Consider the following 57,671-nt stretch of genomic DNA (forward strand, 5'->3'; position numbering starts at 1 on the left):
GATCTTGGCCGGCATCTACGCCCAGGTCTTGGGTGTGGAGCGGGTCGGGGTCGATGACTCGTTCTTCGACCTCGGCGGCGACAGCATCCTGTCGATGCAGGTCGTCGCCCGCGCCAGGGCGGCCGGCGTGGTCTGCCGCCCGCGCGACATCTTCGTCGAGCAGACGGTCGCCCGGCTGGCCCGGGTGGCCGGCGTGGCCTCCGACGACGACGTCGTCGACGAGGGCATCGGCGAAGTGGTCGCGACCCCGATCATGCGCTGGCTGGAGAGCGTCGACGGTCCGGTCGAGCAGTTCAACCAGACCATGGTGGTGCAGGCCCCGGCGGGGGTGAGCGAAGCCGACGTGGTGCTGGTGCTGCAGGCTTTGCTGGACCGGCACGCCGTGCTGCGGCTGCGGGTCGACGACGACGGCGCGGGGGACTGGTCGCTTCGGGTGCCCGAGGTCGGCGTGGTGGATGCCGCCGGGTGTGTGCACACCGTGGAGACGTTGTCCGATGCGGCGCTGTCGGCGGCGGTCTCACAGCTGAACCCGGCCAGCGGTACGATGCTGCGCGCGGTGTGGGTGCCCTCCACGGGCCAGCTGGCGTTGATCATTCACCACCTGGCCGTTGACGGGGTTTCGTGGCGAATCCTGTTGGAAGACTTGAATATTGCGTGGGCACAACACCACAGTGGCCAGCCGGTGGCGCTGCCGGCCGGCGGGATGTCGTTCGCCCGGTGGTCGTCGCTGCTGGCGGAGCACGCGCGCCGACGGGAGGTCGTCGACCAGGCGGAGGCCTGGCGGCAGATCGCGTCGACGCCGGCGCCGTTGCCGGCGGTGCGGCCCGACATCGACACCTACGTCAGCGCGGGTCAGCTCTCGGTGTCGCTCGACGCCGACACCACCCGGTTGTTGCTGGGCGAGGTGCCCGCGGCGTTCCACGCCGGGGTGCAGGACATCCTGCTGATCGCGTTCGGGCTGGCCTGGGCGCAGTTTGTCGGCACCGGCGCGCCGATCGGCATCGACGTCGAGGGCCACGGCCGTCACGAGGAACTGGGCCCGCAGGTCGACCTGTCCCGCACGGTGGGCTGGTTCACCACCAAGTACCCGGTCGCGCTGGCGGTCGGCGGCCTGTCCTGGGGACAGGTCATCGCCGGCGAGGCCGAGTTGGGGGCCCTGGTCAAGGACGCCAAGGAACAATTGCGCGCCCTGCCGGACACGCTGACCTACGGGTTGCTGCGCTACTTGAACCCCGACGTCGACATGGATGGGTCGGACCCGGTGATCGGGTTCAACTACCTCGGGCGGCTGGGCGGCGCGGGCGACCTGTCCAGCGAGTTGTGGCGACTCGACCCGGACAGCCTGGCGTCGGCCGGCGCCGCGACGGCGGTGCCCATGCCGTTGCCGCACACCGTCGAGCTTAACGCCGGCACGCTGGATACCCCCGCGGGTCCGCTTCTGCAGGCCAACTGGACCTGGGCGCGCTCGGCGCTCGAGGAGGGACAGGTCGGCCGGCTTAGCGAATTGTGGTTCGACGCCCTGAGCGGCATCTGCAGCCACGTCCGCAACGGTGGGGGCGGGCTGACGCCGTCGGACCTCGCTCCCGCGCGGCTGACCCAGCGGGACATCGACGAGCTGTGCCAGCGCTACCCGGTCGCCGACGTGTTGCCGTTGACCCCGTTGCAGCAGGGACTGCTGTTCCACACCGGCAGCGCGCACGGCAGCGACGACCTGTACGCCGTGCAGCTCGACATCAGCGTGAACGGTGCCCTCGACCCGCACCGGCTGCGCGACGCGGTGCACACCATGATCAAGCGGCATCCCAACGTGGTGGCGCACTTCGTCGAAGACTTCGGCGAGCCGGTGCAGGTCCTCTCGGCCGAGCCCGCGCTGTCGTGGCATTACGTCGAACTCGACGCCGAAGACGCCGAACCCGAGGGGCAGATCCAGCAGGTCTGCGCGGCCGAACGTGCCGCGGTGTGCGACCTGGCGGACCGCCCGCCGTTCCGGGCCGCGCTGATCCGCACCGCCGACAACCGGCACCGGTTCGTGCTGACCAACCACCACATCGTGCTCGACGGCTGGTCGAAGCCGATCCTGCTGCAGGAGATATTCGCCGCCTACTACGGGGTGCAGCTGCCGGCCCCGGTGCCGTACCGCAAGTTCGCCGCCTGGCTGGCCGCGCAGGACCGCGGCGCCGCCCAGGCGGCGTGGCGGCGGGTGCTGGCCGGGTTCGACACCCCCACCCTGGTCGGTCCGGCGGGCCGGATGAGCCTCGGCCCGCGCGGCGTCTCCTCATTCCAGGTTTCGGCGGAGACCACGCGCGCGCTGGGCGAGCTGGCCCGCTCGTGCCGCACCACCGTCAGCACCGTGCTACAGGCCGCCTGGGCGCAGCTGCTGATCTGGCTGACCGGCCAGCACGACGTGACATTCGGCACAGCGGTCTCGGGGCGCCCGACCGAGCTGGCCGGCGCCGACCAGATGGTGGGGCTGCTCATCAACACGGTGCCGGTGCGGGCGACGATCGGCGCCGAAACCACCATCGCGGACCTGCTAAACCAGCTGCAGAGCGCCTACAACGACACGCTCGAGCACCAGCACTTGGCGCTGAATGAGATCCATCGTGTAACGGGACACGACCAATTATTCGACACCATGTTCGTGTACGAGAACTATCCGATCGACACCGCAGCCCTTTCGGCCGTCGACGAGCTGGCTATTAGCGGATTCACCAACCGGGAATACAACCACTACCCGCTGTCGGTGCAAGCTGTGCCGGGTCACGAACTGGGTCTTCGCGTCGAATTCGATACAGAAGTCTTCGACCAAGGCAGAATCGAGAGGTTGATCGAGCGGTTCCGGCGGGTGCTGGAAGCCATGACCGCAGATTTGGAGGAGCAGTCATGACCGTCGGTGCAGGGCGGCGATTGTTGTCGATCGACTTGCTGGATGGCGGCGAGCACGACCGCCTCGACGAGTGGGGTAACCGGGCGGTGTTGACCGCGCCGGTGAAGCGGGCTGCGTCCATTCCGGCGTTGTTCGACAAGCAGGTCGCGCGTGTACCGGAGGCTCAGGCACTGACGTTCGAGGGCCGCACGCTGACGTATCAGGGGCTCGACGAGGCCGCGAACCGGCTCGCCCACCTGCTGGCCGACCATGGCGCGCGTCCGGGGGCGTGCGTGGCGCTGCTCCTGCCGCGGTCCGCCGAGGCGATCGTGTCGATCCTGGCGGTCCTCAAGACCGGCGCGGCCTATCTGCCGATCGACCCTGCGGTCCCGGCGGCGCGAATGGAGTTCATGCTCGGCGATGCGGCGCCGGTCGCCGCGGTCACGACGGCCGAGTTGCGGGCGCGGCTGGACGGGTTCGACTTGCTGGTCGTCGACGTCGACGATCCCGCGGTGGCCGAACAGCCCAGCTCGCGGCTGCCGGGGCCGGCCCCCGAGGACATCGCGTACATGATCTACACCTCGGGCACGACCGGGACCCCCAAGGGCGTGGCGGTCACTCACCAGAACGTCACCCAGCTGCTGAAGTCGCTGCCCGCCGACCTGCCGAAGGCGGGTGTCTGGTCGCAGTGGCACTCGCTGGTTTTCGACGTGTCGGTGTGGGAGATCTGGGGCCCGCTATTGCACGGCGGGCGCCTGGTCGTAGTGCCCGAGTCGGTGGCCGGCTCGCCCGACGACCTGCACGCGTTGCTGGTCGCGGAGAAGGTCACCGTGTTGTGCCAGACCCCGTCGGCGGTGGGAATGCTCTCGCCCGACGGGCTGGATTCGACGGCACTGATCGTGGCGGGCGAGGCGTGCCCGTCCGAGGTGGTGGACCGGTGGGCGCCGCGTCGGGTGATGATCAACGCCTACGGCCCGACCGAAGGCACGGTCTACGCATCGATGAGCGCGCCGCTGAGCGCCGAGTCGGGGGCGCCGACGATCGGCTCGCCCGTGCCGGGCGCCGCGCTGTTCGTGCTCGACAAGTGGTTGCGCCCGGCGCCGGAGGGCGTCGTCGGCGAGCTCTACATCGCCGGCCGCGGTGTGGCCTCCGGCTATGTGCGCCGGGCGGGTCTGACGGCCTCGCGGTTTGTGGCGTGCCCGTTCGGGGCGCCCGGTGCGCGCATGTATCGCACGGGCGACCTGGTGCGCTGGGGCATCGACGGCCAGCTGCAGTACCTTGGCCGCGCCGACGAGCAGGTCAAGATCCGCGGCTACCGCATCGAGCTCGGCGAAATCCAGACCGCCCTCGCGGGGCTGGACGGCGTTGACCAGGCGGCGGTGATCGCCCGCGAGGACCGCCCCGGCGACAAGCGCCTGGTCGGTTACATCACCGGGACCGCCGACCCGGCCGAGATTCGCACCCAGCTGGGCGAGCGGCTGCCCAGCTACATGGTTCCGGCCGCCGTCGTGGTGCTGGACGCGCTGCCGCTGACGGTCAACGGCAAACTCGACAAGCGGGCGTTGCCGGCGCCCGAGTACCAGAAGACCAACGGCGAATACCGCGCGCCGTCCACGGCCGTCGAAGAGACACTGACCGCCATCTACGCCCAGGTGCTCGGCCTGGAGCGGGTCGGCGTCGACGACTCGTTCTTCGACCTCGGCGGCGACAGCATCCTGTCGATGCAGGTGGTGGCACGCGCCCGCGCGGCCGGCGTGGTGTGCCGCCCGCGCGACGTCTTCGTCGAGCAGACGGTGGCCCGGCTGGCCCGGGTGGCCGGCGTGGCCTCCGACGACGACGTCGTCGACGAGGGCATCGGCCCGGTGGTCGGAACCCCGATCATGCGCTGGCTGCAGCAAGTCGACGGCCCGACCGACCAGTTCAACCAGACCATGGTGGTCCAGGCCCCGGCCGGCGTCACCGGCGATGACGTGCGGGTGGTGCTGCAATCGCTGCTGGACCGGCACGCCACGCTGCGGATGCGCGTCGACGACGACGGCGCCGGCGGCTGGTCGATGCAGGTGCCCGAGGTCGGCGCGGTCGATGCCGGTGCCTGCATGCACACCGTCCACGCGCTGTCCGACGCGACGCTGGTGGCGGCGCGTTCGCAGCTCAACCCCGCGGCCGGGACCATGCTGCGCGCCGTGTGGGCGGAATCCACGGCCCAGCTGGCGTTGATCATTCACCACCTGGCCGTTGACGGTGTGTCGTGGCGAATCCTGTTGGAAGACTTGAACATTGCGTGGGCCCAGCACCACAGTGGCCAGCCGGTGGCGCTGCCGACCGCCGGGACGTCGTTCGCCAGGTGGACCGCGATGCTGGAGGAGCACGCCCAGCGGCCCGAGGTGATCGAGCAGGCCGAGGCGTGGCGGCAGGTCGCGGCGACCCCGGCGCTTTTGCCGGCGGTGCGTCCAGACGTGGACACCTATGAGACGGCCAAGCAGCTGTCGGTGTCGCTGGATGTGGAGACCACCCGGCAGCTGCTGGGTGAGGTGCCCTCGGCGTTCCGCGCCGGCGTGCAGGACATCCTGTTGATCGCGTTCGGGCTGGCCTGGGCGCGGTTCGTGGGCACCGGCGCCCCGATCGGCATCGACGTCGAGGGCCACGGCCGCCACGAGGAACTGGGCCCGCACGTCCACCTGTCCCGCACGGTGGGCTGGTTCACCACCAAGTACCCCGTCGCGCTGACTGTCGGCGAACTGGACTGGGCGCAGGTGATGGCCGGCGACCCCGCGCTCGGGGTCCTGGTCAAGAAGGCCAAGGAGCAGCTGCGCGCGCTCCCGGACCCGCTGACCTACGGGTTGCTGCGGTACATGAACGACGAGGTGGACCTGGACGGGTCGGACCCCGTGATCGGGTTCAACTACCTTGGACGACTGGGCGCGGCGGCGGATCTGCCCGGCGAGATGTGGCGGATCAGCCAGGACAGCCTGTCGTTCACCGGCGCCGCCAGCGCGGCGCTGCCCATGCCGTTGATGCACACCGTCGACCTCAACGCCGGGACCATGGACACCGAGGCCGGCCCGCACCTGCAGGCCAACTGGACGTGGGCGCCCTCGGCGCTGGACCACGAACAGGTCAGCCGGTTGAGCCAGCTGTGGTTCGAGGCCCTGGCCGGCATCTGCGCGCACGTGCGCAGCGGCGGTGGCGGTCTGACCCCGTCGGACATCGCCCCCGCTCGCCTGAACCAGCAGCAGCTCGACGACCTCTGCCAGCAATACGCGGTCGCCGACGTCTTGCCGCTGACCCCGTTGCAGCAGGGGCTGCTCTTCCACGCCAGCTTTGCGCACGACCTCGGCGACGACGTCTATGCGGTGCAGCTCGGCATCACCGTCACCGGTGACCTCGACCCGCATCGGTTGCGCGAGGCCGTCCACACCGTCGTCAACCGGCATCCCAACCTGGCGGCCCGCTTCTGCCCGCAGTTCGGCGAGCCGGTGCAGGTCATCCCGGCCGACCCCGTCATGGCGTGGCGGTACATCCAGCTCGGCGCGGAAGACCTGGACCCCGAGGAGAAGATCGAACAGCTCTGCGCCGCCGAGCGCGGCGCGGTCAGCGACCTCGCCAACCGGCCGGCCTTCCGGGCCGCGTTGATCCGCACCGCCGACAACCGGCACCGGTTCGTGCTCACCAACCACCACATCGTGATGGATGGGTGGTCGCTGCCGATCATGCTGCGCGAGATCCTCACCAGCTACTACGGGGACAGGTTGCCCGCGCCCGCGTCCTACCGCAGCTACCTGACGTGGCTCGCGGCTCAGGACCGCACGGCCGCCCGCGCGGCGTGGGCCGAGGTGCTGGCCGGGTTCGATGCCCCCACCCTGGTCGGTCCGCCAGCCCGATTGGGCCTCGGGCGGCGAGGGGTCGAGTCGTATCGGCTGCCCGCGGAGACCACGCGCGCGCTGGGCGAGCTGGCCCGCTCGTGCCACACCACGATCAACACCGTGCTGCAGAGCGCCTGGGCGCAGTTGCTGATGTGGCTGACCGGCCAGCACGACGTGGCCTTCGGCACCGCGGTCTCCGGTCGGCCTGCGGATCTGGCCGGCGCCGAGTCGATGGTGGGCTTGTTGATCAACACCGTGCCGGTACGCGCCCACGTCACCGCGGGCACCACGGTGTCCGAGCTGCTGCAGCAGCTGCAGCGGGCCCACAACGACACGATCGAGCACGAGCACCTGGCGCTGAACGAGATCCACCGCGTCACCGGTCACGACCAGCTGTTCGACACGCTGTTCCTGTACGAGAACTACCCGATCGACACCAGCGTCCCGTTGGGTTTCCACGAGCTGGCGATCACCGACGTCACCAACCGCGAATACAACCACTACCCGCTGTCGGTCATGGCGCTTCCGGGGCGGGAACTGGGTCTGCGCGTCGAGTTCGACACCAGCGTGTTCGACACCGCCGCGATCGAGTCGATGATCGAGCGGTTCCAGCGGGTGCTGGGGGCGATGACCGCCGACTCGAGCCAGCGGCTGTCGTCGATGGACGTGTTGGATGCCGGCGAGCGCGCCCGCCTCGACGAGTGGGGCAACCGGGCGGTGCTGACCGCGCCGGTGGGCGCTACGGCGTCGATCCCGGCGCTGTTCGGCGAGCAGGTGGCCCGTGTTCCGGAGGCACCGGCGCTGACGTTCGAGGGCCGCACGCTGACCTATCGGGAACTCGACGAGGCCGCGAACCGGCTGGCCCACCTGCTCGCCGAGCACGGCGCGGGCCCGGGCGAAAGCGTGGCGCTGCTGTTCTCCCGGTCGGCCGAGGCGATCGTGTCGATCCTGGCGGTGCTGAAGACCGGGGCGGCGTACTTGCCGATCGACCCTGCGGTCCCGGCGTCGCGGATCGAGTTCGTGCTTGCCGACGCCACACCGGTCGCCTTGGTCACCACCGCCGAATTGCGGTCCCGGGTGGACGGCTCCGACCTGTTGGTCATCGATATCAACGACGCGCCGGTGGACACCCAGCCCGCCACGGCGTTGCCGGCGCCGTCGCCGGAGGACATCGCGTACCTGATCTACACGTCCGGCACCACGGGTGTCCCGAAGGGCGTGGCGGTCACCCACCACAACGCCACCCAGCTGCTGGAGAAACTGCACGCCGACCTGCCGGACCCGGGCGTGTGGGCGCAGTGGCACTCGCTCGTCTTCGACGTGTCGGTGCACGAGATCTTCGGCGCACTGTTGCACGGCGGCCGGCTGGTCGTGGTGCCAGAGTCCGTGGCCGGTTCGCCGAAGGACCTGCACGAGTTGCTGGTCGCGGAGAACGTCACCGTGCTCAGCCAGACCCCGTCGGCGGTGGGAATGCTCTCGCCGGAGGGCCTGGAAGCGACGGCCCTGGTTGTCGCCGGTGAGGCCTGCCCGCCCGAGGTAGTGGACCGGTGGGCGGCGGGCCGGGTGATGATCAACGCCTACGGCCCGACCGAAGGCACGGTGTACGCGGCGATGAGCGCGCCGCTGAGCGCCGACACGGGAGCGCCGATCGGTTCCCCGGTCCCGGGGGCGGCGCTGTTCGTTCTGGACAAGTGGCTGCGGCCGGCGCCCGAAGGCGTCGTCGGCGAGCTCTACATCGCAGGCCGCGGTGTGGCCTCCGGCTATGCGCGCCGGGCGGGTCTGACCGCCTCGCGGTTCGTGGCATGCCCGTTCGGGGCGCCCGGTGCGCGCATGTATCGCACGGGCGACCTGGTGCGCTGGGGCGCCGACGGCCAGCTGCAATACCTTGGGCGCGTCGACGAGCAGGTCAAGATCCGCGGCTACCGCATCGAGCTCGGCGAAATCCAGGCGGCCCTGGCCGCTCTGGACGGGGTCGAGCAGGCGGCGGTGATCGCCCGTGAAGACCGCCCCGGCGACAAGCGGCTGGTCGGCTACATCACCGGGTCCGCGGATCCGGCCGCGATCCGGGCCCGGTTGGGCGAGCGGCTGCCGGCCTACATGGTGCCGGTCGCGGTGGTGGTGCTGGACGCGCTGCCGTTGACCGTCAACGGCAAGCTCGACAAGCGCGCCCTGCCCGCCCCGGAGTACCAGAAGGCCGGTGGTGAGTACCGGGCCCCGGCCACCCCCATCGAAGAGACCCTGGCCGAGATCTACGCCGGAGTCCTTGGGCTGCAGCGGGTTTCGGTCGAAGACTCCTTCTTCGACCTCGGGGGCGATTCGCTTTCCGCGATGCGGGTGATCGCCGAGATCAACACGGCCCTCGACACGAACCTCTCGGTGCGCACCCTGTTCGAGGCGCCGTCGGTGCGACGCCTCGGCCAGCGGGCGGAACGGGACGCCAGCGGTGTGGACGACGTCGAGGGCGGCGGTTCCAGCTTTGCGTCCGTGCACGGTCGCGACGCGACCCAGGTCTACGCCAGCGATCTGACGCTGGACAAGTTCATCGACGCCACGACGCTGAGCAGCGCGCCGTCGCTGCCCGGCCCGAGTGCGGAGGTGCGGACGGTCCTGCTGACCGGGGCGACGGGCTTCCTGGGCCGGTACCTGGCGCTGCAGTGGCTCGAGCAGCTGGAGCTGGTGGACGGTAAGCTGATCTGCCTGGTGCGCGCCGGCTCGGATGAGGAGGCGTGGCAGCGGCTGGAGAAGACGTTCGATAGCGGCGACCCGCAGTTGTTGCAGTATTTCCAGGGGCTGGCGGCCGACCACTTGGAGGTCATCGCCGGTGACAAGGACGCGGCGAACCTCGGCCTTGACGAGCAGACCTGGCAGCGGCTGGCGGACACCGTCGACCTGATCGTCGACTCGGCGGCCCTGGTCAACGGCGTGCTGCCGTACAGCGAGCTGTTCGGGCCCAACGTGGTGGGCACGGCGGAGCTGATCCGGGTGGCGCTGACCACCAAGCTGAAGCCGTACGCGTATGTGTCGACCTCCGATGTGGGCCGCCAGATCGACCCGGCGGTGTTCACCGAGGACGCCGACATCCGGGTCATCAGCCCGATCCGCAAGATCGACGGCAGCTACGCCAACGGCTACGGCAACAGCAAGTGGGCCGGCGAGGTGTTGCTGCGCGAGGCCCACGACCTGTGCGGGCTGCCGGTCTCGGTGTTCCGCTCCGACATGATCCTGTCCGACACCAGCTACGCCGGCCAGTTCAACCTGTCGGACATGTTCACCCGGATGGTGTTGAGCCTGGTGGCTACCGGCATCGCGCCGCGCTCGTTCTACCAGTTGGACGACGAGGGCAACCGGCAACGGGCGCACTTCGATGCGCTGCCGGTGGAGTTCGTCGCCGAGGCGGTCACCACGCTGGGCACCCAGGTGATGGACGGGTTCGAGACGTATCACGTGATGAACCCGCACGACGACGGCATCGGCATCGACGAGTATGTCGACTGGCTGATCGACGCCGGCTATCCGATCGAGCGGATCGACGACTTCGGGGAGTGGCTCCAGCGATTCGAGGCCGCGCTGCGTGAGCTGCCGGAGCGGCAGCGGAAGCACTCGGTGCTGCAGATGTTGCAGGTGCCGGGCTACAACCAGCTGCAGGCGCCGGAGCCCGCCAGCGGGTCGTTCGCCCCGGCCGACCGTTTCCGGGCCGCGGTGCAGGAAGCCAAGATCGGCGCCGACAACGACATCCCGCACGTCTCGCCGCAGGTAATCGTCAAATACGTCACCGACCTGCAGCTGCTCGGTCTGCTCTGAGCGTTGCTCGTAAACACGGCTGCGGCAACGGCTTTCAGGCCGATGATCGGGACGGTGCCCGCCAGTACACTCAAGTGCTCACCATGACAACAGCTCGCGTGCCCAAGTTGCCGCTCGACGAAGCCACGGCCGCCGCCGACGAAGCGGCCGTGCCGAATTACATGGCCGAACTGAGCATCTTCCAGGTGCTGCTCAACCACCCGCCGCTGGCACGCGCCATCAACGACCTGCTCGCCACCATGCTCTGGCACGGTGCGCTCGAGCCGCGGTTGCGCGAGCTGGTGATCATGCGGATCGGCTGGCTCACCGCATGCGACTACGAATGGACGCAGCACTGGCGCGTCGCCTCGAGGCTGGGCGTGGCCGCCGACGACCTGCTCGGCGTGCGCGACTGGGAGGCACACGACGGGTTCGGGCCCACCGAGCGCGCCGTGCTGGCCGCCACCGACGACGTGGTCCGCGACGGCGCGGTGAGCGCCGCGAGCTGGGCGGCCTGCGAGCGTGAATTGCAAGGCGACACAACGGTTCTCATCGAGCTCGTCACCGCGATCGGCGCGTGGCGGATGGTCGCGTCGCTCCTGCACAGTCTCCAGGTCCCGCTTGAGGAGGGCGTGGCGAGCTGGCCGCCGGACGGCCGGTCGCCCGCGGACACCGTCGTCGATTGACATATCGATCGATAGCTATCTAGCGTCGGGCAATGCGTACCAGAGTCGCCGAAATGCTCGGCGTCGAGTTCCCCATCTGCGCCTTCAGCCACTGCCGCGATGTGGTGGCCGCGGTGACCAATGCGGGCGGGTTCGGCGTCCTCGGCGCGGTGGCGCACAGCCCCCAGCGGCTGCAGAACGAACTGACCTGGATCGAGGAGCAGACGGGGGGCAAGCCGTTCGGGGTGGACCTGCTGCTGCCGCCCAAATACGTCGGCGCGGACGAAGGCGGCATCGACGCCAAACAGGTGCGGGCCCTGCTTCCCGAGGAGCACCGCGCGTTCGTCGACGACATCCTCGCCCGCTACGGAATCACGGCGCCGGCCCAGGAGGCGCGCGCTTCCGCCGGCGGCCTCAACATCTCGCCCAAGGGCTATGAGCCGCTGCTGGAGGTGGCGTTCGCCCACGACATCCGGCTGATCGCCAGCGCGCTCGGCCCGCCCCCGGCGGACCTCGTCGAACGCGCCCACGACCGCGACGTGCTGGTGGCCGCGCTGGCCGGCACCACGCGTCACGCGCAACGGCACGCGGCCGCGGGGGTTGACCTGATCGTCGCGCAGGGCACCGAGGCCGGGGGACACACCGGCGAGGTCGCCACCATGGTCCTGGTTCCCGAGGTCGTCGATGCCGTGTCGCCGGTCCCCGTTCTCGCCGCCGGCGGCATCGCCCGCGGCCGCCAGATCGCGGCGGCGCTGGCCCTCGGCGCCGAAGGCGTGTGGTGTGGGTCGGTGTGGCTGACCACCGAAGAGGCCGAGACGCCGCCGGTGGTCAAGGACAAGTTCCTGGCCGCCACCTCCTCGGACACGGTGCGCTCGCGGTCGATGACGGGCAAGCCGGCGCGGATGCTGCGGACGGCCTGGACCGAGGAATGGGAGCGCCCGGAAAAGCCCGACCCGCTCGGCATGCCGTTGCAGACCGCGCTGGTCACCGAGCCGCAGGTGCGCATCAACCAGGCGGCCGCGCATTCCGGCGCCAAGGCGCGCGAGCTGGCCACCTACTTCGTCGGACAGGTGGTCGGGTCGCTCGACCGGGTTCGCCCCACGCGAACGGTGGTGCTCGACATGGTCGAGGAGTTCATCGACACCATCGGGCGGCTCGAGGGCCTCGTCGAGAAGTGACAGGGCTTTCCCTGCAAGGGTTTTGACACCCCTTCCGGCCGGGGCCGGCAAACAAAAGATGAACAATCGGTGCCGGCCGGCCGCGTCATACCCGCAGGTCAAAAGCTCGAACCTGGCCGAATCCTGTGTAGCCGCCCCGGAAAAACGTAAAGATCGCGAAACGTGGCCCCGAGGAGTTTGACCCGGTCGGACCCGTCGTGCATTATCGGTCGGGTAAGCACCTCGTTAGGTGAGGCGTCTACACGAATACAGGCCACTGACCCCGAACGTCGAAAGACGCCCCGGGTCAGGACAGCTCCTCCCGGCTTAAGGGTTGAGCCCAGGTGGCTTCCGGAATACCGGACACGTCGTGTGGTGCCGAAGCTCTGACGAGAGGGGTGCGGATCTCCGACGATCGTCGGGTTTTCGCTCCTCATGCTGCGCGCAATTCGCGTGCGGAAAACCGCACGCGTTCGTGACCGCGAGGAGGTGAGGGACACATGAGTTCCAGCGACAGTCCGGACCGAAGTCCGAACTCCGTCTCGTCCCGATCCGGTCTCCGGCACGACGTTCTCAGCTGAGCGTCGCAACGCTAAGTGGCTTATCGGCCATGCGTTCTGGGATCGGAACCGCGACGGGACGGGACGCGTCAGTCCAGTTAGTCCCCGTTAGAAATCCCCTCCAGGAGGCGACCATGACCGCAGCTCTCTACGACGAAGTGGTAACCCAAGCGCCCGCCCGCACACTGACGGTGGTGCGCGACGCTGACACGGCTCAGGCCCCGGCCAAGAAGGCCACCCGCCAGGTCAACAAGCAGCCCGTTCTCGCCGGCGACCCGCTGGTGGAGGGCGCCACCCGCCTGTTGAGCGTCCCCCTGCGGCACGTCTACGCGGCCCTGTGGCGCGTCGGTGTGCTCGAGGTGCAGGCCTGATCCGATGAACAGCGACCAACCGAGGCTCCAAGGGGCTACCCGGCCGCAGGTGTTCCTGAGGCCAGGTAGCCCCTTGGGGTGCTCCGCCTGAGTAGAATCGACCCACTGGCGTTGATCCGGCATCACCGGGGAGCCTTCGGAAGAACAGCCGGCTTCTTTCTCTGGCCAGCTCAGTAGAACCGAACGGGTGGGCCCGTCACAGCCTCCAACGAGCGGCCACGCGGCAGCGTGGCAAGCGGGGTGGTACCGCGGCGCTCGCGCAGGCAGCGCGTCGTCGTCCCCAACAGGCGCTACCAGTGCCCAACGGCACTGAGGCACAGGAGACGACGCACCACGTGATCGAGAACGCTGACGTCAAGGCCTATCCGAAACTGGCCGGCGGCGCGCCCGACTTCCCGGCCCTCGAACTCGAGGTCCTCGACTACTGGGCCCGCGACGACACCTTCCGGGCCAGCATCGCCCACCGCGAGGGCGCCCCGGAATACGTCTTCTACGACGGCCCGCCCTTCGCCAACGGGCTGCCGCACTACGGGCACCTGCTGACTGGCTACGTGAAGGACATCGTTCCGCGGTACCGCACCATGCGCGGCTACAAGGTGGAGCGTCGTTTCGGCTGGGACACCCACGGGTTGCCCGCCGAACTCGAGGTCGAGCGCCAGCTGGGCATCAACGACAAATCGCAGATCGACGACATGGGGATCGCCGCGTTCAACGACGCGTGCCGGGAATCGGTGTTGCGCTACACCGACGAGTGGCAGGCCTATGTCACCCGCCAGGCCCGCTGGGTCGACTTCGACAACGACTACAAGACGCTCGACCTGTCCTACATGGAGTCGGTGATCTGGGCGTTCAAGCAACTCTGGGACAAGGGCCTGGCCTACGAGGGCTACCGCGTCCTGCCCTACTGCTGGCGCGACGAAACCCCGCTGTCCAACCACGAATTGCGCATGGACGACGACGTCTACCAGAGCCGCCAAGACCCGGCGCTCACCGTGGGATTCAAGGTCGTCGGCGGTGCGCTGGACGGCGCGCACCTGCTGGTGTGGACGACGACGCCGTGGACCCTGCCGTCGAACCTGGCGGTCGCGGTCAACCCCGAGGTCAGCTACGTCGAGGTCCGGGCCGGCGATCAGCGTTTCGTGCTGGCCGAGCCGAGGCTGGCCGCCTACGCCCGCGAGCTCGGCGAAGAACCCGAGATCCTGAGCACCCGCTCCGGGGCCGAGCTGCTCGGCACGCGCTATGTGCCACCCTTCCCGTATTTCATGGACAGCCCCAAGGCTTTTCAGGTGCTGCCCGGGGAGTTCGTCACCACCGAGGACGGCACCGGCATCGTGCACATGGCCCCGGCCTACGGCGAGGACGACATGGCGACCACCGACAAGGTCGGCATCGTGCCCGTCACCCCGGTCGATTCCAAGGGCCGCTTCGACGCCACCGTGCCGGATTACCAGGACCAGCACGTCTTTGATGCCAACCCGCACATCATCCGCGACCTGAAGAATGGCACCGGCCCGGCGGCGGCCAACGGCGCGATGCTGCTGCGCCACGAGACCTACGAGCACCCCTATCCGCACTGCTGGCGGTGCCGCAATCCGTTGATCTACCGGGCCGTCTCGTCCTGCTTCGTCACCGTCACGGCCTTCCGCGACCGGATGGTCGAACTCAACCAGCAGATCACCTGGTACCCCGAACACGTCAAGGACGGCCAGTTCGGCAAGTGGCTGCAGGGCGCCCGCGACTGGTCGATCTCCCGAAATCGATACTGGGGCAGCCCCATTCCGGTCTGGAAATCCGATGACCCGGCCTACCCGCGCATTGACGTCTACGGCAGCCTCGACGAGCTGGAGCGCGACTTCGGGGTGCGGCCCACCAACCTGCACCGGCCCTACATCGACGAGCTGACTCGCCCCAATCCCGACGACCCCACCGGCCGCAGCACCATGCGGCGCATCCCCGACGTGCTCGACGTGTGGTTCGACTCGGGCTCCATGCCGTATGCCCAGGTGCATTACCCGTTCGAGAACCGCGACTGGTTCGACACCCACTACCCTGGCGACTTCATCGTCGAATACATCGGCCAGACCCGCGGCTGGTTCTACACGCTGCACGTGCTGGCCACCGCGCTCTTCGACCGGCCATCATTCAAAACCTGTGTGGCGCATGGGATTGTGCTGGGCTCCGACGGGCAAAAGATGAGCAAGTCGCTGCGCAACTACCCGGACGTGTCCGAGGTGTTCGACCGCGACGGCTCCGACGCCATGCGGTGGTTCCTGATGGCCTCGCCGATCCTGCGCGGGGGCAACCTGATCGTGACCGAGCAGGGCATCCGCGAGGGTGTGCGCCAGGTCCTGCTGCCGTTGTGGAACGCCTACAGCTTCCTGGCCCTCTACGCGCCCAAAGTCGGCACCTGGCGCGCCGATTCGCGGCAGGTCCTGGACCGCTACATCCTGGCCAAGCTCGCTGAACTGCGTGACAACCTCACCCGGGAAATGGACACGTGCGACATCTCCCGGGCCTGCGAGCAGCTGCGGCAGTTCACCGAGGCGTTGACGAATTGGTATGTGCGGCGGTCGCGTTCACGGTTCTGGGAGGAAGACGCCGACGCCATCGATACCCTGCACACCGTGCTCGAGGTGACGGCCCGGCTGGCCGCTCCGCTGCTTCCGTCGGTCACCGAGATCATCTGGCGCGGTCTCACCGGCGGGCGCTCGGTGCACCTGACCGACTGGCCGCAAGAAGGTGTGGTGCCCGCGGACCCCGACCTGGTCGCCGCGATGGATCAGGTCCGCGAGGTGTGCTCGGCGGCGTCGTCCCTGCGCAAGGCCAAGAAGCTGCGGGTGCGCCTGCCACTACCGAAACTGACTGTGGCGGTGGATGATCCGCAGCGGCTGGCGCCGTTCGCCGACCTGATCGCCGACGAACTCAACGTCAAGAGCGTCGAGTTGACCGACGCCATCGACACCTACGGGCGGTTCGAGCTCACCGTCAACGCCCGGGTGGCCGGGCCGCGGCTGGGCAAGGAGGTGCAGGCCGCCATCAAGGCGGTGAAGGCGGGGGAGGGCGTCGTCAACCCCGACGGCACGCTGACGGCGGGCCCCGCGGTGCTGCAACCCGAGGAGTACAGCTCGCGGCTGGTCGCCGCAGACCCCGAGTTGACCGCGGCGCTGCCCGACGGGGCGGGGCTGGTGGTGCTGGACGGCACCGTCACCCCGGAGCTGGAGGCCGAGGGTTGGGCCAAGGACCGCATCCGCGAGCTGCAGGAGCTGCGCAAGTCCACCGGCCTGGACGTGTCCGATCGGATCTCCGTGGTGATGTCGGTGCCGGCCGAGCGGGCGGACTGGGCGCGCACGCACCGCGAGCTGATCGCCGGTGAGATCCTGGCCACCAGCTTCGAATTCGGCGAGCCGGCCGGCGGCGCCGACATCGGTGACGGCGTGCGGGTGAGCATCGCCAAGGTGTAGCGGCTCAGAACCCCGGTCGTGGGTTTTCGAAAAAAGTTCCGAAAAAAGTGTCCGAGGCATCCGGGCTGGCTGCTCGTACCTGTGACGGCGGCCCACCGGGGGTCGCGACCACAGTTAAGGAACACGCCATGAGCACCATCGAAGACTTCCGGTCGACGACCTTCGCCGCCCTCCCGTACGAAGATCTGACCGTCGCCGAGGCGTGGGCGTCGAGCCCGCTGGGCGACCCCACGATCGAGGACGATTCCCTTGTCCAACCCGTCGAGTCTGAGGATTCTCCGGCCACGACCGTGATCGCGAAGCCGCGCTCGAGGGGGACGAACGCCCTGCTCGCCGGGGCCGTGGTGGCGGCGCTTGGAGCGGTCGCCGGGCTCGGCCTGCTGCTCGTCGACGGGCCGGGCTCCAAGGAGCACAAGCCCGCCGTCGTGGTTCCGAATTCCAGCGTCGGCTCGGTGACGCCCCAGGCCCCCAGCGCGGTTGCGCCGCCGCCCGTGGCGCCGGCCCCGCCGTCGGCGGCCGCCCCTGCTGACGCCGCTCAGGTCTCGCCCGGACCCGTCAGCCGTGGGGATGCGCCCGTCGTGGTCGTGCCCGCACCGGCGCCGGCGGCCCCGGCCGCACCCCCTGCCCCGGCCGATCCGGGCGCCCCGCCGCCCCCTCCCAATGTGACCGTCAACGTCCCGCCGGTGATAGTGCCCGTGCCCGTTCCGGTACCGGTGCCGCCCCAGCAAGGTGGCGGTCAGCAGGGCGGCGGCCAGCCCGCGCCGAGCGGTGGCAGCGGCCACGGGCCGATCCAGTGTTTCGCCTGCCACCCGCCGCAGCCGGTCCACCCGCAGCCGATTCACCCGCAGCCGATTCAGCCGCAGCCGATCCGCCTGCAGCCGCTGCAGCATCCCTGAGGCAGGGGTGCACAGGGCGAGGCCGGGCAGTCAGTCCGGTCTCGCCTATTGCCCACGCGAGCGAAGCGCGCGGTGGGCGTGCGGCCAGAACGGCATGCCCGCCACCACGGTCGCGCCCGTTGCGATGAGTCCGACCGCGACGTCGACGCTTTGGCGGCCATCGCGCGCCCAATACACGTCCTTGAGGTCCAAGAGCAGGGCGAGTTCGTCGACGATCATGGCGTTCGCGGCGCCGTAGGCGACGGCCGCCGCCGGATGCCGGCGTTGCCTGTCGGTTCCGCGCAGGCCCACGCCACCCACCGTGGCCAGCATCCCGATGCCGATGTTGTAGTGGTGAAAGTGTCTGCCGCCCATCGACATACCACCACCCGACGGGCCATGGCCGGCGCGGATCCAGTGCGTGAGCGCCCGCAGTCCGGCGAACGTGAGGGTGAACGACGTCCAGGCCAGCACCGTGGCCTGCTCGCCGGGCTGCAGCCGCTGGTCCCATTGATGGCGCAGGCGCTCCCACCGAGACCTCGGTGCGTCGGTGCCGTCAGCCTCCATACCCAACGACGCTAGACCAATAGCATTTCGAAGTGTGGAGTCCCGTTGGGTGCTGCACCTGGACATGGATGCGTTCTTCGCCTCGGTCGAACAACTCACCCGGCCGACCCTGCGCGGGCGGCCGGTGCTGGTCGGCGGCCTGGGCGGACGGGGCGTCGTGGCCGGGGCCAGCTACGAAGCCCGCGTGTACGGCGCCCGCTCTGCCATGCCGATGCATCAGGCCCGCCGCCTGATCGGCGTGACCGCGGTGGTGCTGCCGCCGCGCGGCGTGGTGTACGGGGTGGCCAGCCGGCGGGTCTTCGACACCGTGCGCAGCGTGGTGCCGGTCGTCGAGCAGCTGTCGTTCGATGAGGGCTTCGGCGAACCGCCCCACCTCGCGGGCGCGTCCGCCGAGGACGTCGAGGCGTTCTGCGAGAACCTGCGCCGACGGGTTCGCGACGAGACCGGCCTGATCGCTTCGGTCGGCGCCGGCTCGGGCAAGCAGATCGCCAAGATCGCGTCGGGCCTGGCGAAGCCCGACGGCATTCGGGTGGTCCGGCGCGCCGAGGAGCGGTCGCTGCTCGCCGGGCTGCCGGTGCGGCGGTTGTGGGGCATCGGTCCGGTCGCCGAGGAGAAGCTGAATCGGCTCGGCATCGATACCATCGGCCAGCTGGCCGCGCTGACCGAAGCCGAGGCCGCCAACATCCTGGGCGCGACGGTCGGGCCCGCGCTGCACCGCCTGGCGCTCGGCATCGACGACCGCCCGGTCGCCGAGCGCGCCGAAGCCAAGCAGATCAGCTCCGAGTCCACCTTCGCCGTCGACCTGACCAGCCTCGAGCAGCTACGTGAGGCGATCGACCCGATCGCCGAGCACGCGCATCAACGGCTGCTGCGCGACGGGCGCGGCGCCCGCACGGTCACGGTGAAGCTGAAGAAATCCGACATGAGCACGCTGACCCGCTCGGCGACGTTGCCCTACGCGACGACCGAGCCCGGCGCGCTCGTCGCGGTGGCCCGGCGGCTGCTGCTCGACCCCCGGGAAATCGGGCCGATTCGCCTACTGGGCGTGGGCTTTTCGGGATTGAGCGATGTGCGCCAGGAGTCGCTGTTCCCCGACCTGGATCTGGCGGGGGAGACCTCGGAGGGACAACCCGTAGAGACCGCGGCCGAGGCCATGTTCGCACCGGTGGCCGAAGCGGGCTCGCAGTGGCGGGTGGGCGACGACGTATCGCACCGCGAACTCGGGCACGGCTGGGTGCAGGGAGCGGGCCACGGCGTGGTCACCGCGCGCTTCGAAACCCGCGCCTCGGGGCCGGGCCCGGCGCGGACGTTCCCCGCCGACACCGCCGAGCTGAGTAAGGCCAACCCGGTCGATTCCCTGGACTGGCCGGACTACCTGGGCGCGCTGCAGGCACTGGAAGCGAATGCGGCGTCAGCCCCAGCGGCCGATGACGTCGCCGACCGGTAGCCGCGCGGTCAGCGCGGCCATCATCAGCACCCGGGCCTGCGGCGGCCGCAGCCTGGGCACCATCACCGCGCCGGCGGCCGCCATCTCGTGCCCGGGCCCGTAGCTGGCGCCGACCCGGCCGCCCGGGACACGGGTGGACACCGCCACGGCGACCCCGGCCCGGCAATGGCGGGCCACCGCCTCGACCACCGCGTCGCCGGCGTTGCCCGAACCGAGCGCCTCGAGCACCAGGCCCCGCGCCCCGGCGGCCACGCAGGCGTCCAGGGCCACCCCGTCGCTGCCCAGGTAGGCGGCGACGATGTCCACCCGAGGCGCGGCCGCCGCGCTGAGCGCGCCGAGCTGGGGCCGTGTCTTGGTGCCGCCCAGCGTGACGCCGCCGTTCACCGTGCCGATCAGCTCACCGGCGAAGCCGCTCAGGTCGTGGGTCGCCACCTTGGTCAGACCCAACGGCTGCAGCACCCGGCCGGCGAAACACAGCAGCACGCCCAGGCCGCGGGCGGCGGGGTGACCCGCCACCGCCAGAGCGGCGCGCAGGTTGGCCGGGCCGTCGGCGTCGGGCGCGTCGGCGCTGCGCATCGCCCCGGTGAGGACTACCGGGACGTCGCCCGCGTGGGTGAGCTCGAGCCACAGCGCGCTCTCCTCCATGGTGTCGGTGCCGTGCGTGACCACCACACCGTCGGCGCCGCCGTCGATCGCCGCCCGCACGGCGCCGCGGATCCGGTCCCAATCGGCCGGCACCAGCTGGGAGCTGTCCAGCGCCAGCACGTCCACGACGTCGACGTCGAGACCGGCCGCCAGGTCGGCCGCGCCGTACGAGGGCCGGTGCACGCCGTCCGCGCCGGTGCCGGTCGATATCGTGCCTCCGGTGGCGATGACGGTCAGCCGGCCCATGATGAGATCATCGCGCACGCCGACCGCGAACATCGGCCGGCCCGCGTCCGCATTGGGGGATGATGTGAGAGTGCCCGAGGAACCCACCGGATCCACTGAGCCCGTGACCTCGACCGACCGGGCCGAGGACGCCGCCGCCACCGAGCCGAAGCGGCCGCCGAGGCGGCTGCGCCTGCTGTTGTCGGTCGCGGCGATCGTCTTGGCCCTGGACATCGTCACCAAAGTGCTCGCCGTCAAACTGCTGCCCCCCGGCCAGCCGGTGCCCATCATCGGCGACACGGTGACCTGGACGTTGGTGCGCAATTCCGGGGCCGCGTTCTCGATGGCGACGGGATACACCTGGGTGCTGACGCTGATCGCCACCGGGGTGGTGGTCGGCATCTTCTGGATGGGACGCCGGCTGGTGTCGCCGTGGTGGGCGGTCGGGCTGGGGATGATCCTGGGCGGCGCCATGGGCAACCTGGTGGATCGCTTCTTCCGGGCGCCCGGGCCGCTGCGCGGCCATGTCGTGGACTTCCTGTCGGTCGGCTGGTGGCCGGTGTTCAACGTCGCCGACCCCTCGGTGGTGGGCGGCGCCATCCTGCTGGTGGTGCTGTCGATCTTCGGCTACGACTTCGACACCGTGGGCAGGCGCAGGCCGACCAGCGCCAATGACTGACCGCTCCATGCCGGTGCCCGAGGGGCTGGCGGGCATGCGGGTGGATGCGGGTCTGGCGCGCCTGCTGGGGCTGTCCCGCAGCGCCGCGGCCGCCCTGGCCGAAGACGGCGGGGTGGAACTGGACGGCGTGCAGGCCGGCAAATCCGACCGGCTGACCGGCGGCGCGTGGCTGCGGGTGCGCCTGCCCGAAGCCCCGGCGCCGGTGGAGAACACGCCCGTCGATATCGAGGGCATGACGATCCTGTATTCCGACGACGACATCGTCGCGGTCGACAAGCCTGCGGCGGTGGCCGCGCATGCGTCGGTGGGGTGGACGGGGCCCACGGTGCTCGGCGGGCTGGCCGCCGCCGGCTACCGGATCACCACCTCGGGCGTGCCCGAGCGGCAGGGCATCGTGCATCGCCTCGACGTCGGAACCTCCGGGGTGATGGTGGTGGCGCTGTCGGAGCGCGCCTACACGGTGCTGAAGCGGGCGTTCAAGCAGCGCACGGTGGACAAGCGCTATCACGCGCTGGTGCAGGGGCATCCGGACCCGTCGAGCGGGACGATCGACGCGCCGATCGGGCGGCACCGCGGCGGCGAGTGGAAGTTCGCCGTCACCAAGGATGGCCGGCACAGCCTCACCCATTACGACACCATCGAAGCCTTTCACGCCGCCAGCCTGCTCGACGTGCACCTGGAAACCGGTCGCACACACCAGATCCGGGTGCACTTCTCCGCGTTGCACCACCCGTGCTGCGGCGACCTCGTCTACGGTGCTGATCCGAAGCTCGCGAAAAGGCTTGGGCTGGAACGGCAATGGCTGCACGCCCGGTCGCTGTCGTTCGCCCATCCGGCCGACGGCAGGCGGATGGAGATCGTCAGCCCCTACCCGCCCGATCTGCAGCACGCGCTGGACGTGCTGCGCGCCGAGGGCTGATCACCGGGGCTTGCGCGCCTCGACGAGCAGCCGCGTGGAGTGCGCGACGAAGGGCCCGTCGGCTTCGATGCGCTCGTGCAGTTCACGCAGCCGCTCCCGGTAGGCGCCGACCGTGAAGTCCGGCACCGTCCAGATCACCTTGCGCAGGAAGTAGATAACGGCGCCGATGTCGAAGAACTCGGCCCGCATCCGTTCCATGCGCATATCGACGACGTCCATCCCGGCGGCCCGGGCCTCGGCGCTTTGGACGTCGGGGTGTAACTCGGCCCATTTCTCCGGCTGCGGCCCGATGAAGTATTCGACGAGTTCGCCCATGGTCGCCGGCCCGATCTGCTGGGCGAAGTAGGTGCCGCCCGGCCGCAGCACCCGGGCGATCTCGGGCCACCGCACTGCGATGGGGTGGCGGCTGGTCACCAGGTCGAAAGCCGCGTCGGCGAATGGCAACCGCGGCTCGCCCCCGGTCACCACGACCACCACGCCGCGGGGATGCAGGCGTTGGGTGGCCAGGGCCGCGTTGGGCGGCCATGACTCCGTCGCGGCCATCGTGGGCGGAAACCTCTCGGCGCCGGCGAGCACTTCGCCGCCCCCGGTGTCGATGTCGCACGCGGCCGACACGCTCCCCAGCCGATGGCTCATCTGACGCTGGTAACCCCACGACGGGCGTTCTTCGGTGGCGCGCCCGTCCAGCCAGGAGAAGTCCCAGCCGTCGACGGGGGCCGCGTCCGCCTCCGCGACGAGGTCGTCGAATGTGCGCCCCATGCCGAGCATGCTAGGCAGCGCTCACGGCGCGCGGCAGACGAATTTGGTGCCGTTCAACTCGAGCTTGACCTCGCCCTGGTGCTCCCAATACTCCGAGCCCTGCCGGCCGTATCGGGCGCCGCTGCCGGACGGCTCGAGGAAGAGGATCTCCTGGTTGCCCTTCCAGTTGAGCACCGCCGCGGGCGGGTCGAATTCGTTGTAGAACTGCGCGGTCAACGGCCCGGCATCGGCGGGGCACTGGTAGGTGACCACGGGCGGGCTCAGGGTGCCGGGGTCGGCGATGGCCAACTGGACCAGCCGCGTCTGATACGCCTCGACCAGGCAGGTGCGCGCTTCGGGGTTCTGCGAGCAACCGTCGCGTGTGGTCGCCCAGCCGTTCTGCGCGGACGTCAGCGCGCCCTGGTCCGCGCCGGGCCGGGCGAGGGCCTGTTGGTAGGCGGCCTGCAGACGGTGGTCGAGGTCGGTCAGCTGCGGATCGGCGCACACCTGCTGCTGGGCCGCGTTGGCCGGTTTGGCGCAGTCGAGTGCCGCCGCGGTCGGCGGGGTAGTGGTGGTGGTCGTTCCAGTGGTGGTGCCGGCCGACGGCGGCGTCGTCTTCGCACCGCACGCGGCCAGCATCAGGGCCGCAACGATGACGGCGAGCAGTCGCATACCTGCTGACTACCGGTTGCGGGCCGCCCCCCGGGCGCGACACGCCGAGATTGCCGGCAATCGCGGCGGAGCGGTCAGACGGTGGCCTTGTTGGCGTCGCCCGTCGCGATCTCGGGAGCCAGCGGCGCGATGGCGCCGATGATCTCGGTCACCGTTTCGGGTGGGACCCCGGCCGCGGCGAGCGCGTCGGACAGATGCCTGGCCACCAGGTTGAAGTGGTGCATCGTGATGCCGCGACCCTGGTGCACTTGCTTCATCGGGGCCCCGGTGTAGGGCTCGGGCCCACCGAGGGCGGCGGCGAAGAACTCGACCTGCCTGCCCTTGAGGCGGTTCATGTTGGTTCCGGTGAAGAAGCCGGAAAGTTGGTCATCGGCAAGCACACGGACGTAGAAGTCCTCGACCACGACTTCGATCGCCTCGTGCCCGCCGATCCGGTCGTAGACGACCGGCTGTGGTTTGCGCAAGCGGGCCAGAATTTTCATAAGCCCGATTGGAACATTTCGGCGTTGCCCGCCAGTTAGTTCGCGATCACGCACGGATGTCTTTGCGTAACAAGCGGATTGCTCACTCTTGGCGGTTGTGTAGGGCGCGGCGTGAGACGCGCTGCCCGCGTTACATGCCAGCAATGTGCATCGAGCCGGGGGGCTGATGTCCTAGGTTGGCTTAATGACTCACGTCACATCGTTCACACCGCCCCGCAAGGAGCTCATGGTCAACGGGCAGGCCAGCTGCGGTCGGGGGGCCGACATCATCAGGAGCCGAAGTCGATGAATCTGGGTGACTTAACGAATCTTGTCGAAAAGCCGCTCGCGAACTTGGTGGAGAAGCCGATCGCGGCGGTGTCCCACATCGTCAACACCCCGAACTCCGCGGGTCGTTACCGTCCCTTCTATCTGAGGAATCTGCTCGACGCGGTACAGGGCCGCACGCTCGGCGAGGCCGTCAAGGGCAAGACCGTCCTGATCACCGGGGGATCGTCGGGCATCGGCGAGGCCGCCGCGAAGAGGATCGCGGAAGCCGGTGGCGTGGTGGTGCTGGTCGCGCGCACCCGCGAGAACCTGGAGAAGGTCGCCTCCGAAATCGAAGGCGACGGTGGCACCGCCCACGTCTACCCGTGCGACCTGTCCGACATGGACGCGATCGCCGAGATGGCCGATCAGGTGCTCAAGGACCTCGGGGGGGTCGACATCCTGATCAACAACGCGGGGCGGTCGATCCGGCGATCGCTGGAGCTGTCCTACGACCGCATCCACGACTATCAGCGCACCATGCAGCTGAACTACCTGGGCGCGGTCCAGCTCATCCTCAAATTCATCCCCGGGATGCGGGAGCGGGGGTTCGGGCACATCATCAACGTCTCCTCGGTCGGCGTGCAGACCCGCGCGCCGCGGTTCGGCGCCTACATCGCCAGCAAGTCCGCGCTGGACAGCCTGTGCGACTCCCTGCAGGCCGAGACCGTGAATGACGGCGTGAAGTTCACCACCGTGCACATGGCCCTGGTACGTACCCCGATGATCAGCCCGACGACGCTCTACGACAAGTTCCCGGCGCTGACCCCGGATCAGGCGGCCGGGGTGATCGCGGACGCCATCGTGCACCGGCCCCGCCGGGCCAGCTCGCCGTTCGGACAATTCGCGGCCGTCGCCGACGCGGTGAACCCGGCGGTGATGGACCGGGTGCGCAACCGGGCGTTCGTCATGTTCGGCGACTCCCACGCCGCCAAGGGCGACGAATCGTCAAGCGATTCAACGCAATTCGACAAACGCAGCGAGACGTTTGTGCGGGCGACTCGCGGGATACATTGGTGACATCATGAGCCTTCCGAAACCTGACATCGAGACCACCGTCGTGATCACCGGCGCCTCGTCCGGCATCGGCGCCGAACTTGCCCGCGGGCTGGCCCGCCGCGGCTTCCCGCTGCTGCTGGTCGCGCGGCGCCGGGAACGCCTCGACGAACTCGCCAACGAGGTGGGCCAGGAGTACTCGGTGGCCGTCGAGGTGCTGCCGCTGGACCTCGGCGATCCCAAGGGCCGCGGGAAGCTGGCGGACCGGCTGCGCGCCGAGCCGATCGCCGGCCTGTGCAACAGCGCCGGGTTCGGCACCAGCGGGGTCTTTCACGAGCTGCCGCTCGAGCGCGAAAGCGAGGAGGTCACCCTCAACGCGCTGGCGTTGATGGAACTCACCCACGCCGCCCTGCCCGGCATGGTCCAGCGCGGCGCCGGCGCGGTGATGAACATCGCGTCGATCGCCGGTTTTCAGCCGGTGCCCTACATGGCGGTCTACTCGGCCACCAAGGCCTTCGTGCAGACCTTCTCCGAAGCCGTGCACGAGGAACTGCACGGGACGGGGGTGTCGGTCACGTGTCTGTGCCCGGGGCCGGTCCCGACCGAGTGGGCCGAGATCGCCAACGCCGAGCGGTTCAGCATTTCCATCGCGCAGGTCTCGCCGCACGACGTCGCCGAGGCGGCGATCGGCGGGATGCTCGCCGGCAGGCGCAGCGTGGTGCCGGGCGTCGTACCCAAGGTCGTCAGCACCGGCGGCCGATTCGTGCCGCGCAGCCTGCTGCTGCCCGGGATCCGGATCGGCAACCGCTTCCGCGGGGGACCCGACCGCTGAGCTTGCGTCGCGGTCGCCCGGTCACAGCCGTCACTTCCGTCGCTGCGCCGGGTGATCGACGATGTGCCCGCCTCCCAGCGACAAAATCGGCTACCGCGCATGGTGTCTCGCATTGTCGCTATGAGGCGGGCACAAAGCCGCATCCCTCCGTTCGGGGGCGTAAGTGGCGGATGTGACAAAGCGGCCGCGCTAGGCTTCGCTCATGGCCGCTGTTGACCTGACCGCCGACGTGCCGATGACGCCGCAGGAGATGTGGGAACGCGTCTCCGACCTGTCGGACCTGGGTGACTGGCTGGTCATGCACGAGGGCTGGCGCAGTGAACTGCCCGAGGAGCTCGGCGAGGGCGTCCAGGTGGTGGGCGTGGCCCGGGCGAAGGGGTTCCGCAACCGGGTGACGTGGACGGTGACCACCTGGGATCCGCCGCATCAGGTGGCGCTTTCGGGGTCCGGCAAGGGCGGCGCCAAGTACGCCGTCACGCTCAGCGTGCAGGCCGTCGGGGACGGATCGACGCTGGGCCTGCGCCTCGAGCTGGGCGGGCGCGCGTTGTTCGGCCCGGTCGGTTCGGCGGCGGCCCGCGCCGTCAAGGGGGACGTGCAGAAGTCGTTGAAGAACTTCGTCGAGCTGTACGGATAATCGGGTCCAAGAAACCCGAGACACACTTCGCGACACTCCCGAACGGCGTCGGTGCGCAGTCATAGACTGGCGTCCCTATGAACCAGTCGTCCTTCGTGCACCTGCATAACCACACCGAGTACTCGATGCTGGATGGGGCCGCGAAGATCTCGCCGATGCTGGCCGAGGTGGAGCGGCTGCAGATGCCCGCGGTCGGGATGACCGACCACGGAAACATGTTCGGCGCCAGCGAGTTCTACAACGTGGCGACCAAGGCGGGGATCAAGCCGATCATCGGGGTCGAGGCGTACATCGCGCCGGGCTCGCGCTTCGATACCCGGCGCATCCTGTGGGGTGACCCGGGCCAGAAGTCCGACGACGTCTCGGGCAGCGGTTCCTACACGCACCTGACGATGGTGGCCGAAAACGCCACCGGGCTGCGCAACCTGTTCAAGCTGTCGTCGTTGGCCTCCTTCGAGGGCCAGCTCGGCAAGTGGTCGCGCATGGACGCCGAGATCATCGCCGAACACGCCGAGGGCATCATCGCCACCACCGGCTGCCCGTCGGGGGAGGTGCAGACGCGTCTGCGGCTGGGGCAGGACCGCGAGGCGCTGGAGTCGGCCGCCAAGTGGCGCGAGATCTTCGGCGCCGACAACTACTTCCTCGAGCTGATGGACCACGGGCTGTCCATCGAGCAGCGGGTCCGCGAGGGCTTGCTCGAGATCGGCCGCAAGCTGGGCATCCCGCCGCTGGCCACCAACGACTGTCACTACGTCACCCGCGACGCCGCCCACAACCACGAGGCGCTGTTGTGCGTGCAGACCGGCAAGACCCTCTCGGATCCGAACCGGTTCAAATTCGACGGCGACGGCTACTACCTGAAGTCGGCCGCCGAGATGCGCCAGCTCTGGGACGACCAGATTCCCGGCGCGTGCGACTCGACGCTGTTGATCGCCGAGCGGGTGCAGTCTTACGACGACGTGTGGGCACCGCGCGACCGGATGCCGATCTTCCCGGTGCCCGAGGGGCACGACCAGGCGACCTGGCTGCACCACGAGGTGATGGCGGGACTGCGGCGACGTTTCGGATCCGGCGTCGGCCAGGACTACATCGACCGGGCCGAGTACGAGATCAAGGTCATCTGTGACAAGGGCTTCCCGTCGTACTTCCTGATCGTCGCCGACCTGATCAACTACGCGCGGTCGGTCGACATCCGGGTGGGGCCCGGGCGCGGTTCGGCGGCGGGCTCGCTGGTGGCCTACGCGCTGGGCATCACCAACATCGACCCGATCCCGCACGGCCTGCTGTTCGAGCGGTTCCTCAACCCCGAGCGTCCGTCGGCGCCCGACATCGACATCGACTTCGACGACCGTCGTCGCGGCGAGATGGTGCGCTACGCCGCCGACAAGTGGGGCCAGGACCGCGTTGCCCAGGTCATCACTTTCGGCACCATTAAAACCAAAGCGGCGCTGAAGGATTCGGCGAGGATCCATTACGGCCAGCCCGGCTTCGCCATCGCCGACCGGATCACCAAGGCGTTGCCGCCGCCGATCATGGCCAAGGACATCCCGCTGTCGGGTATCACCGATCCGGCGCACGAGCGGTACAAGGAGGCCGCCGAGGTGCGCGGCCTGATCGAGACCGACCCCGACGTCCGCACCATCTATCAAACCGCGCGCGGGCTGGAGGGGCTGATTCGCAACGCCGGCGTGCACGCCTGCGCCGTGATCATGAGCAGCGAGCCGCTCACCGAGGCCATCCCGCTGTGGAAGCGGCCGCAGGACGGCGCCATCATCACCGGCTGGGACTACCCGTCGTGTGAGGCCATCGGCCTGCTGAAGATGGACTTCCTGGGCCTGCGCAACCTGACGATCATCGGCGACGCGCTGGAAAACATCAAGGCCAACAGGGGAATCGACCTCGACCTGGAATCGGTGCCGCTGGACGACAAGCCCACCTACGAACTGCTGGGCCGCGGCGACACTCTGGGGGTGTTCCAGCTCGACGGCGGCCCGATGCGCGACCTGCTGCGCCGCATGCAACCAACCGAGTTCAACGACATTGTCGCCGTGCTGGCGCTGTACCGCCCCGGCCCGATGGGCATGAACGCCCACAACGACTACGCCGACCGCAAGAACAACCGGCAGGCGATCAGGCCGATTCATCCGGAGCTCGAGGAGCCGCTGCGCGAAATCCTCTCGGAGACCTACGGTCTGATCGTCTACCAAGAGCAGATCATGTTCATCGCCCAGAAGGTCGCCTCCTACACGATGGGCAAGGCCGACGCGCTGCGCAAGGCGATGGGCAAGAAGAAGCTCGAGGTGCTGGAGGCCGAGTACAAGGGCTTCTACGATGGCATGACCGCCAACGGCTTCTCCGAAAAAGCGGTGAAGGCGTTGTGGGACACCATCCTTCCCTTCGCCGGCTATGCATTCAACAAGTCGCACGCCGCCGGCTACGGCCTGGTCTCCTACTGGACCGCTTACCTGAAGGCCAACTACCCGGCCGAATACATGGCCGGCCTGTTGACCTCGGTGGGCGATGACAAGGACAAGGCCGCGGTCTACCTGGCCGACTGCCGCAAGCTCGGCATCACCGTCCTGCCGCCGGACGTCAACGAGTCCCTGGTGAACTTCGCGTCAGTCGGGCAGGACATCCGCTTCGGGTTGGGCGCGGTGCGCAACGTCGGCGCCAACGTGGTCGGATCGTTGATCAAGACCCGCAACGAGAAGGGCAAGTTCACCGACTTCTCCGACTACCTGAACAAGATCGACGTCTCGGCGTGCAACAAGAAGGTCACCGAGTCGCTGATCAAGGCGGGCGCGTTCGACTCGCTGAGCCATGCCCGCAAGGGCCTCTTCCTGGTGCACACCGACGCCGTCGATTCGGTGCTGGGCACCAAAAAGGCTGAGGCGATGGGGCAATTCGACCTGTTCGGCGGGGATGACGGCTGCACGGAGGCGGTGTTCACCATCAAGGTGCCCGAAGACGAGTGGGAAGACAAACACAAGCTGGCCCTGGAGCGGGAGATGCTCGGCTTGTACGTGTCGGGGCATCCGCTCAACGGCGTGGCACACCTGCTGGCCGCCCAGGTGGACACCCAGATCCCGGCCATCCTCGACGGTGACGTCGCCAACGAGAGCCAGGTACGGGTGGGCGGCATCCTGGCGTCGGTGAACCGGCGGGTCAACAAAAACGGAATGCCTTGGGCTTCAGCTCAACTGGAGGACCTCACCGGCGGCATCGAGGTGATGTTCTTCCCGCACGCGTACTCCACCTATGGCGCCGACATCGCCGACGATGCGGTGGTGCTGATCAACGCCAAGGTGGCCATTCGCGACGATCGCATCAGCCTGATCGCCAACGAGCTTGTGGTGCCGGACTTTTCCAACGCCCAGCCGAACCGGCCGATCGCGGTCAGCCTGCCCACCCGGCAGTGCACCGTCGACAAGGTCAGCGCGCTCAAGCAGGTGCTGGCGCGCCACCCCGGCACCTCCCAGGTGCATCTGCGGCTCATCAGCGGTGACCGGATCACCACCCTCGAGCTGGACGCCTCGCTGCGGGTCACGCCGTCGCCCGCGCTGATGGGGGACCTCAAGGAGTTGCTCGGCCCCGGGTGCCTGGGCAGCTAGCGGCGATCGGGCTGCCACCAGTGTGCGGATGGCCGCACCCTCGCGGCCGAGTGTGAAGCTGGCCGCACTCGCGCACTAGGCGGTCAATCCCAGCGCCGCCTGATGGTCGTGGGTGGGGATGATCGTCACCGCATGGCGCGCCAGGTGCAGCCGCTGCAGCGTCCGGAAGGCTTCGTCGCGATCCTCGTCCACCAAAATGCCTGGGTAGCTTGACTTTTGACGGACCTTCTCGATCTGCAGCCAGTGCCAGGCCGCGTCACCGGCGATCAGGATCCAACCACGCCCGGTGTGGGCGAGCACTCCGACGCTGCCGGGGGTGTGGCCGGGCAGGTCGACCAACAGGACGGAGTGGTCGCCGAACACGTCGCGGCTTCGGGTGAAGGTCAGCACTGAAGGGCCGTCCAGCTCGTAGTCGACGACAGGCCGTCCGCGCAGCGAATCGCGGACGCCGCCGACCGGCGCGACGGGGCCGGACCCGATCCAGTCGCGTTCGATTCTGTGCAGGTGAACGGGGAGGTCCGGCAGATCCAGCAGGCCCGACACGTGATCCCAGTGCGCGTGGGTCGGCAAGGCGAAATCCAATACCGGCGGCTCCGGCAGCCGGGTCAGGGCCATGACCGTGGGAACGGTGTCGGCGGGCGGGCGGACCACCACACGCAGCACTGCGGGTAGTTGGGCGATCGCCCGCCGCTCGACGTCGCGGCACACGGCCGGGTCGACGATGAAGGTGGCGTGCGGATGGCTGACGATGAACGAGGTCATCGAGTTCCCGACGCGGCCCGGCGTGAACGTGCCCTCGACGATCGCCGCGGTCGGCACCGAGCGCGGCACCTGGGGCAGTGCGGTCACCGTTACGGTGCGCCGGGGCTCGGGCAGTCCCGCGTCGGCGATGCTGCGCAGGAACCTGTGGTCTGGCCGTCTGGGCCGCACCGCACCCCAGACCAATCCGGTTGCGGCGGAGCAGCATTGGCGCAGGCTGGGGGAGCGGACGGGATCGTGCGTCATGGCACGTCCACCCGGACGATGACACTGTCGGGCCACACGCCGCGGTCGCGCGCGCGGCTCAGCTTCTCCCGGACGCACAGGTCTTGGTGAACGTTGGTGACGCCCGGGACCTTGATCAGCGGCACGATGTTCCACTGCCAGCCATACCGTTGGTGCAGGACGCGGTTGGCCCGCTCGGCGTCGTCGCCCGACAGGATGGTGGCGCGGCCCGCCAACATCTTCGCGCCCGGACGGACCCGGCCGCGATGGTCGCAGGCGGTGAGTTCGACGTCGCGGCGCGTGGTCAGCCGCCTGGTCTTGGGTCCCACCTTGGTGCGGAACACCAGCGCGTCGCCGTCCAGCCCGAACCAGATCGGGGTGTCGACGGGTGTTCCGTCGCGGCGAAACGATCGGAGCAGCGCGTAGCGTGCCGCGCCCAGCCCGTTGAGTGAATGTGTGTGCATGACTCCAGTCAACGACTTAGAGTTGGCTCTAAGTCAAGCGTCGAAGGAGGGCCGATGAGTCCACGGCTGACGATCGGCGAGGTGGCGCGCCACGCCGGGGTCGCGGCGACCACGCTGCGGTACTACGAACAGATCGGCTTGGTGCCGCCGCCTGGGCGGCTGGGCGGGCAACGCCGCTACGACCATTCGGTGCTGGCCCGGCTCGAGGTGATCCGGCTCTGCAAATCGGCCGGCTTCGCGCTGGAGGAGATCCAGGTGCTGTTCGCCGACGACGCACCGGGGCGGCCGGCCAGCCGAGCCCTGGCCGAGGCCAAGCTCGCCGAAATCGATGCCCAGATGGAGTCGCTGGCCCAGGCCCGGGCGGTCATCGAGTGGGGCATGCGCTGCACGTGTCCCTCAATTGACTCGTGTACCTGTGGAATTCATACCGCGTTGCCCGCCTGAGCAAAGGAGCTCCCATGAGTCAGCCGCACACCATCGCCGTGCAGAACTTCTCCCACGTGTGCATCGGCGTCTCCGACATCGAGGCGTCGCTGGCGTTCTACACCGCGGTGCTGGGCATGGACGTCGTGTTCGACGTCGAACTCGACGGGGCCGCCCTTGATTCGGTGACCGGCGGGGCCGCGCAACGCGGGCGCATGGTCGGCGGGCTGATCGGTGCCGCCATGGTCGAACTGCTGTCGCTGGGCGCGGTCCCCGACTGCCCGAGCGGGCCGCACCTGGGCTACACCAACATCTCGTTCCGGGTCGACGACCTCGACGCCACCTTCGACGCCGTTCGGCGCGAACATCCCGACGTCCGGGCCGAGCCGCCCGTCGACATCGGCGGGGTGCGGATGTTCTTTATCTATGACCCCGACGGCACCCCCATCGAACTGCTGGAGTTGCCCGCCGGCATATCGAGCACGCTGCAGCTCTGGCGCCCGGATCCAGCATGATCCATTCCGCGTCCCCGATCACGGACGTACGCTCACGAAGGCAGAGCTGAGAGGACACCCATGACGACAGCCGAGCGCCCGGTCACCCTATGCGAGGCATTCCAGCGCAGCGCGTCGATCGATCCGGAGGCCGTCGCGCTCCGCACGCCCGGCGACACCCAGACGATGACGTGGAGCGAGCTTGCCGCGCAGGTACGGAAGGTCACCGCCGGCCTGGCCGGCCTGGGGGTCCGGCGGGGCGACACGGTGTCGCTGATGATGGCCAACCGCGTCGAGTTCTACCCCTTCGAGATCGGCGCCCAACACCTTGGCGCCACTTCGTTTTCGGTGTACAACACGCTGCCCGCAGAGCAGCTGACCTACCTGTTCGACAACGCCGGCACAAAGGTCGCGATCTGCGAGGAGCAGTACGTGGACCGAATCCGCGCCAGCGGCGCGCCCATCGAGCACATCGTCTGCATCGACGGTTCGCCGCCCGGCACCATTTCGGTGGACGACCTATACGCCGCCGCGCAACAGGATTTCGACTTCGAGGCGACCTGGCGGGCGGTGCGACCCGACGACGTCGTCACGCTCATCTACACCTCCGGGACCACCGGAAACCCCAAAGGTGTGGAGATGACCCACGCCCATCTGCTGTTCGAGGCGTATGCCCTCAACGCCGTCCTCCCGTCCCAGTTCGGTGACCGGGTCACGTCGTACCTGCCGACGGCGCACATCGCCGACCGGGTGATGGGTCTCTACGGCCTGGAAGTATTCGGCGCCCAGGTCACTGTCGTCTCCGATATCCGCGCCATCGCCGCCGCCCTGCCCGACGTGCGGCCCACGGTGTGGGGCGGGGTGCCGCGCGTGTGGGAAAAGCTCAAGGCCGGAATCGAATTCGCCGTCAGCAGCGAGACAGACGAGGTCAAGCGTCAAGCCTTGCAGTGGGCGATGTCGGTGGCCGCCAAACGCGCCGCCGCGCTGGTGGCCGGCGAGCCGATGCCGGACGAGCTGGCCGCCGAATGGGCGCAGGCCGACGAGTTGGTGCTGTCAAAGCTGCGCGAACGGCTTGGCTTCGGCGAACTCCGTTGGGCCGTCTCAGGCGCGGCTCCGATCCCGAAGGAGACGCTGGCGTTCTTCCTGGGCATCGGCATCCCCATCGCCGAGGTCTGGGGGATGTCGGAGCTGAGCTGCGTCGCCGCCGTCAGCCATCCGCGCGACGCGCGCCTGGGCACCGTCGGCAAGCTGCTGCCCGGGCTCGAGGGCAAGATCGCCGACGACGGCGAATATCTGGTGCGCGGTCCGCTGGTGATGAAGGGCTACCGCAAGGAACCCGCCAAGACCGCGGAGGCCATCGACGCCGACGGCTGGCTGCACACCGGCGACATCATCGACGTCGACGACGAGGGCTACCTGAGGATCATCGACCGCAAGAAGGAGTTGATCATCAATGCGGCCGGAAAGAACATGTCGCCGGCCAACATTGAGAACACCGTGCTGGCCGCGTGTCCGATGGTCGGCGTGATGATCACGATCGGTGACGGGCGGTCGTTCAACGCCGCCCTCATGGTCTTCGACGCCGAATCGGTCGGGCCGTACGCGGCCCAGCACGGCCTGGCCGACGCGTCGCCCGCGGCCCTGGCGAACCATCCGGAGGTCATCTCCCGGATCGCCGCGGGGGTGACCGAGGGCAACGCCAAACTGTCACGGGTGGAACAGATCAAGCGTTTCCGGATACTGCCCGAGCTCTGGGAACCTGGGGGAGACGAGATCACGCTGACCATGAAACTCAAGCGCAAGCCGATCATGACGAAGTACGCGAGCGAGATCGAGGAACTCTACGCGCCCGAACTGCACCCGGAGGTGCACGAGCCGTCGGCGGCCGCGACGGTGCAGCCGGCATGAGCGGGGGACCGGGGGCGACCGCCCGCGAATTCGGCCGGGCCGGCGTGCGGAAGTTGCTGCAGCGCACCGGCATTGTCGAGGAGTCGACGACACCGCTGACGACCGACCCGGTGGAGGTCGTCCAGCTGCTCGCCGCCCCGTGGTATGACGAGCGGCTGAGTGGGCTGGCCGACGAGCTGGGGCGCGACCTGGCGAGCGTGCGCGCCGAGGCCGCGTGCTACCTGCGGGAGATGGCGCCCTCGCTGGACGAGCGGGCGGTCAGGGCCTGGCGCAGCTTCAGTTGCTGGCTGATGCGCGCCTACGACGTGCTGGTCGACGAGGACCAGATCGCGCAGCTGCGCAAACTGGATCGCAAAGCGACGCTGGCGTTTGCCTTTTCGCATCGCTCCTATCTGGACGGCCTGCTGCTGCCGGAGGTGATTCAGGCCAACCGGCTCTCGCCCGCGCTCACGTTTGGCGGGGCGAACCTGAACTTCTTCCCGATGGGCGCCTGGGCCAAGCGCACCGGCACGATCTTCATCCGGCGTCAGACCAAAGACATTCCCGTGTACCGGTTCGTGTTGCGCGCCTACGCGGCCCAGCTGGTGCAGAACCACGCCAACCTCACCTGGTCGATCGAAGGCGGCCGCACCCGGACCGGCAAGCTGCGGCCCCCGGTCTACGGGATCCTGCGCTACATCAGCGACGCCGTCGACGAAATCGACGGACCTGAGGTGTATTTGGTCCCCACCTCGATCGTGTACGACCAGCTGCACGAGGTCGAGGCCATGACCACCGAGGCGTACGGTGCCACCAAGCGGCCCGAGGACTTCCGTTTCCTGATCCGGCTGGCGCGGCAGCAGGGTGAGCGGCTCGGCCGCGCGTACCTGGACTTCGGCGAACCGCTGCCGCTGCGCAAGCGCCTCGAGGAGCTGCGCGCCGAGGAGTCCGGAGCGGGCACCGAGATCGAACGCATCGCGCTGGACGTCGAACACCGGATCAACCGCGCCACCCCGGTCACCCCCACCGCGGTGGTGAGCCTCGCGCTGCTGGGCGCCGACCGCTCGTTGTCCATCAGCGAGGTGCTGGCCACCGTGCGGCCGCTGGCGAGCTACATCGCGGCGCGGAACTGGACGGTGGCCGGCGCCGCCGACCTGACGAATCGCTCGACCATCCGTTGGACGCTGCATCAGCTCGTCGCCTCGGGCGTGGTCAGCGTGTATGACGCCGGCACCGAACCGGTTTGGGGCATCGGGGCGGACCAGCACCTGGTCGCCGCGTTCTACCGCAACACGGCCATCCACATCGTGGTCGATCGCGCGATCGCCGAGACGGCGTTGCTGGCGGCCATCGAAGACGCCGAGGGCTCGGTGGACGGGCTAGTGCAGCCGACGCGCGTACGAGACGAGGCGCTGGCCCTGCGCGAGTTGCTGAAATTCGAGTTCCTGTTCTCCGCGCGCGCGCAATTCGAAAAGGAGCTCGCCGACGAAGTGCGCCTGCTCGGGCGGGTGGAAGACACGAGCAAGGCCGCCTGCGCGGCCGATGTACGCGGGCTACTGGAAAAGGCCGACCTGCTGTTGGCGCACCTGGTGTTGCGCCCGTTCCTGGATGCCTACCACATCGTCGCCGACCGGTTGGCCGCCTACGAAGACGAATCATTCGACGAGAACGCGTTTCTCGCCGAGTGCCTCGAGGTCGGCAAGCAGTGGGAGCTGCAGCGCAGGATGGCCAGCGCCGAGTCGAGGTCGATGGAGCTGTTCAAGACCGCGCTGCGGCTGGCCCGGCACCGCGAGTTGGTGGACGGCTTCGAGGACCTGGATATCGCGCGGCGGCGGCGCGAGTTCGCCGACGAGATCGCCACCGCCGTCCGGCGGGTCAACACCATCGCGGGCCTGGCCGGGGCGCGGTAACCAACGCTTCGCTCGCATGCGCTATGACTTGACGGACAACGTCTGCCGCAAGCAGCGAATCGAGGGGTCGATGAGTGACACATTCGGCGGGCAGACCCGCCCACTGATCGCGTTCACCACGCAGGACAACGCGCCGCCGATCACACCGGCCCCCATCAGCCGGCCGTGGATGTCGCAGATGCGCAACGGTTGGCCGAACCGGTGCCTGCCGATGCTGATCGCCAACCAAAGTGGCTGGGAGCTGCGCAACCCGTGCGCCTTCACCGCGACGTGGATGGGCGGGGACGACAGCTTGGGCGTGATCATCGCCCCGGACCGGCGCGACCCCCGGCAGCTCCTGCCGTTCAGCCATTTCGGTCACGGCATCCTGACGTGGCACCTGCCGATGCTTTTCCGTACCCCGCCCGGCTACAACCTGTTGGTCCGCGGGCCGGCGAACTACCCGAAGGACGCCGTGTCACCTCTGGAAGGGATAGTCGAAACGGACTGGGCCACATCGAGTTTCAGTATGAGCTGGCAGATCACCCGCAAGATGATGCCGGTGCGCTTCGATGTCGACGAACCGATCTGCATGATCGTCCCGCAGCGCCGGGCCGAGCTGGAAGAGTTCGCCCCGGAGATCAGGCCGATCGACTCCGACGAGGAAGTGCGCCGCAAGCACGAGTTCTTTCTGCGTTCACGCAACGAGCTGGGGCAGGCGCAGGCCGCGACCAACACCGCCCTCGGTGAAAAGGTGCCGTGGCAAGGCGACTACACGCGGGGCAGGCATTCCGACGGCGAGGCGGGGGCCCCCGATCACCAGACGCGCATCCACCTGCGCCCATTCGTCGAGTCGCGGGGCGAGAAGCAGCAATAGGGTCATCCCGCGTGCTTCGCGGTCAGCTCCGGGATTCGCGTCGGCGCCTGGGCCGATGATCCGGCCCAGCCGATGTACCCGTCGGGGCGCACCAGTACCGCGGGCCCGCGCGCTACCTGACGGGCCCGGCACCCCCGGGGCCCTCGGCCTAGAGTTGGTGCCATGCCACTTTCAGGGGAGTACGCACCGAGCCCATGGGACTGGGCCCGCGAACAGGCCGAGAAGTACGAGCAGTCGGGCGGGACCGAAGCCACCGACATGAAGGGGAAACCCATCATCGTGCTGACCACAGTCGGGGCCAAGACGGGCAAGCTGCGCAAGACCCCGCTGATGCGGGTCGAGCACGACGGCGAGTACGCGATCGTCGCCTCACTCGGCGGGGCCCCGAAGCACCCCGTCTGGTACCACAACATCGTCAAGAACCCCCGGGTCGAGCTGCAGGACGGCGGCACCACCCGCGAATACGACGCCCGCGAGGTGTTCGGTGACGAGAAGGCGGTCTGGTGGGAGCGCGCCGTCGAGGCCTGGCCGGACTACGCCGAATACCAGAAGAAAACGGACCGCCAGATCCCGGTGTTCGTGCTGAGCCCGGTCGGCTGAATTCCGGAGTTGATCGGCTGGCATGGCACCATTGATCAGTGTCCGCCGAATTGAGCCATAGCCCGAGCGTCGCGCCGCTGTGCGCGGCTGACATCGACGGCGCGGCCAAGCGGATCGCCGCGGTGGTCACGCCGACCCCGTTGCAGTACAGCGACCGGTTGTCGGCGATCACCGGCGCGCACGTCTACCTGAAGCGCGAAGACCTGCAGGTGGTGCGCTCCTACAAGCTGCGCGGGGCCTACAACCTGCTGGTGCAGTTGTCCGACGAGGAACTGGCAGCGGGCGTGGTGTGCTCGTCGGCGGGCAATCACGCGCAGGGCTTCGCCTACGCGTGCCGGACGCTGGGGGTGCACGGCCGCGTCTACGTGCCCGCCAAGACTCCCCAGCAAAAGCGGGACCGCATCCGCTACCACGGCGGTGATTTCATCGAGCTCATCGTGGGCGGAACCACCTATGACCTGGCCGCCGACGCCGCGCTGGCCGACGTCGAACGCACCGGCGCCACGCTGGTGCCGCCCTATGACGACCCCCGCACCATGGCCGGTCAGGGCACCATCGCCGTCGAGGTGCTGGACCAATTGGATGACGAGCCGGACCTGGTGGTGGTCCCCGTGGGCGGTGGCGGCTGCATCGCCGGCATCACCACCTACCTGGCCGAGCGGACGACGAACACGTCGGTGCTGGGCGTCGAACCGGCCGGGGCCGCGGCGATGATGGCCGCACTGGCCGCCGGCGCGCCCGTGACACTGGACCACGTCGACCAGTTCGTCGACGGCGCGGCGGTGCGCCGCGCGGGCACCCTGACCTACGCCGCGCTGGCCGCCGCCGGCGACATGGTGTCGATCACCACGATCGACGAGGGAGCGGTGTGCACCGCGATGCTGGACCTCTATCAGAACGAGGGCATCATCGCCGAGCCGGCGGGCGCGCTGTCGGTCGCGGGGCTGCTGGAGGCCGACGTCGAGCCCGGTTCCACGGTGGTGTGCCTCATCTCGGGCGGCAACAACGACGTGTCGCGCTACGGCGAGGTGCTGGAGCGCTCGCTGGTCCACCTCGGCCTCAAGCACTACTTCCTGGTGGACTTCCCGCAGGAGCCCGGTGCGTTGCGCCGGTTCCTCGACGAGGTGCTGGGGCCCGACGACGACATCACCCTGTTCGAGTACATCAAGCGCAACAACCGCGAAACCGGCGAGGCGCTGGTGGGCATCCAACTGGCGTCGTCGGCGGATCTGGACGGCCTGCTGGCGCGGATGCGGGCGACGGAGCTTCACGTCGAACGCCTGGAGCCCGGCTCACCGGCCTACCGCTACCTGCTGTTCTAGACCCGGGCCAGGTACGGCGGCAGCGCCATCGCGGGATCCAGATCCCCGGCCGGCACCGGCGTCCCGGCCGTCACGCTCAGCGGCACCACCCCCGCCCAGTGCGGCAGTGCGCAATCCTCCGGATCGTCCACCGGGGCGCCGGTGCGCACCTTGGCCGATACCTCCACGAGGTCTAGCGCGAGTACCCCGGTGGCGGCCAGCTCGCGCGCGTTCGGGGCTCGGCAATCGGCGGCGCGCCCGGACGCTAGGTGATCGAGCAGGCCGGTGAGCGCCCGCAGTTTCTCCGCCTCGTCGTCGACGACACGCGCGGAGCCCAGCACGACGACGGAGCGGAAGTTCACCGAATGGTGCATCGCGGCACGGGCCAGCACCAGCCCGTCGACCAGCGTGACGGTGACGCACACCGGCAGACCGACCGGCGCCGCCCGGGCCGCCAGCACGGGACCGCTGCCGGTGGAACCGTGCAGGTAGAGCATCTCGCCCAGGCGGGCGTGCGTGGTGGGCAGAACCACCGGCCGGCCGGCGCTGAGGTAGCCGAGGTGGCAGATCAGCGCCTCGTCCAGGATCTGGTGCACGGTTTCGCGGTCGTAGCGCGCCCGCTCCCGGTAGCGGGTGGGCGTGGTGCGCGGGGTCGGCTGGTACCCGGTTTGCATAGCGTAGACCTTTGTTCTAGTACATAATGATTAGTGTGCCAGTACAAAGCAGCATAACCGGGACGGGCGCGGAGTCCATAGCCGCCAGCATCGAAGCCGCCATCTCGGCGGGCTCCCTGGCGCCCGGTGATGCGCTGCCGCCGGTGCGCGACCTGGCCGCCCAGCTCGGCGTGAACGCCAACACCGCCGCCGCGGCCTACCGCCTGCTGCGGCATCGCGGGGCCGTGGAGACCGCCGGCCGGCGCGGTACCCGGGTGCGGCACCGCCCGGCGACCACCCCCCGATCCCTGCTGGCGCTCGACGTCCCCGCCGGCGTGCGTGACCTGTCGACCGGCAACCCGGACCCCGCCCTGCTGCCCCTTGCGGGCGCCACGCTGCCCAATCCGGTTGCCGGCCGCCCGGTGCTGTATGGCGAGCCGGCCATGTCGGCGGCCCTGGCGGAGTTCGCGCGGGCGGCGCTCTCCGCCGACGGTGTACCGTCCGATCACCTCGCGGTGACGAGCGGTGCGCTCGATGGAATCGAGCGCGTCCTGACCGCGCATCTGCGTCCCGGTGACCGGGTCGCGGTGGAGGACCCGGGCTGGGCCAACCTGCTCGATCTGCTTGCCGCCCTGGGCCTTTCGGCCGAGCCGGTCCGGGTCGACGACGACGGGCCGCTGGCCGACGACCTGGCGCGGGCCCTGGACCGCGGCGTGCGTGGGCTGATCATCACCAATCGCGCCCAAAACCCTACGGGTGCGGCGCTATCCGCTGATCGCGCAGAAGCGTTACGGCCACTGTTGGCGCAGCGGGCCGGCGATGTGCTGCTCGTCGAAGACGATCACTGCGCGGGCATCTCCGGCGCGCCGCTGCACTCGTTGGCCGGCGTGACCGAGCATTGGGCGTTCGTGCGATCCGCCTCCAAGGCCTACGGACCCGACCTGCGGGTGGCCGTACTCGCGGGTGACCATCGCACCGTCGAGCGCGTGCACGGCCGACTGCGGCTCGGCCCGGGCTGGGTGAGCCACCTGCTGCAGGACCTGGCCGTCAGCCTGTGGTCGGACCAGGCGGCCGCGCGCCTCGTCGGCACGGCCGAGCGGCAATACGCCGACACCCGCCGGCGGCTCTGCGCCGCCCTGGCCGAGCGTGACGTCGCCGCCCACGCGCGCTCCGGCCTCAACGTATGGATTCCAGTGCTCGACGAGACGGTCGCGATCACCCGGCTGCTCCGCGCGGGCTGGGCCGCGGCGCCGGGCACGCGGTTCCGGATCCGTACGCCGGCGGGCATCCGGGTCACCATCGCCGACCTACGCGCCGACGAGATCGACCCCCTGGCGGACGCGATCGCCGAGGCGGTGCACGGCTCGGGCCGCCCCAGCGTCTAGCCGGGCGTCAACGCCCCTCGCCGCCACCGCTTCCCAGACCCGGGCCCGTCCACAACAGCGCCACGCTGCGCTCCGGTGGCGTTTCGTTGACTACGACGAGCGGGGCCGGTGCCGGCTTCTTCTTCCTCAGCAAGCCGATCCACCGGCTTAGGGATTGATTCATGGGCGAATCATCGGCGGTCGCGCGGCCGGCCGCGCACCGTCATCCACAGGCTTACGCCCGTTCGCGCACCGCCAGGATGGCGAACGAATGGCCTTCCAGCACCGTGCTATCGGCATCGACCGCGGGATCACCCCAGGCCAGCACCACGTCGCCGGTGACGGGCACCTTTGTCGCCTCGGTGTCGAGGTTGCACACGATGCGCAGCCGGCCGCGCGACACGCTGATCCAGCGTTGCGCCTCGTCGTAGTCGACCGCGAGGTGGTCCAGCCAGGGGTCGGCCAGGTCGGGGTCGCTGTGCCGCAACGCGATCAGGTCGCGGTAGAGCCGGTGCAATCGGCCGTGTTCGCCGGAGTCGACCTCGTCCCAGTTGAGTTTCGAGCGCTGGAACGTCTCCGGGTCTTGCGGGTCCGGAATTTCGTCGGCGTCCCAGCCGTGTTCGGCGAACTCCGCCTTGCGCCCTTCCGCGGTGGCCTTGGCCAGCTCCGGCTCGGGATGCGAGCTGAAGAACTGGAACGGGGTGGACGCTGCGTACTCCTCACCCATGAAAAGCATTGCGGTGAAGGGTGTCCCGAGCACCAGCGCCGCCTTGATCGCGAGCTGGCCGCCGGTCAGGTTCTGCGACGGGCGGTCCCCGAGGGCCCGGTTGCCCACCTGGTCATGGGTGCAGGTGTAAGCGACCAGCCGGGTGGCGGGAACGGAACCCGTGTCCAGCGGCCGCCCGTGCCGGCGGCGCCGGAACGACGAATAGGTGGCGGCGTGAAAGTAGCCGTGCCGCAGCGTCTGGGCGAGGCTGGCCAGCGACCCGAAGTCCGCGTAGTACCCCTGGCGTTCACCGGACACAGCGGTGTGGATGGCGTGGTGGATGTCGTCGGCCCACTGCGCCGTCAGCCCGTAACCGCCGCGGTCGCGCGGGGTGATCAACCGCGGGTCGTTGAGGTCGCTTTCGGCAATCAGCGACAGCGGGCGGCCCAATTGGTTTGCCAGCCAGTCCGTTTCGGTAGCCAGCTCCTCGAGGATGTGGAAGGCGGTGGTGTCCACCAGCGCGTGCACGGCGTCCAGGCGCAGGCCGTCGGCGTGGAAGTCACGCATCCAGCGCAGCGCGCACCCGATGATGTAGCGGCGCACCTCGTCGGAGTCGGTATCGGCGATGTTGATGCCTTCGCCCCACGGGTTGCTCGCCGACGACAGGTAGGGGCCGAACTTGGGCAGGTAGTTGCCCGACGGGCCGAGGTGGTTGAACACCGCGTCGATGAGCACCCCCAGGCCGCGCGCGTGGCAGGCGTCGACCAACCGGACCAAACCGTCGGGGCCGCCGTAGGGCTCGTGCACGCTGTACCAGAGCACGCCGTCGTATCCCCAGCCGTGCGTTCCGGCAAAGGAATTCACCGGCATCAGCTCGACGAAGTCGACCCCGAGGTCCACCAGGTAGTCGAGCTTCTCGATGGCGGAGTCGAAGGTGCCGCCGCCGGTGAAGGTGCCCAGGTGCATCTCGTAGATCACCGCGCCCTCGACCGGCCTGCCCTGCCAGTCGCCGTCGGTCCAACGAGCGCCGGCCGGGTCCCACAGCTGTGAGCGGGCGTGCACGCCGTCGGGCTGCCGGGGCGAGCGCGGGTCGGGCAACACGGTGGGATCGTCGTCGAGCAGGAACCCGTAGCGGGCGTCCGGCGCCGCGTCGACGTTCGCGTGCCACCAGCCGTCATCCGCGCGCGTCATCGCGTGCACCTGGCCCTCGACGTCGAGCCGGACCAGCTCCGGTTTGGGCGCCCAGACCCGGAATTCAGTCATTGTGGCGCTCCAGCAAGACGACGGGCAGGTCGGCGAACAATTGCGCCGCCGAGGTCGGTCCGTCCGCGATGGCCCCGGTGAGCGCGTCCTTCCACGTCCCTTCGGGCAGCGGCAGCACCGTGTTGCCCCAGCCGGTTTCGGTCAGCCGCACGGTCCAGCGGGTGACCGCGACCAGGACGTCGTCACCCCGGCGGAACGCCAGCACATGCTCGCTGGCGTCGCCGCTGGCCAGCACGGGGACGTAGTTGCCGCGCAGGAAGCTGTCCGGATGGGAGCGTCGCACCCGAAGCGCCGTGGTGACGACCCGAATCTTGGGGTGTTCCAACGCCTTCAGGGCGGCCCGCCGGGCGGTGTAGTCGACGGCCCTGCGGTTGTCCGGGTCGACGAGGCTGTCGTCCCAGAGTTCGGTGCCCTGGTAGACGTCCGGTATCCCGGGCACCGTCAGGGCCAGGAGCTTCTGGCCCAGCGCGTCGCTGGCGGCGTGCGGGTTGAGCTGGGTGACCAGTTTGGTCAGCTGACCGGCCACCGGGCCGTCGAACACGGTGTCCAGCCACCGGTGCACCGCGTCCTCGAACTCGGCGTCCGGATCGTTCCACGAGGTATGCCAGGCCGCTTCCCGGATGGCCTTCTCGGCGTAGCCGTGCAGCCGTTCGCGCAGCTCCGGGCCGACCTCGCCACTGACCGTCCAGACGCCGAAGATGTTCTGCCACAAGAACTGTCCTGTCGCCCGGTCAGGGGAGGGCGCGTCGGCCTCCCAGCGGGCGACGAACTCGGCCCACAGCGACGGGACCTGCGAGAGCACCCCGATCCGGGCACGCACGTCCTCACCCCGTTTGGTGTCGTGGGTGGTCAGCGTCGTCATCGTCTGCGGCCACAAGCGGGCACGGTCGGCCGCGCTCTGGTGGAACTCCGCCGCACCGACACCGAAACGATGCGGTTCGCCACCCACCTCGTTGAGCGACACCAGCCGGGCGTCGCGGTAGAAGTAGCAGTCCTCGACGGATTTGGCCGTGACCGCGCCGCAGAGTTGCTGCAGGCGGGTTACCGGCTCGCCGCCGCGGGCCAGTGCCGCGGCGAGCACCTGCAGCGCGGGTCCCAATTCCGGTGAGTGCGCCTGGGTTTCGGCCAGCGCGGTGGGCATGATCGCCGACAGCCCCGGATAATCGCAGCGGTAGACGCCGATATGGGTGAGCAGCGCGGCGACCGCTTCGGGCAGCTGCGGATGATCGGCGCCGGACGCCGCCACGATGCTGCGGCGCAGCCGGCGCAGCTCGCTCGCCAACGTGTCGGTGGCCGCGCGGACCTTGAGTTCCGCCAACATCTCCGGCGCCGCCCCGTAGTCCAGCCCCGCCGACTCGACCAGCTCGGTCAGGGCGGGGGCGCCACTCGGGTCGACGAAGACGCCGCCGATCTCCCGCAGCACGTCGTAGCCGGTGGTGCCGCCGATGGGCAGGGTGGGTTCCAGCGCCTCGTCGACCGCGAGGATCTTCTCGATCACGATCCACGTCTGCGGTCCAACCGCTTCGCGCAGCCACGCCAAATAGCCGCAGGGGTCTGACAATCCGTCGGGGTGGTCGATGCGCACGCCGTCGACGAGTCCCTCGGCGGCCCACCGGGCCACCTCGGCGTGGGTGGCGTCGAACACCGCGCGATCTTCCTGGCGCAGTCCGGCCAACGACGTGATCGAGAAGAAACGCCGGTAGCCGCAGACGCCGTTGCGCCAGCCCACCAGCCGGTAATGCTGGCGGTCGTGCACCTCGGGCCCGGTGCCCTCGCCGGTACCGGGCGCGATGGGCAGCGCCAGGTCGCCCAACCGGAGCAGGTCCCCGTCGACCTTGAGGTCGGTGGCGTCGTCGTCGGAACCCAGGATGGGCAGCACGATCCGGCCGTCCTCGTCGAGGTCCCAGTCGACGTCGAAATATGTTGCGTAGTCCGAGGAACGGCCGTGCCGCAAGACGTCCCACCACCACGCGTTCTGTTGGGGCTGGTCGATCCCCAAGTGATTGGGCACGATGTCGACGATCAGGCCGATGCCGCGCTCTCGCGCCGCCGTGGACAGCCGCGCCAGCCCGTCTCGGCCGCCGAGTTCGGGCGAGACCGTCGTCGGGTCGGTGACGTCGTAGCCGTGGTTCGAGCCGGCGGCAGCGGTCATGATCGGCGACAGGTAGACGTGCGAAACCCCGAGTTCGTCCAGGTAGTCCAGTAGGTTTTCCGCGTCGGCGAAGGTGAACGCGAACCCGCTGGCCTCACCACGCAGCTGCAGCCGGTAGGTCGACAGTATGGGAAAGGCCATGCGTCAGAAGGTCTTACGTAATACCAGGAGCGAACGTCCGGGCAGCGAGACTTTCTCTTCGGGTTTCACCAGCTGATCGGCGTCACCGCCCGGATGGTTGGTGTCCAATTCCACGGTCCACTCCTGCGCATAGTCGTCGTTCGGCATCACGAACTCCACGGGTTCTTCGCCGGCGTTGAAGCACAACAGGAATGAGTCGTCGACGACCCGTTCGCCGCGTGCGTTGGGTGCCGTGATGGCCTCACCGTTGAGGAACACCGCCACACACTTGTGAATGCTCTCGCCCCAATCCTCGTGCGTCATTTCGCGGCTGCTCGGATTCAGCCAGGCGATGTCGCGCACTTCCTCGCCGGTTCGGATCGGCTCACCCTCGAAGAACCGGCGCCGGCGGAACACCGGATGGTGCTTGCGCAGCGTGCTCACCTTGCGCGCGAACGCCAGCAGGTCCGAATTCTTGTCCGCCAACGACCAATCCATCCAAGACAATTCGGAGTCCTGGCAGTAGACGTTGTTGTTGCCGTCCTGGGTCCGCCCAAGCTCGTCGCCGTGCGCGATCATCGGCGTGCCCTGGCTGAGCATCAGGGTCGCCCAGAAGTTGCGCATCTGGCGGCAGCGCAGCTCCATGACCTCCGGGTCGTCGGTGGGTCCCTCGACGCCGCAGTTCCACGAGCGGTTGTGGCTTTCGCCGTCCCGGTTTTCTTCGCCGTTGGCCAGGTTGTGCTTCTCGTTGTAGGAGACCAGGTCGTTGAGCGTGAACCCGTCGTGGGCGGTGACGAAGTTGATGCTGGCGCTGGGGCGCCGGCCGGTCGCCTCGTACAGGTCCGACGACCCGGTCAGCCGGGACGCGAACTCGCCAAGGGTTGCGGGCTCGCCCCGCCAGTAGTCACGCACAGTATCGCGATACTTCCCGTTCCACTCGGTCCACAAACCCGGGAAATTTCCCACCTGATAGCCGCCCTCGCCGACGTCCCATGGTTCGGCGATCAATTTGACCTGGCTGACGATCGGATCCTGCTGCACCAAATCGAAGAACGCGCTCAATCGGTCGACGTCGTGCAGCTCGCGTGCGAGTGTGGCCGCCAGATCGAAGCGGAAGCCGTCGACGTGCATCTCGGTCACCCAGTAGCGCAGCGAATCCATGATGAGTTGCAGCACGTGCGGGTGGCGCGGGTTGAGGCTGTTGCCGGTGCCGGTGTAGTCCTTGTACAACCGCAGGTCCGTGTCCACGAGCCGGTAGTACGCCGCGTTGTCGATGCCGCGGAAGTTGATGGTCGGCCCCAGGTGGTTGCCCTCGGCGGTGTGGTTGTACACCACGTCAAGGATGACCTCGATGTTGGCTTCGTGAAAGCTGCGCACCATTGATTTGAACTCTGCGACGCTGGCGTTGCGGTTGGACGCGTATTGGTTGTGCGGCGCGAAATACCCGAAAGTGTTGTAACCCCAATAGTTTCGCAGGCCCAGGTCCAGCAGCCGCGAGTCGTGCATGAACTGGTGCACCGGCATGAGCTCCAGCGCGGTGACGTTGAGCGACTTGAGGTGATCGATGACCAGGGGATGTGCCAGGCCGGCGTAGGTGCCGCGAAGCTCCTCGGGGATGCCCGAGTGGGTCCGCGTCATGCCCTTTACGTGGGCCTCGTAGATCACCGTTTCGTGGTAGGGGGTGAGCGGCGGCCGGTCGGAGCCCCAGTCGAAGAAGGGATTGCTCACCACGCTGGTCATGGTGTGGCCGAGCGAGTCGACCATCGGGGGAGTCCCGGGGTCGGCGTCATCGGCATTGGGGTCGTCGGGGTGGACCGCGTTGAGGTCGTAGGAGAACAGCGCCTGGTCGAAGGTGAAGTCGCCGTGGAAGGCCTTGCCGTACGGGTCGAGCAGCAGCTTGCTCGGGTCGCACCGGTGGCCGGCCGACGGATCGAAGGGCCCGTACACCCGGAAGCCGTAGCGCTGGCCGGGGGTGATGTTCGGCAGATAGGCATGCCAGACAAAGCCGTCAACCTCGTCGAGGGGGATCCGCGACTCCGCTCCGGCATGGTCGATCAGACACAACTCGACCCTCTCGGCTATCTCGGAGAACAACGAGAAGTTGGTCCCCGCGCCGTCATAGGAAGCTCCGAGCGGATAGGGGGTCCCCGGCCACACGGTGGCCAGTTTCGGCTGTTGGTTACCAGTAACGCCTGTTTCTGAAGCGTATTTGTCGGTCGGCACCTTCTGACCTTATCCGCGCTCGGGGGCGTGGGGGCGCGTCACCACCAACCGGTGTTGGCCGCGATCTGGCGGCCCAATTCCCCTGCCATGGTTCGCACGTAAGTGGGGGTGAGGTGGTGGGCGCCGTGGTAGATCAGCACGTTTCCCTCGACCGGGCGGCACACGTCGGCACGGCAGATCGCGTCGGACATGTCGAGCACCTTCAGCAGCGGGAACTGGGCGACGAAGTCGAGGGTCTGATTGTGGTCGGACAACACGTCGGAACGCTTGATCGCGCATGACTGGGGGTTGCCGCCCTTTTTGGCGAGGCAATCCGCCGGGTCGAACGGCTGGCCGTTCTTCACCAGCCACGGGGTGTCCCGCATGCCGAGGATCGGAATGTTGTTGTCGGAGAACCTCTGCCAGATCCCGATGTAGGTCGCCGGCATCACGTCGCCGGGCTTGATGTTCCACGGCCGGGTGGTCGTGGTGAACACGTAGTCGGGATGGTCGGCAATGACCTTGGTCATCGTCTGTTCCACCCACTCCCGGCACTGCGGGTAGGCGGCGTTGTTGCCCATGATCAGCGGCACTTCCTCGGTGGACAACGGGCAGCCCATCTTGAGGTAGGTCACCACCTTGAAGTGGTGCAGCTGGCCGAGCAGGCTCAGCGCGGGCAGCCAGTGTTCGGCATGGGACCCACCCGCCAGCGCGATGGTGCGGTCGGCGGCCACGTCGCCGTAGGTGCAAACGACCACGGCCGGGTTGACGAAGTCGCTGATGCAACCGTCGCGGGTGGAGGACGGCAGGTCTTCTTTGACCTCCAGCACGCTGGGCCGCATCGGCAACGCCGGCACCCGCACCCGTTCGGTCAGGGCGCGCGCCCCCGGATAGTCCTGCGGGTTGAGCACGCTGAGCTCCTTGCCCGCGGCGCGCAGGACGGTGACGTGCTGGCGCCATGTGAACGACGTCGCCGTCAGCGTCACGCCGAGCAGCACGATCGCGGTTCCCAGCGCCATCGTGGGCCTGGGCAGGCGCGCCAGCCACGCGGGTGCGGGCGCCGGTAATTTCCCGGAGGCGCGGTAGCGCAGCGGGTCCTCGACGAGCCGGGTGGTCAGGTAGGCGAGCAGGCCCGACACCAGCAGCACGGCCGTGCCTTCGACGAAACTGGCGTGCCGGTGCCCGGTGAAGGACAGCCAGAAGATCAGCAGCGGCCAGTGCCACAGGTACAGGGAGTACGCCATCGCGCCCAACGCGACGAGCGGCCCGGCCGCCAGCAGGCGATTCGCCAGCGGCAGCCGGTCCCTCAGATCACGCTGCAGGTTCGCCCCGGCCAGGATCATCAGCATGGTGGCCCCGACGGGCACCAGGGCCCACGGGCCGGGAAACTCCTTCACGCCGTCGATCAGGGCGCCGCAGGACACGATCGCCGCCAGCGCGACGGTGGCCAACACCGTCCGCAGCCACATCGGCCAGCGGATGGCCGGCACCACCGCGCCGACCAGCGCCCCGAGTAACAACTCCCATGCGCGCCCGAAGCTGTTGTAGTAGGCGGCGGCCTGGTCGTCCTGATGCGCCACGATCGCGTACAAGAACGACGCCACCGTCAGCGCCGTCAGCAACACCAGGAAAAGGGTGCGCAGGTGGGCGCCCAACGGACGCCGGAAGAAGTATGCACAGCCGGCGATCAACAGCAGGAAGCCGACGTAGAACTGGCCCTGCACCGACATGGACCAGATGTGCTGCAGGGGGCTGACGGCTTCGCCCGCGCGCAGGTAGTCGGAGGCGGTGTTGGCCAGCTCCCAGTTCTGGTAATAGCCGAGGCTGGCGAGGCTTTGGTCGGCGAAGGTCTCCCAGCGGGTCTCCGGTTGCACGAGGATGGTCAGCACCGCGCACCCGGCCAGCACCACGACCAGAGCGGGGACCAGGCGGCGGACGAGCCGGATCACCTCGGCGACCGGCGACAGGGTGACGGCCGGATTGAGTGCCGCGCGAATGATTTTGCCGCCGAAGAAGAATCCGGACAGCGCCAGGAACACGTCGACACCGCCGGAGACGCGGCCGAACCAGACATGGAACACGGCGACCAGCGCGATCGCGATACCCCGCAACCCGTCGAGGTCGTAGCGGTAGAACCCCGCATTACGCGTTCCCGTGGCGACCGTTTCCTCGGTCGCGATCGGAAGGGGAGGCGGGGACAGGGTCGACATGATCGACCGCTAATTTACCGAAAACCGCCACCCGCTCCCGTTTAGGAGCAGGTGGCGGCGGTCGATAGTCCCGGAAGCCCCGGGAAATTACCGGGCGGGGCCGGCGGCCGGGGGCAGGAACGGCGATTGCTGGGGCGGCAACAGCTGCACCGGGGCCTGTTGCGGCGGCACTTGCTGCGTCGGCAGCTGCGGGAGCGGGGCCAGCGGCGCCGGCTGCGCCGGGAGTCGCTGCAGCGGCGCTTGCTGAACCGGGGCCTGCGCGGACTGCTGCTGCAACGGCGCTTGCTGCACCGGCGCCGGCTGCACCGGCGCCGGCTGCACCGGCGCCGGCTGGGCCGGAGCCTGCGGCAGCGGGGCCTGCTGCTGGGCGGGCAGTTGCTGCAGCGGCGCTTGCTGCAAGGGGGATTGCAGCGGGGCTTGCTGCGCGGGCAGTTGCTGCACAGGGGGCTGCTGCAGCGGCGCTTGCTGCGCCGGCGCCTGCGTCGGCACCTGCTGCGGCAGTTGCTGGGCCGGCGCCGGCTGGACCCCGAGGACCCGGACCAGATAGGGAGCCATGCCGTTGGCGCGCACCGGCGAAACCTGGACGACGTCGCCCACCTCGAGCATCTGGTTGTTCCCCAGGTACATCGCGACGCTCTGTGTGCCTTCGGGCCCGTAGAAGATCAGGTCACCCTTCTGCGCCTGCTGCGGCAGAACCTTCTGACCGACCCTGTACATCGCCCCGGACGATCGCGGCAGCTTGATGCCCGCGCCGGCGTAGGCGTATTGCATCAGGCCCGAGGCGTCGAACCCGACGGTGTTGATGCCCGAACCGGTGCCGCGGGTGGGTCCGTTGATGCCGCCGCCGGCCCAGGAAAACGGCACGCCGCGCTGCGACAGCCCGCGCGCGATCACCACGTCGGTGACCTGCTGGTAGTCCATCGGCCGGGTGCCCGGGTCGGCGGATGCGACCACGGGGGCGACCACCGGGGCCGCAAGCATCGCCAGACCGATCGCGATGGCGTAGATGCGTTTCATTGTTCTTGGCCTCTCAGGCGCTCAGTGGCCTCAGCGCGGTGACTTCACGCGTCCGCCGCCGATCCATGCCCTGGGCGAGGACCCCCACGTTGGGGCCGCGCCGCCGCATGACACTTGCGGATGTGACAGCGGGCGCACGACACCCCTGTATTCACATCAGTCACTGCAACCACTCTGACAACAGAAGGGGTTAGCCGCCAGGCCCCGGCGGCATTTTTTGTCGTACCGTGACCGGACGGTGACTGGGCGGCGCGAATCCCGTATGCGCAGTTGTGATTTCGGTCTCAGTCGGGCGCGCGGAGGACCGACCGCGGCGGCGGCGCGCCTAGAGCCAATAGCGTTCGCTGAAGGTGGTCAGCAGGGAGCCGACGACCGAGCTGACCATCACCAGCGTGAGGGCCAGAACCGGCCAGAAGGACATGTACCAGCCCTTCAGCATGGAAACGAGGGGGCCGACAACAGCGGCGGCGATCGCCGCGCCGATACCGCCCCACACCACCGGGCGGATGTAGTAGTCGATCCCGAAGGGCACCGGCCCGCATGTCTCGTCGGCGCACACGTGCTCGAGGAAGCCGAAGAGGCGGTCCGGCCACGTCGTCGCGGTGGCCAGGATGACGAGCACCGCCAACAGCACGACGGTGGAAACGACGTCCCATGGGGCCAGCCGCACGCGAATGACCCGCGGCGCTTCGTCGTCGTAATCGACCAGCGGGGAATTGGTTTTCGCGGTCGGAGACGCGCCCGCGGCGGGGTGACCGGGCGATTGCGGCGTAGCCATCGGATCCCATGCTCCCCGATGGGTGGGCTTTGTGCGACTCGGCTGCTTTACCCTCGATCACTATGCCTGCGGCGAGGGCCGGGCTGACGCCCGAGCAGATCAGCGCGATCGACGCCGCGCATCTATGGCACCCGTACAGCACCATCGGTGGCGAGGCCGTCGCGCCGGTGGTGGCCGTCGCGGCGCGCGGCGCCTGGCTGACCTTGATCCGTGACGGCCGGCCGATCCAAGCGCTCGACGCGATGAGCTCCTGGTGGACCGCGATCCACGGGCACGGCCATCCGGTGCTGGATGCGGCGCTGACCAGGCAGCTGGGCGTGATGAACCATGTCATGTTCGGCGGGCTCACCCACGAACCGGCCGCCCGGCTGGCGCAGCTGCTGGTGGACATCACCCCGGCGGGGTTGGACACCGTTTTCTTCAGCGACTCGGGCTCGGTGTCGGTCGAGGTAGCGGTCAAGATGGCGCTGCAGTACTGGCGCGGCCGCGGCCGGCCCGGCAAGCACCGGCTGATGACGTGGCGGGGCGGCTACCACGGGGACACCTTCACGCCGATGAGCGTCTGCGACCCCGACGGCGGCATGCACTCGCTGTGGACCGACATCCTGGCCCGCCAGGTGTTCGCCCCGCAGGTGCCGCGCGACTACGACCCCGGCTACAGCGCGGCGTTCGAGCAGCAACTCGCCCGGCACGCCGGCGAACTGGCGGCCGTCATCGTCGAACCGGTGGTGCAGGGCGCGGGCGGGATGCGCTTCCACGACCCCCGCTACCTGCGCGACCTGCGCGAGCTGTGCTTCCGGCATGACGTGCTGCTGATCTTCGACGAGATCGCCACCGGCTTCGGCCGCACCGGCGAGCTGTTCGCTGCTGACCACGCCGGGGTGAGTCCCGACATCATGTGCGTGGGCAAGGCGTTGACCGGCGGATACGTCACCCTGGCGGCCACCCTGTGCAGCACCGACATCGCGCACACCATCAGCGCCGGCGAGGCCGGCGCGCTCATGCACGGGCCCACCTTCATGGCCAATCCGCTGGCCTGCGCGGTGTCGGTGGCCAGCGTCGAGCTGCTGCTCGACCAGGACTGGCGCGCGCGGGTCGGCGAGATCGCCGCCGGGCTGGCCGCCGGGCTCGAGCCCGCCCGGGGACTGCCCGGCGTCATCGACGTGCGGGTGTGCGGGGCGATCGGCGTCATCGAGTGCGCCCGCCCGGTCGACCTGGCCGTCGCCACCCCGGCGGCCATGGGGCGCGGCGTGTGGCTGCGCCCGTTCCGCAACCTGGTCTACGCGATGCCGCCCTACATCTGCCCGCCGGCCGAGATCGCCCAGATCACCTCGGCGATGGTCGAGGTCGCGCGCCTCGTTGACTAGCGGCGACGACCCGCAGCGCCCGGCTTCGCCGCGCTGGCGATCGCCACTAGGCTGATCCCCGATGAGGGCACCGATCGAGACGTCACCGCTGGCCTGGCTGGAGGCGGTGGAAAGTCGGCGCCGCGAGGCCGGGCTGCGCCGGTCGTTGCGGCCGCGGCCCGCCGTCGCCACCGAGCTGGACCTGGCGTCCAACGACTACCTCGGGCTGTCCCAGCACCCAGACGTGATCGAGGGCGGCGTCGCGGCGCTGCGCATGTGGGGCGCCGGCTCCACCGGTTCCCGCCTGGTCACCGGCGACACCGAGCTGCACCAGCAATTCGAGTCCGAGCTCGCCGAATATGTCGGCGCCGCATCGGGATTGCTGTTCTCCTCGGGATACGCGGCCAACCTGGGCGCGGTCGTCGGCCTGTCGGGCCGGGGCGCACTGCTGGTGTCCGACGAGCTTTCGCACGCCTCCCTGGTCGACGCCTGCCGGCTGTCGCGGTCCCGGGTGGTGGTCACACCGCATCGCGACGTCGATGCCGTGGAGACCGCCCTCGCCGCACGCGACGAGGAGCGCGCCGTCGTCATCACCGAGTCGGTGTTCAGCGCCGACGGCGCCCTGGCGCCGCTGCGGGAGCTGCACGAGGTCTGTCGCCGGCACCGCGCGCTGCTGATCGTCGACGAGGCCCACGGCCTGGGCGTGCGCGGGGGAGGGCGCGGGCTGCTGTACGAGCTCGGGCTGGCGGGCGCCCCCGACGTGGTGCTGACCACGACGCTGTCCAAGGCGCTGGGCAGCCAGGGCGGGGTGGTGCTCGGGCCCGCGGCCGTTCGTGCCCACCTGATCGACGCGGCGCGCACGTTCATCTTCGACACCGGCCTGGCGCCCGCGGCGGTGGGCGCCGCGCTGACCGCGCTGACCGTGCTGCGGGCCGAACCGTGGCGACCCGAGGCGGTGTTGCGACATGCCCGCATCCTGGCCGAGGTGTGCGACGTGCCCGAGATCCCGCAGTCGGCGGTGGTGTCGGTGGTCCTGGGGGACCCGGAGGTGGCCCTGGCCGCCGCGACCGCCTGCCTGGACGCCGGCGTGAAGGTGGGCTGTTTTCGGCCTCCGACCGTGCCGGCTGGGACCTCCCGGTTGCGGCTGACCGCGCGCGCGTCGCTGGATGCGGCCGAACTCGAGATCGCGCGGCGGGTGCTCACCGACGTGCTTGCTGTGACGCGCCCTTGACCGTCCTGGTCGTCACGGGGACGGGAACCGGGGTCGGCAAGACCATCGTCACCGCCGCGCTGGCCTGTCACGCGCGTCAGGCCGGCATCGACGTGGCGGTGTGCAAACCGGTCCAGACCGGCACCGACACCGGCGACGACGACCTGGCCGAGGTCGCCCGGCTGTCCGGCGTGACCGAGTTGGCCGGGCTGGCGCGCTACCCGCAACCGCTGGCGCCGGCCGCCGCCGCCGAGCTGGCCGGCGCCGCGCTGCCCAGCGGCGACCAGGTGCTGCGGCTGGTCGCCGGCCTGGATCGCCCGGGCCGGCTGACGCTGGTCGAAGGGGCCGGTGGGCTGCTCGTCGAGCTCGCCGCCGCGGGCGTCACCCTGCGCGATCTGGCCGTCGAGACGGGTGCCGCGGCGCTGGTCGCGGTGACCGCGGAACTGGGCACCCTCAACCACACCGCGCTGACGCTGGAATCGCTTGCCGCCCATGATGTCCCGTGCGCCGGGCTGGTCATCGGCAGCTGGCCGGCGCGCCCCGGGCCGGTGGAGACCTCGAACCGGTCCGCCCTGGACCGGCTGGGTCCGGTGCGGGCCGCGCTGCCGGCGGGGGCCGGATCGATGGACGCCGCGCAGTTCGGGGCCATGAGCGCCGCGGCGTTCGACCGCGACTGGGTCACCGCGCTGGTCCGCTGATGGTGCATTCCATCGAGCTGCTCTTCGACGGCGACACCGAGTCGACGATCCGCGGGCTCTGGGACGCGCTGGCCGGCGCCGGAATTCCCAGCCAGGCGCCGGCCGGGCGGCCGCACGTCACGCTCGCGGTGGCCGACCGCATCGCCGAGGAGGCCGACGCCGCGCTCCGGCCGCTGACCGACCGGCTGCCGCTGGGCTGCGCCGTCGGCGCGTCGTTGCTGCTCGGGCGGTCCAACGCGATCCTGGCCCGGCTCATCGTGCCGACGGCGGAGCTGCTGGATTTCCACGCGGAGGTGCACCGGCTGTGCGGCGAGCACCTGGTCCCCGCGCCGGCCCCCACCAGCCTGCCCGGCCAGTGGACGCCGCACGTCACGCTGGCCCGGCGCGTCGGGGGACCGGTTTTGAGCCGGGCGCTGCGGATCGCGGGGCGGCCCACTCTCGTCGAGGGGAGCTTCGCCGGTTTGCGGCACTGGAACGGCGAGAAGAAGGTCGACTACCTGATCGGCTAGCCGCCGAACAGCAGGTACAGGCCGGTGAAGGTGTAGCCGACCATGACCAGCATCATGGTCAGCTGGCCGGTGAGCTGATGGCCGCTCGGCAGTAGCCGCAGGGCCTTGTCGTGGGCCGCGATCACCGCGACGATGTGGCCGGTGACCACGCAGGCCACCTTGATCCCGGCCAGCACCGGCGGGTGGGCGGACAACACGTAGGCCACCTGCTGGTGCGCCAAGCCCAGCAAATTCCAGCCGCGGCCGAACGGGTCGGCCAACGCGAACACGGCCTGCTGTCCGCGCTCGACGAGATAGGTCAGGTAGTGCGCGAAGATGTAGCCCACCACGATCGGGATCAGGGAATGCGCCATCTGGCCGGGCAGGGCACCCCGCTGCTCTCGGTCCACACCGCCCGTCGCGCGCGCGGCGAGCGAAAAGGTTACCGCTACAACAGAAATGAAGACCACCAGCCCGAGGGTCCGCAGCAGCGACGACGCCAGCGTCGGCGTCAGGCCGACGTCGCGAGACAGCCCGTCGGCAAAGCCGCGCCACGTCGGGGACGACGAGAAACTGTCGAACGCCGTGGACCCGAGTAAGACCGCGAGCAACACGACCACCCCGGGCCGCACGGGCAGCGACGGCAAATGGTCGAGCGGGTTCCCGACGACGATCTTCCCGCTCTCCGGGTTGCGGCGAAACGGGGACAGGCGAGACACCGCCATGCTGTACACGCCGAACGGGTCGGCGCGGGCCAGCCAGCGCTGGCCATACAGCCAGGCGCCCACCAGCATGGCCACGGCATACACACCCAGCCACGCGCGCACCCAGGGCAGCGACGCCGGGTTCGGGCTGGCCAGCTCCATCCAGACGAACGCGAACAGGCCCAGCGCGCCCGGCCGGTAGCCCCAGCGTTCGGGATAGGACCGCCGCGGTCGATGCAGGCGCTCGGGTGTGGCCCGTCGCAGCAACAGGTAGACCGTCCGCATCGGGGAAATGACCCGCCAAACCGGCCCGATCGCCAGTGACAGCGCCACCAACCCGACCCACAGCAGCACGTAGAACACGCCCAGCAGGGCATTGGTCTCCGACTGCGGGCCCCACACCCCGGCCGCCAACGCCCACGCGGCGAACACCAGCGCCAGCCCGGCGGCCGTCCACCGCGTCGCCCGGGCGTCAACCAGCGCGGTCACCGCCGCGGGCAGTGGGCGGCCGGGCTTGAGCGGATCGAACCGCGGCCGCCGCCAGGCGAAGGCGACCAGCGCGAAGGTGAACGTCAGGGCCCACGCCGCGCCGACCATCGCGTACATGTACGGCACCGGAAGGTCGCCGGATCCGCCGAGCCCGTGCGCGAGCACCACGGTCGCGCCGCCGCCGGTCACGGTTGGACTTGGACGGTCGCAATCGTGCGGTCCAGGTGGTGCAACTCCACCTCGACGTTGCCGGGCACGTCGGCGCTGAACTGGAACGTCTGGTTGGGCGCGGCCGCCACCTGGAACTTGCGGTCGGGCGTCGAGTGCACGTGCAGCTCGTCGGCGGCGTCACTGGTCACCTTCACCGTGATCGGCTGGTGCACCTTGGCCTGCAGGGCGGCATTGGTGGGAGTCACCTGCCCCTTGGCGATGGTGACATCGATCGTCGGGCCCGCGCCGGCGGGCTGCGACTGGTTATGTGAACCGCCGCAAGCGATCAACCCCCACGCCAGCGCCGCCACCCACGCCGCGGTCAGGGCGCTACGGATTCCCATCGATCACGCCGCCTGGGGGGTGCCGGGCACGGTGTGCTTCTCCTCCTCCGGCCGCTTGGGCAGGGTGTCGTAGTTATTGATCCGGCCGGCGCCCCAGGTCAGGGCGGTGATCACCATCAGCGTCAGGAACAGCACGACGATCCCCCCGGCGGTGAACAACCAGGCTGGCGCGCTCTGATCGCGTTCGCGCTGCAGGATGGTGACCTCCAGGACGAACGGCCGCGTGCTGGTCGCGAGCGCGGGGACCTCGGGCGCCGGGATGGCGTCGTCGGCCGGCTCGTAGATCGGCACGGCCGTCATCGTCCGGCCGTCCTGCAGCCGCAACAGCGTCTTCCAGTCTCCCCACACCGGGACCGGCTGGGTGGACCGATAATGCCCCGGCCCAACCTTGGCGAGCTTGTCGATCATCAGGCCACGGTCGTTCTGCATCCGCCCCTGCCAGGACAG

43 protein-coding genes, 1 pseudogene and 1 riboswitch (2 of these 45 cut by a window edge) are annotated in these 57,671 nt (G+C 69.3%); of the genes and pseudogenes, 26 read left to right on the plus strand and 18 right to left on the minus strand.

Annotated features, from left to right (window positions below):
- The 7 genes from A5758_RS23015 to A5758_RS23045 form a co-directional block, all read left to right on the plus strand.
- Window positions 1-2,887, plus strand: partial view of a non-ribosomal peptide synthetase gene (locus A5758_RS23015; protein ID WP_067745101.1) — the end only. The gene continues 7,361 nt to the left of window position 1, outside the view; the window shows 2,887 of its 10,248 coding nt (coding positions 7,362-10,248); its start codon lies beyond the left edge, outside the window; the stop codon is at window positions 2,885-2,887.
- Window positions 2,884-10,530, plus strand: a complete 7,647-nt coding sequence (locus A5758_RS23020; protein WP_067744869.1) for a non-ribosomal peptide synthetase — start codon at window positions 2,884-2,886, stop codon at window positions 10,528-10,530. Before A5758_RS23015 ends, A5758_RS23020 begins: the two co-directional genes overlap by 4 nt.
- Window positions 10,531-10,613: 83 nt before the next feature.
- A complete protein-coding gene (locus A5758_RS23025) occupies window positions 10,614-11,195 on the plus strand; it encodes a carboxymuconolactone decarboxylase family protein (RefSeq protein WP_067745104.1) in 582 nt (193 codons plus the stop codon).
- 32 nt (window positions 11,196-11,227) lie between these two features.
- On the plus strand, window positions 11,228-12,352 hold the full coding sequence (locus tag A5758_RS23030) for a nitronate monooxygenase family protein (protein ID WP_067744872.1): 1,125 nt from the start codon (window positions 11,228-11,230) through the stop codon (window positions 12,350-12,352).
- A gap of 214 nt (window positions 12,353-12,566) precedes the next feature.
- A riboswitch (M-box (ykoK) riboswitch) is annotated at window positions 12,567-12,736 on the plus strand.
- 289 nt (window positions 12,737-13,025) lie between these two features.
- The gene (locus tag A5758_RS23035; protein ID WP_067744875.1) at window positions 13,026-13,262 is read left to right on the plus strand and encodes an Rv1535 family protein; all 237 of its coding nucleotides are present in this window, start codon (window positions 13,026-13,028) and stop codon (window positions 13,260-13,262) included.
- Between the two features lie 338 nt (window positions 13,263-13,600).
- Window positions 13,601-16,723, plus strand: coding sequence for an isoleucine--tRNA ligase (ileS, locus tag A5758_RS23040; RefSeq protein WP_156622761.1), 3,123 nt, complete (start codon window positions 13,601-13,603; stop codon window positions 16,721-16,723).
- Between the two features lie 128 nt (window positions 16,724-16,851).
- Entirely contained in the window at window positions 16,852-17,619 is a 768-nt protein-coding gene (locus A5758_RS23045) for a hypothetical protein (RefSeq protein ID WP_067744878.1), read from the plus strand.
- A 45-nt stretch (window positions 17,620-17,664) separates the two neighbouring features.
- Here the strand turns inward: A5758_RS23045 and A5758_RS23050 are convergent, their stop codons facing one another.
- Window positions 17,665-18,165, minus strand: coding sequence for a hypothetical protein (locus A5758_RS23050; RefSeq protein WP_067744880.1), 501 nt, complete (start codon window positions 18,163-18,165; stop codon window positions 17,665-17,667).
- Between the two features lie 49 nt (window positions 18,166-18,214).
- On the opposite strand from A5758_RS23050, the gene A5758_RS23055 reads away from it, so the two are divergent.
- Window positions 18,215-19,612: a DNA polymerase IV gene (locus tag A5758_RS23055; RefSeq protein ID WP_197504044.1), complete on the plus strand. Its 1,398-nt coding sequence runs from the start codon at window positions 18,215-18,217 to the stop codon at window positions 19,610-19,612.
- Here the strand turns inward: A5758_RS23055 and A5758_RS23060 are convergent.
- Window positions 19,577-20,503 (minus strand): asparaginase, encoded by a 927-nt coding sequence (locus tag A5758_RS23060; RefSeq protein ID WP_067745111.1) that lies wholly within the window; start codon window positions 20,501-20,503, stop codon window positions 19,577-19,579. The two genes, A5758_RS23055 and A5758_RS23060, sit on opposite strands and share 36 nt — an antisense overlap.
- A 70-nt stretch (window positions 20,504-20,573) precedes the next feature.
- Between A5758_RS23060 and lspA the strand changes: the two genes are divergently transcribed.
- Together lspA and A5758_RS23070 are read left to right on the plus strand one after the other, a co-directional pair.
- The gene (gene lspA, locus A5758_RS23065) at window positions 20,574-21,161 is read left to right on the plus strand and encodes a signal peptidase II (RefSeq protein ID WP_082939817.1); all 588 of its coding nucleotides are present in this window, start codon (window positions 20,574-20,576) and stop codon (window positions 21,159-21,161) included.
- Entirely contained in the window at window positions 21,154-22,080 is a 927-nt protein-coding gene (locus A5758_RS23070) for an RluA family pseudouridine synthase (protein WP_067744889.1), read from the plus strand. The genes lspA and A5758_RS23070 overlap by 8 nt, the downstream gene beginning before the upstream one ends.
- Here A5758_RS23070 and A5758_RS23075 read toward each other — a convergent pair whose 3' ends face one another.
- The 3 genes from A5758_RS23075 to A5758_RS23085 all read right to left on the minus strand — a co-directional run bounded on the left by A5758_RS23075 (window position 22,081) and on the right by A5758_RS23085 (window position 23,972).
- A complete protein-coding gene (locus A5758_RS23075) occupies window positions 22,081-22,839 on the minus strand; it encodes a class I SAM-dependent methyltransferase (protein WP_067745114.1) in 759 nt (252 codons plus the stop codon).
- Between the two features lie 21 nt (window positions 22,840-22,860).
- Window positions 22,861-23,490: a lysozyme inhibitor LprI family protein gene (locus A5758_RS23080; protein WP_067744892.1), complete on the minus strand. Its 630-nt coding sequence runs from the start codon at window positions 23,488-23,490 to the stop codon at window positions 22,861-22,863.
- Between the two features lie 74 nt (window positions 23,491-23,564).
- A complete protein-coding gene (locus tag A5758_RS23085) occupies window positions 23,565-23,972 on the minus strand; it encodes a group 1 truncated hemoglobin (protein WP_067744895.1) in 408 nt (135 codons plus the stop codon).
- Window positions 23,973-24,257: 285 nt separating this feature from the next.
- Here A5758_RS23085 and A5758_RS23090 point away from each other — a divergent pair, with 285 nt between their 5' ends.
- The 4 genes from A5758_RS23090 (at window position 24,258) to dnaE (ending at window position 30,351) form a co-directional block, all read left to right on the plus strand.
- Window positions 24,258-25,298 (plus strand): SDR family NAD(P)-dependent oxidoreductase, encoded by a 1,041-nt coding sequence (locus A5758_RS23090; RefSeq protein WP_067206685.1) that lies wholly within the window; start codon window positions 24,258-24,260, stop codon window positions 25,296-25,298.
- Window positions 25,299-25,302: 4 nt separating this feature from the next.
- A complete protein-coding gene (locus A5758_RS23095) occupies window positions 25,303-26,106 on the plus strand; it encodes an SDR family oxidoreductase (RefSeq protein WP_067206682.1) in 804 nt (267 codons plus the stop codon).
- Window positions 26,107-26,308: 202 nt separating this feature from the next.
- The gene (locus A5758_RS23100) at window positions 26,309-26,740 is read left to right on the plus strand and encodes an SRPBCC family protein (RefSeq protein WP_067744898.1); all 432 of its coding nucleotides are present in this window, start codon (window positions 26,309-26,311) and stop codon (window positions 26,738-26,740) included.
- Window positions 26,741-26,817: 77 nt separating this feature from the next.
- Complete coding sequence (gene dnaE, locus A5758_RS23105) at window positions 26,818-30,351, plus strand: DNA polymerase III subunit alpha (RefSeq protein WP_067744901.1); 3,534 nt, start codon at window positions 26,818-26,820, stop codon at window positions 30,349-30,351.
- A gap of 75 nt (window positions 30,352-30,426) precedes the next feature.
- Here the strand turns inward: dnaE and A5758_RS23110 are convergent, their stop codons facing one another.
- Both A5758_RS23110 and A5758_RS23115 read right to left on the minus strand, forming a co-directional pair.
- On the minus strand, window positions 30,427-31,356 hold the full coding sequence (locus A5758_RS23110; protein WP_067744904.1) for an MBL fold metallo-hydrolase: 930 nt from the start codon (window positions 31,354-31,356) through the stop codon (window positions 30,427-30,429).
- Entirely contained in the window at window positions 31,353-31,799 is a 447-nt protein-coding gene (locus A5758_RS23115) for a PPOX class F420-dependent oxidoreductase (RefSeq protein ID WP_067744907.1), read from the minus strand. The genes A5758_RS23110 and A5758_RS23115 overlap by 4 nt, the downstream gene beginning before the upstream one ends.
- 54 nt (window positions 31,800-31,853) lie before the next feature.
- Here A5758_RS23115 and A5758_RS23120 point away from each other — a divergent pair, with 54 nt between their 5' ends.
- From A5758_RS23120 to ilvA, 7 genes are all read left to right on the plus strand, one after another.
- Window positions 31,854-32,243 carry a helix-turn-helix domain-containing protein gene (locus A5758_RS23120; RefSeq protein ID WP_067744910.1) on the plus strand — a complete coding sequence of 130 codons (390 nt, stop codon included), beginning with the start codon at window positions 31,854-31,856 and terminating at the stop codon, window positions 32,241-32,243.
- Between the two features lie 14 nt (window positions 32,244-32,257).
- A complete protein-coding gene (locus tag A5758_RS23125; RefSeq protein ID WP_067744913.1) occupies window positions 32,258-32,737 on the plus strand; it encodes a VOC family protein in 480 nt (159 codons plus the stop codon).
- 60 nt (window positions 32,738-32,797) lie between these two features.
- Complete coding sequence (gene fadD11 / locus A5758_RS23130; RefSeq protein ID WP_067744915.1) at window positions 32,798-34,624, plus strand: fatty acid--CoA ligase FadD11; 1,827 nt, start codon at window positions 32,798-32,800, stop codon at window positions 34,622-34,624.
- Window positions 34,621-36,513, plus strand: coding sequence for a lysophospholipid acyltransferase (locus A5758_RS23135; RefSeq protein WP_067744918.1), 1,893 nt, complete (start codon window positions 34,621-34,623; stop codon window positions 36,511-36,513). Before fadD11 ends, A5758_RS23135 begins: the two co-directional genes overlap by 4 nt.
- Window positions 36,514-36,583: 70 nt before the next feature.
- Window positions 36,584-37,369, plus strand: coding sequence for a DUF6065 family protein (locus A5758_RS23140; protein ID WP_067204133.1), 786 nt, complete (start codon window positions 36,584-36,586; stop codon window positions 37,367-37,369).
- Between the two features lie 162 nt (window positions 37,370-37,531).
- Window positions 37,532-37,969 (plus strand): nitroreductase family deazaflavin-dependent oxidoreductase, encoded by a 438-nt coding sequence (locus A5758_RS23145; protein ID WP_067204098.1) that lies wholly within the window; start codon window positions 37,532-37,534, stop codon window positions 37,967-37,969.
- A 38-nt stretch (window positions 37,970-38,007) separates the two neighbouring features.
- Window positions 38,008-39,291, plus strand: coding sequence for a threonine ammonia-lyase (ilvA, locus tag A5758_RS23150; RefSeq protein ID WP_067744932.1), 1,284 nt, complete (start codon window positions 38,008-38,010; stop codon window positions 39,289-39,291).
- Here ilvA and A5758_RS23155 read toward each other — a convergent pair.
- A complete protein-coding gene (locus A5758_RS23155; protein WP_067744935.1) occupies window positions 39,288-39,944 on the minus strand; it encodes a pyridoxamine 5'-phosphate oxidase family protein in 657 nt (218 codons plus the stop codon). The two genes, ilvA and A5758_RS23155, sit on opposite strands and share 4 nt — an antisense overlap.
- 35 nt (window positions 39,945-39,979) lie before the next feature.
- On the opposite strand from A5758_RS23155, the gene A5758_RS23160 reads away from it, so the two are divergent.
- Window positions 39,980-41,308 (plus strand): aminotransferase class I/II-fold pyridoxal phosphate-dependent enzyme, encoded by a 1,329-nt coding sequence (locus A5758_RS23160; protein WP_067744938.1) that lies wholly within the window; start codon window positions 39,980-39,982, stop codon window positions 41,306-41,308.
- 7 nt (window positions 41,309-41,315) lie between these two features.
- Here the strand turns inward: A5758_RS23160 and A5758_RS25950 are convergent, their stop codons facing one another.
- From A5758_RS25950 to A5758_RS23190, 7 genes and pseudogenes are all read right to left on the minus strand, one after another.
- A complete protein-coding gene (locus tag A5758_RS25950) occupies window positions 41,316-41,471 on the minus strand; it encodes a hypothetical protein (protein WP_156622758.1) in 156 nt (51 codons plus the stop codon).
- Window positions 41,472-41,522: 51 nt separating this feature from the next.
- Window positions 41,523-43,256 carry a malto-oligosyltrehalose trehalohydrolase gene (gene treZ / locus A5758_RS23165; protein WP_067744941.1) on the minus strand — a complete coding sequence of 578 codons (1,734 nt, stop codon included), beginning with the start codon at window positions 43,254-43,256 and terminating at the stop codon, window positions 41,523-41,525.
- On the minus strand, window positions 43,249-45,549 hold the full coding sequence (treY, locus tag A5758_RS23170) for a malto-oligosyltrehalose synthase (RefSeq protein WP_067744944.1): 2,301 nt from the start codon (window positions 45,547-45,549) through the stop codon (window positions 43,249-43,251). The genes treZ and treY overlap by 8 nt, the downstream gene beginning before the upstream one ends.
- Before the next feature lie 3 nt (window positions 45,550-45,552).
- A complete protein-coding gene (glgX, locus tag A5758_RS23175; protein ID WP_067744947.1) occupies window positions 45,553-47,751 on the minus strand; it encodes a glycogen debranching protein GlgX in 2,199 nt (732 codons plus the stop codon).
- 38 nt (window positions 47,752-47,789) lie between these two features.
- Entirely contained in the window at window positions 47,790-49,940 is a 2,151-nt protein-coding gene (locus tag A5758_RS23180; RefSeq protein WP_067744950.1) for an acyltransferase family protein, read from the minus strand.
- Window positions 49,941-50,303: 363 nt separating this feature from the next.
- Window positions 50,304-50,957: pseudogene (gene ripD, locus A5758_RS23185) on the minus strand (NlpC/P60 family peptidoglycan-binding protein RipD); the annotation flags it as partial.
- Between the two features lie 325 nt (window positions 50,958-51,282).
- Window positions 51,283-51,735 (minus strand): hypothetical protein, encoded by a 453-nt coding sequence (locus A5758_RS23190; RefSeq protein ID WP_067744965.1) that lies wholly within the window; start codon window positions 51,733-51,735, stop codon window positions 51,283-51,285.
- A 62-nt stretch (window positions 51,736-51,797) separates the two neighbouring features.
- Here A5758_RS23190 and A5758_RS23195 point away from each other — a divergent pair, with 62 nt between their 5' ends.
- The 4 genes from A5758_RS23195 to A5758_RS23210 all read left to right on the plus strand — a co-directional run bounded on the left by A5758_RS23195 (window position 51,798) and on the right by A5758_RS23210 (window position 55,498).
- The gene (locus A5758_RS23195) at window positions 51,798-53,102 is read left to right on the plus strand and encodes an adenosylmethionine--8-amino-7-oxononanoate transaminase (protein WP_067744968.1); all 1,305 of its coding nucleotides are present in this window, start codon (window positions 51,798-51,800) and stop codon (window positions 53,100-53,102) included.
- Between the two features lie 61 nt (window positions 53,103-53,163).
- The gene (locus A5758_RS23200; protein WP_067744971.1) at window positions 53,164-54,312 is read left to right on the plus strand and encodes an 8-amino-7-oxononanoate synthase; all 1,149 of its coding nucleotides are present in this window, start codon (window positions 53,164-53,166) and stop codon (window positions 54,310-54,312) included.
- Window positions 54,309-54,989, plus strand: a complete 681-nt coding sequence (gene bioD / locus A5758_RS23205) for a dethiobiotin synthase (RefSeq protein ID WP_067744974.1) — start codon at window positions 54,309-54,311, stop codon at window positions 54,987-54,989. The genes A5758_RS23200 and bioD overlap by 4 nt, the downstream gene beginning before the upstream one ends.
- Window positions 54,989-55,498 (plus strand): 2'-5' RNA ligase family protein, encoded by a 510-nt coding sequence (locus A5758_RS23210; protein WP_067744977.1) that lies wholly within the window; start codon window positions 54,989-54,991, stop codon window positions 55,496-55,498. The genes bioD and A5758_RS23210 overlap by 1 nt, the downstream gene beginning before the upstream one ends.
- Here A5758_RS23210 and A5758_RS23215 read toward each other — a convergent pair.
- The 3 genes from A5758_RS23215 to A5758_RS23225 form a co-directional block, all read right to left on the minus strand.
- The gene (locus tag A5758_RS23215; RefSeq protein ID WP_231987384.1) at window positions 55,495-56,787 is read right to left on the minus strand and encodes a hypothetical protein; all 1,293 of its coding nucleotides are present in this window, start codon (window positions 56,785-56,787) and stop codon (window positions 55,495-55,497) included. The two genes, A5758_RS23210 and A5758_RS23215, sit on opposite strands and share 4 nt — an antisense overlap.
- Window positions 56,788-56,855: 68 nt before the next feature.
- Window positions 56,856-57,224 carry a hypothetical protein gene (locus A5758_RS23220; RefSeq protein ID WP_067204049.1) on the minus strand — a complete coding sequence of 123 codons (369 nt, stop codon included), beginning with the start codon at window positions 57,222-57,224 and terminating at the stop codon, window positions 56,856-56,858.
- Between the two features lie 3 nt (window positions 57,225-57,227).
- Window positions 57,228-57,671, minus strand: the end of a protein-coding gene (locus A5758_RS23225; protein ID WP_067204047.1) for a hypothetical protein. The gene runs 1,401 nt beyond the window's last position; only the last 444 of its 1,845 coding nucleotides appear in the window; the start codon falls outside the window, past its right edge; its stop codon occupies window positions 57,228-57,230.

The sequence above is a fragment of the Mycobacterium sp. 852014-50255_SCH5639931 genome, assembly GCF_001665605.1.
In the GTDB taxonomy this organism is placed as follows: Bacteria; Actinomycetota; Actinomycetes; order Mycobacteriales; family Mycobacteriaceae; genus Mycobacterium; species Mycobacterium paraffinicum.

Coding starts and splice junctions, on each gene's coding strand:
- A5758_RS23090 (WP_067206685.1), top strand. CDS start 24,258: ATGAATCTGGGTGACTTAACGAATCTTGTCGAAAAGCCGCTCGCGAAC.
- A5758_RS23180 (WP_067744950.1), bottom strand. CDS start 49,940: ATGTCGACCCTGTCCCCGCCTCCCCTTCCGATCGCGACCGAGGAAACG.
- A5758_RS23095 (WP_067206682.1), top strand. CDS start 25,303: ATGAGCCTTCCGAAACCTGACATCGAGACCACCGTCGTGATCACCGGC.
- A5758_RS23020 (WP_067744869.1), top strand. CDS start 2,884: ATGACCGTCGGTGCAGGGCGGCGATTGTTGTCGATCGACTTGCTGGAT.
- A5758_RS23085 (WP_067744895.1), bottom strand. CDS start 23,972: ATGAAAATTCTGGCCCGCTTGCGCAAACCACAGCCGGTCGTCTACGAC.
- A5758_RS23045 (WP_067744878.1), top strand. CDS start 16,852: ATGAGCACCATCGAAGACTTCCGGTCGACGACCTTCGCCGCCCTCCCG.
- A5758_RS23115 (WP_067744907.1), bottom strand. CDS start 31,799: ATGCACACACATTCACTCAACGGGCTGGGCGCGGCACGCTACGCGCTG.
- A5758_RS23125 (WP_067744913.1), top strand. CDS start 32,258: ATGAGTCAGCCGCACACCATCGCCGTGCAGAACTTCTCCCACGTGTGC.
- A5758_RS23050 (WP_067744880.1), bottom strand. CDS start 18,165: ATGGAGGCTGACGGCACCGACGCACCGAGGTCTCGGTGGGAGCGCCTG.
- A5758_RS25950 (WP_156622758.1), bottom strand. CDS start 41,471: ATGAATCAATCCCTAAGCCGGTGGATCGGCTTGCTGAGGAAGAAGAAG.
- A5758_RS23215 (WP_231987384.1), bottom strand. CDS start 56,787: ATGTACGCGATGGTCGGCGCGGCGTGGGCCCTGACGTTCACCTTCGCG.
- A5758_RS23135 (WP_067744918.1), top strand. CDS start 34,621: ATGAGCGGGGGACCGGGGGCGACCGCCCGCGAATTCGGCCGGGCCGGC.
- A5758_RS23030 (WP_067744872.1), top strand. CDS start 11,228: ATGCGTACCAGAGTCGCCGAAATGCTCGGCGTCGAGTTCCCCATCTGC.
- A5758_RS23120 (WP_067744910.1), top strand. CDS start 31,854: ATGAGTCCACGGCTGACGATCGGCGAGGTGGCGCGCCACGCCGGGGTC.
- treY (WP_067744944.1), bottom strand. CDS start 45,549: ATGGCCTTTCCCATACTGTCGACCTACCGGCTGCAGCTGCGTGGTGAG.
- A5758_RS23200 (WP_067744971.1), top strand. CDS start 53,164: ATGAGGGCACCGATCGAGACGTCACCGCTGGCCTGGCTGGAGGCGGTG.
- A5758_RS23035 (WP_067744875.1), top strand. CDS start 13,026: ATGACCGCAGCTCTCTACGACGAAGTGGTAACCCAAGCGCCCGCCCGC.
- A5758_RS23140 (WP_067204133.1), top strand. CDS start 36,584: ATGAGTGACACATTCGGCGGGCAGACCCGCCCACTGATCGCGTTCACC.
- fadD11 (WP_067744915.1), top strand. CDS start 32,798: ATGACGACAGCCGAGCGCCCGGTCACCCTATGCGAGGCATTCCAGCGC.
- dnaE (WP_067744901.1), top strand. CDS start 26,818: ATGAACCAGTCGTCCTTCGTGCACCTGCATAACCACACCGAGTACTCG.
- A5758_RS23080 (WP_067744892.1), bottom strand. CDS start 23,490: ATGCGACTGCTCGCCGTCATCGTTGCGGCCCTGATGCTGGCCGCGTGC.
- A5758_RS23220 (WP_067204049.1), bottom strand. CDS start 57,224: ATGGGAATCCGTAGCGCCCTGACCGCGGCGTGGGTGGCGGCGCTGGCG.
- A5758_RS23195 (WP_067744968.1), top strand. CDS start 51,798: ATGCCTGCGGCGAGGGCCGGGCTGACGCCCGAGCAGATCAGCGCGATC.
- A5758_RS23155 (WP_067744935.1), bottom strand. CDS start 39,944: ATGCAAACCGGGTACCAGCCGACCCCGCGCACCACGCCCACCCGCTAC.
- A5758_RS23025 (WP_067745104.1), top strand. CDS start 10,614: ATGACAACAGCTCGCGTGCCCAAGTTGCCGCTCGACGAAGCCACGGCC.
- A5758_RS23100 (WP_067744898.1), top strand. CDS start 26,309: ATGGCCGCTGTTGACCTGACCGCCGACGTGCCGATGACGCCGCAGGAG.
- A5758_RS23110 (WP_067744904.1), bottom strand. CDS start 31,356: ATGACGCACGATCCCGTCCGCTCCCCCAGCCTGCGCCAATGCTGCTCC.
- A5758_RS23190 (WP_067744965.1), bottom strand. CDS start 51,735: ATGGCTACGCCGCAATCGCCCGGTCACCCCGCCGCGGGCGCGTCTCCG.
- A5758_RS23145 (WP_067204098.1), top strand. CDS start 37,532: ATGCCACTTTCAGGGGAGTACGCACCGAGCCCATGGGACTGGGCCCGC.
- A5758_RS23060 (WP_067745111.1), bottom strand. CDS start 20,503: ATGGGCCGGCTGACCGTCATCGCCACCGGAGGCACGATATCGACCGGC.
- treZ (WP_067744941.1), bottom strand. CDS start 43,256: ATGACTGAATTCCGGGTCTGGGCGCCCAAACCGGAGCTGGTCCGGCTC.
- A5758_RS23210 (WP_067744977.1), top strand. CDS start 54,989: ATGGTGCATTCCATCGAGCTGCTCTTCGACGGCGACACCGAGTCGACG.
- A5758_RS23075 (WP_067745114.1), bottom strand. CDS start 22,839: ATGGGGCGCACATTCGACGACCTCGTCGCGGAGGCGGACGCGGCCCCC.
- A5758_RS23070 (WP_067744889.1), top strand. CDS start 21,154: ATGACTGACCGCTCCATGCCGGTGCCCGAGGGGCTGGCGGGCATGCGG.